Annotated in this window: 62 protein-coding genes (2 of these 62 running past the window's edge); all 62 read left to right on the top strand. The window is 41.8% G+C overall.

The window, feature by feature from the left end:
* Positions 1-424, top strand: the end of a protein-coding gene (trmFO, locus tag I6N90_RS02360; RefSeq protein ID WP_197933902.1) for an FADH(2)-oxidizing methylenetetrahydrofolate--tRNA-(uracil(54)-C(5))-methyltransferase TrmFO. The gene continues 908 nt to the left of window position 1, outside the view; 424 of the gene's 1,332 nt are visible here — the last part of the coding sequence; its start codon lies off the left edge, out of view; its stop codon occupies positions 422-424.
* Between the two features lie 150 nt (positions 425-574).
* On the top strand, positions 575-1,120 hold the full coding sequence (gene hslV, locus I6N90_RS02355; protein WP_197933901.1) for an ATP-dependent protease subunit HslV: 546 nt from the start codon (positions 575-577) through the stop codon (positions 1,118-1,120).
* A 23-nt stretch (positions 1,121-1,143) separates the two neighbouring features.
* Entirely contained in the window at positions 1,144-2,544 is a 1,401-nt protein-coding gene (gene hslU / locus I6N90_RS02350; RefSeq protein ID WP_197933900.1) for an ATP-dependent protease ATPase subunit HslU, read from the top strand.
* 28 nt (positions 2,545-2,572) lie between these two features.
* Positions 2,573-3,343 carry a GTP-sensing pleiotropic transcriptional regulator CodY gene (gene codY / locus I6N90_RS02345; RefSeq protein ID WP_197933899.1) on the top strand — a complete coding sequence of 257 codons (771 nt, stop codon included), beginning with the start codon at positions 2,573-2,575 and terminating at the stop codon, positions 3,341-3,343.
* A gap of 218 nt (positions 3,344-3,561) precedes the next feature.
* Complete coding sequence (gene flgB, locus I6N90_RS02340) at positions 3,562-3,978, top strand: flagellar basal body rod protein FlgB (RefSeq protein WP_197933898.1); 417 nt, start codon at positions 3,562-3,564, stop codon at positions 3,976-3,978.
* A 3-nt stretch (positions 3,979-3,981) separates the two neighbouring features.
* Positions 3,982-4,434: a flagellar basal body rod protein FlgC gene (flgC, locus tag I6N90_RS02335; protein WP_197933897.1), complete on the top strand. Its 453-nt coding sequence runs from the start codon at positions 3,982-3,984 to the stop codon at positions 4,432-4,434.
* A gap of 26 nt (positions 4,435-4,460) precedes the next feature.
* Positions 4,461-4,766, top strand: coding sequence for a flagellar hook-basal body complex protein FliE (gene fliE, locus I6N90_RS02330; RefSeq protein ID WP_197933896.1), 306 nt, complete (start codon positions 4,461-4,463; stop codon positions 4,764-4,766).
* A gap of 42 nt (positions 4,767-4,808) precedes the next feature.
* Positions 4,809-6,383 carry a flagellar basal-body MS-ring/collar protein FliF gene (fliF, locus tag I6N90_RS02325; protein ID WP_197933895.1) on the top strand — a complete coding sequence of 525 codons (1,575 nt, stop codon included), beginning with the start codon at positions 4,809-4,811 and terminating at the stop codon, positions 6,381-6,383.
* 23 nt (positions 6,384-6,406) lie between these two features.
* Entirely contained in the window at positions 6,407-7,408 is a 1,002-nt protein-coding gene (gene fliG, locus I6N90_RS02320) for a flagellar motor switch protein FliG (protein ID WP_442950937.1), read from the top strand.
* Complete coding sequence (locus I6N90_RS02315) at positions 7,401-8,243, top strand: FliH/SctL family protein (protein ID WP_197933893.1); 843 nt, start codon at positions 7,401-7,403, stop codon at positions 8,241-8,243. The genes fliG and I6N90_RS02315 overlap by 8 nt, the downstream gene beginning before the upstream one ends.
* Positions 8,230-9,555 (top strand): flagellar protein export ATPase FliI, encoded by a 1,326-nt coding sequence (gene fliI / locus I6N90_RS02310; RefSeq protein WP_197933892.1) that lies wholly within the window; start codon positions 8,230-8,232, stop codon positions 9,553-9,555. The genes I6N90_RS02315 and fliI overlap by 14 nt, the downstream gene beginning before the upstream one ends.
* 8 nt (positions 9,556-9,563) lie before the next feature.
* The gene (gene fliJ, locus I6N90_RS02305; protein WP_197933891.1) at positions 9,564-10,010 is read left to right on the top strand and encodes a flagellar export protein FliJ; all 447 of its coding nucleotides are present in this window, start codon (positions 9,564-9,566) and stop codon (positions 10,008-10,010) included.
* Positions 10,011-10,044: 34 nt separating this feature from the next.
* A complete protein-coding gene (locus I6N90_RS02300) occupies positions 10,045-10,950 on the top strand; it encodes a MotE family protein (protein WP_197933890.1) in 906 nt (301 codons plus the stop codon).
* Positions 10,951-10,995: 45 nt separating this feature from the next.
* Positions 10,996-12,372: a flagellar hook-length control protein FliK gene (locus I6N90_RS02295; RefSeq protein WP_197933889.1), complete on the top strand. Its 1,377-nt coding sequence runs from the start codon at positions 10,996-10,998 to the stop codon at positions 12,370-12,372.
* A gap of 42 nt (positions 12,373-12,414) precedes the next feature.
* A complete protein-coding gene (locus I6N90_RS02290; RefSeq protein ID WP_197933888.1) occupies positions 12,415-12,924 on the top strand; it encodes a flagellar hook capping FlgD N-terminal domain-containing protein in 510 nt (169 codons plus the stop codon).
* Positions 12,921-13,307, top strand: coding sequence for a TIGR02530 family flagellar biosynthesis protein (locus tag I6N90_RS02285; RefSeq protein ID WP_197933887.1), 387 nt, complete (start codon positions 12,921-12,923; stop codon positions 13,305-13,307). The genes I6N90_RS02290 and I6N90_RS02285 overlap by 4 nt, the downstream gene beginning before the upstream one ends.
* 85 nt (positions 13,308-13,392) lie before the next feature.
* Positions 13,393-14,205, top strand: coding sequence for a flagellar basal body rod protein FlgG (gene flgG / locus I6N90_RS02280; protein ID WP_197933886.1), 813 nt, complete (start codon positions 13,393-13,395; stop codon positions 14,203-14,205).
* A gap of 68 nt (positions 14,206-14,273) precedes the next feature.
* On the top strand, positions 14,274-14,501 hold the full coding sequence (locus tag I6N90_RS02275; protein WP_197933885.1) for a flagellar FlbD family protein: 228 nt from the start codon (positions 14,274-14,276) through the stop codon (positions 14,499-14,501).
* Positions 14,498-14,962, top strand: coding sequence for a flagellar basal body-associated FliL family protein (locus I6N90_RS02270; RefSeq protein ID WP_197933884.1), 465 nt, complete (start codon positions 14,498-14,500; stop codon positions 14,960-14,962). Before I6N90_RS02275 ends, I6N90_RS02270 begins: the two co-directional genes overlap by 4 nt.
* Positions 14,963-14,999: 37 nt before the next feature.
* A complete protein-coding gene (fliM, locus tag I6N90_RS02265) occupies positions 15,000-16,001 on the top strand; it encodes a flagellar motor switch protein FliM (RefSeq protein ID WP_197933883.1) in 1,002 nt (333 codons plus the stop codon).
* Positions 15,991-17,247, top strand: a complete 1,257-nt coding sequence (gene fliY, locus I6N90_RS02260) for a flagellar motor switch phosphatase FliY (RefSeq protein WP_197933882.1) — start codon at positions 15,991-15,993, stop codon at positions 17,245-17,247. The genes fliM and fliY overlap by 11 nt, the downstream gene beginning before the upstream one ends.
* 20 nt (positions 17,248-17,267) lie before the next feature.
* On the top strand, positions 17,268-17,630 hold the full coding sequence (locus I6N90_RS02255; RefSeq protein ID WP_197933881.1) for a response regulator: 363 nt from the start codon (positions 17,268-17,270) through the stop codon (positions 17,628-17,630).
* 12 nt (positions 17,631-17,642) lie between these two features.
* Positions 17,643-18,290: a flagellar biosynthetic protein FliO gene (locus I6N90_RS02250; protein ID WP_197933880.1), complete on the top strand. Its 648-nt coding sequence runs from the start codon at positions 17,643-17,645 to the stop codon at positions 18,288-18,290.
* The gene (gene fliP / locus I6N90_RS02245) at positions 18,280-19,038 is read left to right on the top strand and encodes a flagellar type III secretion system pore protein FliP (protein WP_197934769.1); all 759 of its coding nucleotides are present in this window, start codon (positions 18,280-18,282) and stop codon (positions 19,036-19,038) included. Before I6N90_RS02250 ends, fliP begins: the two co-directional genes overlap by 11 nt.
* Before the next feature lie 21 nt (positions 19,039-19,059).
* Entirely contained in the window at positions 19,060-19,329 is a 270-nt protein-coding gene (fliQ, locus tag I6N90_RS02240; RefSeq protein WP_197933879.1) for a flagellar biosynthesis protein FliQ, read from the top strand.
* An 11-nt stretch (positions 19,330-19,340) separates the two neighbouring features.
* Positions 19,341-20,135: a flagellar biosynthetic protein FliR gene (gene fliR / locus I6N90_RS02235; RefSeq protein WP_197933878.1), complete on the top strand. Its 795-nt coding sequence runs from the start codon at positions 19,341-19,343 to the stop codon at positions 20,133-20,135.
* 12 nt (positions 20,136-20,147) lie between these two features.
* Entirely contained in the window at positions 20,148-21,245 is a 1,098-nt protein-coding gene (gene flhB, locus I6N90_RS02230) for a flagellar biosynthesis protein FlhB (protein WP_332262380.1), read from the top strand.
* Between the two features lie 23 nt (positions 21,246-21,268).
* Positions 21,269-23,299, top strand: a complete 2,031-nt coding sequence (gene flhA, locus I6N90_RS02225; protein WP_197933877.1) for a flagellar biosynthesis protein FlhA — start codon at positions 21,269-21,271, stop codon at positions 23,297-23,299.
* Entirely contained in the window at positions 23,296-24,513 is a 1,218-nt protein-coding gene (gene flhF / locus I6N90_RS02220; protein ID WP_197933876.1) for a flagellar biosynthesis protein FlhF, read from the top strand. Before flhA ends, flhF begins: the two co-directional genes overlap by 4 nt.
* Positions 24,506-25,375: a MinD/ParA family protein gene (locus tag I6N90_RS02215; RefSeq protein ID WP_197933875.1), complete on the top strand. Its 870-nt coding sequence runs from the start codon at positions 24,506-24,508 to the stop codon at positions 25,373-25,375. Before flhF ends, I6N90_RS02215 begins: the two co-directional genes overlap by 8 nt.
* Before the next feature lie 28 nt (positions 25,376-25,403).
* Positions 25,404-26,762: a protein-glutamate methylesterase/protein-glutamine glutaminase gene (locus I6N90_RS02210; RefSeq protein WP_197933874.1), complete on the top strand. Its 1,359-nt coding sequence runs from the start codon at positions 25,404-25,406 to the stop codon at positions 26,760-26,762.
* 37 nt (positions 26,763-26,799) lie between these two features.
* Entirely contained in the window at positions 26,800-28,878 is a 2,079-nt protein-coding gene (locus I6N90_RS02205; RefSeq protein WP_197933873.1) for a chemotaxis protein CheA, read from the top strand.
* Between the two features lie 13 nt (positions 28,879-28,891).
* The gene (locus I6N90_RS02200; protein WP_197933872.1) at positions 28,892-29,353 is read left to right on the top strand and encodes a chemotaxis protein CheW; all 462 of its coding nucleotides are present in this window, start codon (positions 28,892-28,894) and stop codon (positions 29,351-29,353) included.
* 3 nt (positions 29,354-29,356) lie between these two features.
* Positions 29,357-29,977: a chemotaxis protein CheC gene (locus I6N90_RS02195; RefSeq protein WP_197933871.1), complete on the top strand. Its 621-nt coding sequence runs from the start codon at positions 29,357-29,359 to the stop codon at positions 29,975-29,977.
* Positions 29,974-30,468: a chemotaxis protein CheD gene (locus I6N90_RS02190; protein ID WP_197933870.1), complete on the top strand. Its 495-nt coding sequence runs from the start codon at positions 29,974-29,976 to the stop codon at positions 30,466-30,468. The genes I6N90_RS02195 and I6N90_RS02190 overlap by 4 nt, the downstream gene beginning before the upstream one ends.
* 1 nt (position 30,469) lies before the next feature.
* The gene (locus I6N90_RS02185) at positions 30,470-30,916 is read left to right on the top strand and encodes a hypothetical protein (RefSeq protein ID WP_197933869.1); all 447 of its coding nucleotides are present in this window, start codon (positions 30,470-30,472) and stop codon (positions 30,914-30,916) included.
* Positions 30,917-30,920: 4 nt separating this feature from the next.
* Positions 30,921-31,706, top strand: coding sequence for a FliA/WhiG family RNA polymerase sigma factor (locus tag I6N90_RS02180; protein WP_197933868.1), 786 nt, complete (start codon positions 30,921-30,923; stop codon positions 31,704-31,706).
* Positions 31,707-31,721: 15 nt separating this feature from the next.
* Positions 31,722-33,128 carry a DUF342 domain-containing protein gene (locus I6N90_RS02175; RefSeq protein WP_197933867.1) on the top strand — a complete coding sequence of 469 codons (1,407 nt, stop codon included), beginning with the start codon at positions 31,722-31,724 and terminating at the stop codon, positions 33,126-33,128.
* A gap of 36 nt (positions 33,129-33,164) precedes the next feature.
* Positions 33,165-33,488, top strand: a complete 324-nt coding sequence (locus I6N90_RS02170; RefSeq protein ID WP_197933866.1) for a hypothetical protein — start codon at positions 33,165-33,167, stop codon at positions 33,486-33,488.
* 34 nt (positions 33,489-33,522) lie between these two features.
* On the top strand, positions 33,523-34,110 hold the full coding sequence (locus I6N90_RS02165) for a DUF6115 domain-containing protein (protein ID WP_197933865.1): 588 nt from the start codon (positions 33,523-33,525) through the stop codon (positions 34,108-34,110).
* Positions 34,103-34,636 carry a hypothetical protein gene (locus tag I6N90_RS02160; RefSeq protein WP_197933864.1) on the top strand — a complete coding sequence of 178 codons (534 nt, stop codon included), beginning with the start codon at positions 34,103-34,105 and terminating at the stop codon, positions 34,634-34,636. The genes I6N90_RS02165 and I6N90_RS02160 overlap by 8 nt, the downstream gene beginning before the upstream one ends.
* 224 nt (positions 34,637-34,860) lie before the next feature.
* A complete protein-coding gene (gene rpsB / locus I6N90_RS02155; RefSeq protein WP_197933863.1) occupies positions 34,861-35,556 on the top strand; it encodes a 30S ribosomal protein S2 in 696 nt (231 codons plus the stop codon).
* A 112-nt stretch (positions 35,557-35,668) separates the two neighbouring features.
* Positions 35,669-36,319 (top strand): translation elongation factor Ts, encoded by a 651-nt coding sequence (gene tsf / locus I6N90_RS02150; RefSeq protein ID WP_197933862.1) that lies wholly within the window; start codon positions 35,669-35,671, stop codon positions 36,317-36,319.
* A gap of 103 nt (positions 36,320-36,422) precedes the next feature.
* Entirely contained in the window at positions 36,423-37,151 is a 729-nt protein-coding gene (pyrH, locus tag I6N90_RS02145; protein ID WP_197933861.1) for a UMP kinase, read from the top strand.
* Positions 37,151-37,705 (top strand): ribosome recycling factor, encoded by a 555-nt coding sequence (frr, locus tag I6N90_RS02140; RefSeq protein ID WP_197933860.1) that lies wholly within the window; start codon positions 37,151-37,153, stop codon positions 37,703-37,705. Before pyrH ends, frr begins: the two co-directional genes overlap by 1 nt.
* A 150-nt stretch (positions 37,706-37,855) precedes the next feature.
* Positions 37,856-38,620, top strand: a complete 765-nt coding sequence (locus I6N90_RS02135; RefSeq protein ID WP_197933859.1) for an isoprenyl transferase — start codon at positions 37,856-37,858, stop codon at positions 38,618-38,620.
* A gap of 27 nt (positions 38,621-38,647) precedes the next feature.
* Positions 38,648-39,442: a phosphatidate cytidylyltransferase gene (locus tag I6N90_RS02130; RefSeq protein WP_197933858.1), complete on the top strand. Its 795-nt coding sequence runs from the start codon at positions 38,648-38,650 to the stop codon at positions 39,440-39,442.
* 16 nt (positions 39,443-39,458) lie between these two features.
* Complete coding sequence (locus I6N90_RS02125; RefSeq protein ID WP_197933857.1) at positions 39,459-40,598, top strand: 1-deoxy-D-xylulose-5-phosphate reductoisomerase; 1,140 nt, start codon at positions 39,459-39,461, stop codon at positions 40,596-40,598.
* A gap of 89 nt (positions 40,599-40,687) precedes the next feature.
* Positions 40,688-41,962: an RIP metalloprotease RseP gene (rseP, locus tag I6N90_RS02120; RefSeq protein ID WP_197933856.1), complete on the top strand. Its 1,275-nt coding sequence runs from the start codon at positions 40,688-40,690 to the stop codon at positions 41,960-41,962.
* Between the two features lie 10 nt (positions 41,963-41,972).
* Positions 41,973-43,421, top strand: a complete 1,449-nt coding sequence (gene proS / locus I6N90_RS02115; protein ID WP_197933855.1) for a proline--tRNA ligase — start codon at positions 41,973-41,975, stop codon at positions 43,419-43,421.
* Between the two features lie 43 nt (positions 43,422-43,464).
* Positions 43,465-47,778 (top strand): PolC-type DNA polymerase III, encoded by a 4,314-nt coding sequence (locus tag I6N90_RS02110; protein ID WP_197933854.1) that lies wholly within the window; start codon positions 43,465-43,467, stop codon positions 47,776-47,778.
* A gap of 170 nt (positions 47,779-47,948) precedes the next feature.
* Positions 47,949-48,410: a ribosome maturation factor RimP gene (gene rimP, locus I6N90_RS02105; RefSeq protein ID WP_197933853.1), complete on the top strand. Its 462-nt coding sequence runs from the start codon at positions 47,949-47,951 to the stop codon at positions 48,408-48,410.
* 36 nt (positions 48,411-48,446) lie between these two features.
* Positions 48,447-49,544, top strand: coding sequence for a transcription termination factor NusA (nusA, locus tag I6N90_RS02100; protein ID WP_197933852.1), 1,098 nt, complete (start codon positions 48,447-48,449; stop codon positions 49,542-49,544).
* Between the two features lie 39 nt (positions 49,545-49,583).
* Positions 49,584-49,895 (top strand): RNase P modulator RnpM, encoded by a 312-nt coding sequence (rnpM, locus tag I6N90_RS02095; RefSeq protein ID WP_197933851.1) that lies wholly within the window; start codon positions 49,584-49,586, stop codon positions 49,893-49,895.
* Positions 49,885-50,238 carry a L7Ae/L30e/S12e/Gadd45 family ribosomal protein gene (locus I6N90_RS02090; RefSeq protein WP_197933850.1) on the top strand — a complete coding sequence of 118 codons (354 nt, stop codon included), beginning with the start codon at positions 49,885-49,887 and terminating at the stop codon, positions 50,236-50,238. The genes rnpM and I6N90_RS02090 overlap by 11 nt, the downstream gene beginning before the upstream one ends.
* Positions 50,207-52,954 carry a translation initiation factor IF-2 gene (gene infB, locus I6N90_RS02085; RefSeq protein WP_197933849.1) on the top strand — a complete coding sequence of 916 codons (2,748 nt, stop codon included), beginning with the start codon at positions 50,207-50,209 and terminating at the stop codon, positions 52,952-52,954. Before I6N90_RS02090 ends, infB begins: the two co-directional genes overlap by 32 nt.
* 7 nt (positions 52,955-52,961) lie before the next feature.
* Positions 52,962-53,318 (top strand): 30S ribosome-binding factor RbfA, encoded by a 357-nt coding sequence (gene rbfA, locus I6N90_RS02080; protein ID WP_197933848.1) that lies wholly within the window; start codon positions 52,962-52,964, stop codon positions 53,316-53,318.
* Positions 53,319-53,335: 17 nt separating this feature from the next.
* Positions 53,336-54,304 carry a DHH family phosphoesterase gene (locus I6N90_RS02075; protein ID WP_197934767.1) on the top strand — a complete coding sequence of 323 codons (969 nt, stop codon included), beginning with the start codon at positions 53,336-53,338 and terminating at the stop codon, positions 54,302-54,304.
* Positions 54,305-54,307: 3 nt separating this feature from the next.
* On the top strand, positions 54,308-55,219 hold the full coding sequence (gene truB / locus I6N90_RS02070; RefSeq protein ID WP_197933847.1) for a tRNA pseudouridine(55) synthase TruB: 912 nt from the start codon (positions 54,308-54,310) through the stop codon (positions 55,217-55,219).
* Positions 55,220-55,250: 31 nt separating this feature from the next.
* Complete coding sequence (locus I6N90_RS02065) at positions 55,251-56,207, top strand: bifunctional riboflavin kinase/FAD synthetase (protein WP_332262379.1); 957 nt, start codon at positions 55,251-55,253, stop codon at positions 56,205-56,207.
* Between the two features lie 192 nt (positions 56,208-56,399).
* Positions 56,400-56,669, top strand: a complete 270-nt coding sequence (gene rpsO, locus I6N90_RS02060) for a 30S ribosomal protein S15 (RefSeq protein WP_197933845.1) — start codon at positions 56,400-56,402, stop codon at positions 56,667-56,669.
* 98 nt (positions 56,670-56,767) lie between these two features.
* Positions 56,768-57,671, top strand: partial view of a polyribonucleotide nucleotidyltransferase gene (pnp, locus tag I6N90_RS02055; RefSeq protein ID WP_197933844.1) — the beginning only. 1,199 nt of this gene lie beyond the right edge of the window; only the first 904 of its 2,103 coding nucleotides appear in the window; it begins with the start codon at positions 56,768-56,770; its stop codon lies beyond the right edge, outside the window.

Raw genomic sequence — 57,671 nt, 5'->3', positions numbered from 1 at the left:
TGAATTCGTTCGATTCGGTGTTATGCACCGAAATACTTTTATTAACTCACCGCGACTTCTAAAACCTACTTATCAGACTCAAGCAAGAGAAACACTATTTTTTGCTGGACAAATGACTGGTGTAGAAGGTTATGTGGAATCTGCTGCTTCCGGGCTTATTGCGGGTCTTAACGCTGCACGCTTAGCGAAAGGTCTTGAGCCTCTTGTGCTTCCAGAGCAAACGGCTCTTGGCAGTATGGCGCATTATATTACGACAGCTGACTTTAAACATTTTCAACCAATGAATGCCAATTTTGGTCTGTTCCCGCCGCTTGAAACTCGTATGCGCAGTAAAAAAGATAAGAATGAAGCTATTGCGAATCGGGCACTTGAACAAATTGAACAATTTAAACAGGAACATTTACAGCATTCAGCCGTAGAGTAGACTAGAGAATTTATGTTTAAGCATATTCTTATAGAACTAGACATTGCTTAAAGCTAATTTGGCATAGAATTATGAAGTGAGACTTTAAAGTATTAGTTAGACTTTCGAAATTAAGTTTTTCTTCACAGAAACTTTGGAGGAGGCATCGTAATGGAAATGCAGTTTCATGCTACGACGATATGTGCAATACGACATGAGGGTAAGGGCGCAATTGCCGGTGATGGTCAAGTAACTTTCGGCAACAGTATGGTCATGAAAAATCACGCGAAGAAAGTAAGACGACTATATCGTGGTCAAGTCGTCGCGGGATTTGCAGGTTCTGTCGCTGACGCAATTACTCTATTTGAGAAGTTTGAAGCTAAGCTTGAAGAGCATCATGGTAATTTGCAACGTGCTGCAGTAGAGCTGGCAAAGGACTGGCGCACTGATCGTATTTTGCGGAAGCTTGAAGCGATGATGCTTGTTATGGATAAGACAGGATTACTGCTTATCTCAGGAAATGGTGAAATCATTGAGCCTGATGATGGAATATTGGCAATCGGTTCAGGAGGCACCTTTGCGCTTTCTGCTGCTAGAGCGCTAAAACGACATGCTCCAACTATGGAAGCTAAGGATATGGCTAGATCATCGCTTGAAATTGCTGCAGAGATTTGTGTGTTTACGAATCATAATATTATTGTTGAAGAAATCGTATAGATGATAGCGGAGGCGATTAAATAATGGGACATGATGCACTCACACCGCGCCAGATCGTTGCGGAACTAGATAAGTATATTGTTGGTCAAAAGGATGCGAAACGATCTGTTGCGGTCGCTCTTCGCAATCGTTATCGCAGAAGCAAGTTAGACGAAGCTTTGCGTGATGAGATCGTACCCAAAAATATTTTGATGATCGGACCTACTGGTGTAGGTAAGACGGAAATTGCACGAAGACTCGCTAAGTTAGTAAAAGCTCCCTTCGTCAAACTGGAAGCAACAAAATTCACTGAAGTCGGTTATGTTGGACGCGATGTAGAGTCAATGGTTCGGGATTTAGTAGAGACCGCTATTCGTATGGTGAAAACCGAAAAGACTGAGCATGTTAAGGATAGAGCAGAAGAACTTGCTAATGAAAGAATTGTAACTTTACTCGCTCCATCTGCTGTAAAAACCAAACCTTCCAAAAATCCTTTTGAGATGCTATTCGGCGGCTCGCAAGAGGAAAAAGAGGAAGAGAAAGACCAGGAGCAAGACAATACGCTTCATCTGAAGCGTTCTCAGATTCGTGAGCAGCTTGCAGCAGGGAAGTTAGAAAATGAATCAATCGAAATTGAAGTAGAAGACTCTTCACCAAACATGCTCGATATGCTTTCTGGGCAAAATCCTGAAAGTATGGGCATGAATATGCAAGAACTATTCGGACAGTTAATGCCTAAGAAGGCGAAAAAACGCAAATTGCCAGTAAAAGAAGCTCGTAAAGCTTTGATTCAAGAAGAAGCTAATAAATTGATCGATATGGATGATGTTATTTCTGAATCCATTACACGTGCAGAGCAAAGCGGGATTATTTTTATCGATGAAATTGATAAGATTGCAAGTCCTTCCCGTGGTTCTGGTCCTGACGTATCAAGAGAAGGTGTTCAGCGCGATATATTGCCAATTGTTGAAGGATCAACGGTAATGACTAAGTACGGTCCTGTTAAAACGGACTACGTACTGTTTATAGCTGCTGGTGCATTTCATATCGCTAAACCATCGGATCTTATTCCAGAGCTACAAGGGAGATTCCCTATTCGTGTAGAGCTGACTAGTCTTAGTTTAGATGATTTTATTAGCATATTAACAGAGCCAAAAAATGCTTTAACGAAGCAATATACTGCATTGTTGCAAACAGAAGGTATTGAAGTTGAATTTTCGCCGGAAGCGATTCGCGAGTTAGCTTCAATAGCAGCTGACGTGAACAGAAATATGGAAAACATAGGAGCAAGAAGGCTTCATACGATTCTTGAAAAGCTTCTTGAGGACTTGTCATTTGAAGCGCCGGAACTTTCTCTGGAAAAAATGACGATAACTCCCCAGTATGTGAGAGACAAACTTGGCAGCATTGCGCAAGACCGTGATTTAAGTCAATATATCTTGTAGTGGTTACAGTTTTAGGAGGCATTAAGAAATGAGTTTATTAAATAAAACAAGAACGCTTAACCGGTTGCTTCAACGTGCAGCCGGTAAAGCGCTTAGCTTCAGAGAAATGGCTGAAGTACTTTGTTCGACGATTCAAAGCAATGTGTTTGTTGTAAGTAGAAGAGGTAAAATATTAGGTTGTGCAGCAGTAGATATTTACGATCATGATTATATTCGGACGCTTTCTGTGGACGAGCTACGTTTCTCTCAAACGACGAATGCGGGCTTTCTAGAAGCGCAAGAATCTATTACGAATGTTTCCCCTGATCAAGGAGTATTTGAGTCCTTTGCAAGGCTTGGAAACCAAGATGTCATGACTGTTGTTCCAATTATCGGCGGTGGAGATCGTTTAGGCACATTAGTGCTCACAAGACCTGCAGGAGCATTCGATGATGACGATCTCATACTTGCTGAGTATGGCTCCACGATTGTCGGAATGGAAATTTTAAGGGAGCGCACAGAGGAAATCGAACAAGAAGTTCGTAGCCGTGCTGTCGTTTCTGTAGCGGTCGGTTCATTGTCTTTCAGTGAACTTGAAGCAGTTGAGCATATTTTTGAAGAGTTGGATGGTAAGGAAGGTTTGCTAGTAGCTTCCAAAATTGCTGATCGTGTAGGTATTACTCGTTCAGTAATCGTAAACGCATTGCGTAAGCTCGAAAGCGCGGGAGTAATTGAGACAAGATCACTCGGTATGAAGGGTACTTATATCCGAATATTGAACCATCAATTGCTTCAGGAGCTTAAAAAGATAAAATCATAGTCCTAGGCCTAAAAGCCTACAGTAGCCCTATCTTTGAACAAAGATAGGGCTATTTTCTTATTGTAATAAATTAGGTAATTGAAGAAGATTATCGAGACAGCATAAATCGACATATTCATCTCATTTTTTTAATAATTTTATGTCGAACAAAGAAGGAATGGGGAACATTCTGTTGAATACGTTAACTTAAGATACCTAAGCGAAAGTGGTGAAACTACATGAATTTGTTGAATGGCGCTGCATTTAAACGTATGGAATCTGCGGTATATGCTGCCGAAATGCGGCAACGCGTCATATCGAACAATGTTGCTAACGCAGAAACACCGTATTTCAAACGATCGGAAGTTCTTTTTGAGCAATTACTAGAACAATCGATGGGGAATGAGGGGTTAAATCAGCTTTCCGGACGAAGAACGGACAGTAGGCATATCCCAATCGGTGCTAATTCTTCTAGAGTACCTACTGCTGAGGTCGTTACCGATCAATCGACTTCAATGAACAATAATCAGAATAATGTCGATGTTGAGCGAGAAATGTCGTTATTAGCTAAAAACCAATTAAGTTATAACTTTTATATCCAACAGATCAACCATGATATAAAAATGATGCGAACAGGTATTGAAGGGAGGAGTTAATAAGTGAAGTTGTCAAACGGATTTGATATTAGTGCCTCTGCTTTGACGGCACAAAGGATGCGTATGGATGTTATTTCATCCAACATCGCTAATGCTGAAACAACTCGAGGTAGTTATGTTGATGGAAAGTTCGAGCCATATAAGCGTAAACTCGTCGTGCTTGAACCGATGCAACAGTCATTCTCAAACGTTTTGGCTAATGAACTTGGCGGGAATAAATCGACTCAAGGTGTACGAGTAGCAAAAATTAAAGAAGATCATACACCGAGTAAACTCGTTTATAATCCTACTCACCCTGATGCTGACACTAACGGATATGTACATATGCCAAATGTCGACGTAGCGAAGGAAATGGTTGATATGATTGCTGCTTCCCGTTCTTATGAGGCGAATGTTACCGCAATAAATGCAACAAAGTCTATGTTTGTCAAAGCGCTTGAAATTGGAAGAGCATAATAAAAATTGATTGCGGAGGAAAGCTGATGATTCAATCGATATCTATGGGCCAGATGGCTCCCACAAAACTGATCACGACTAAGCCGATTGAGCAATCAACTCCGGCAGAATTGACTCAAAATTTTAGTCAGTTCCTGCAAACAGCACTTGATAATGTAGATGCACAAGAAAAACATGTGCATAAGATGAATGATCAATATTTGGTTGGCAAAGTTGATGTTACACAAGTTCTTCTAGCATCTGAGCAAGCTCATCTTAGTTTGCAACTTACCTCACAAGTCCGCAATAAGGTCGTAGAAGCGTACCAAGAAATAATGCGGATGCAAATTTAAACATACTTTCTTCCTAGCATAGAATTTGGGTGAGGTGACAATGTGAACGAGAGATTGGCCCAGTATCGCGAGCGACTCGGCAATTTTTGGAGTCAGATGGGCAGAAAACAAAAAATATGGTTGGGGGCATCTATTAGCGGGATATTGTTGACAATTATATTGTTAACAATTGTGTTCACAAGAACAGAATATGAACTGGCATTTCAAAATCTAGACGCAACTGATGCAGCTGCCGTTATGACCTATTTGGACGGCAATAACATTCCTTATGAGCTAAGTGCTAATGGTACAAGCATTATGGTGCCAAGTACAGAAGCTGCACGAGTGAAAGTAGATGTTGGCTCACAAGGACTTGTTCAAAATGGTTCAATCGGATTTGAAGTATTCAGTGCTAATTCTTCCCAATTAGGCCATACCGAAAATGAGTTTAATGTCATCTATCAAAATGCATTAAACGGAGAAGTTCAGAAACTATTGAACGGTCTTCAAGGAGTAGAAAGTTCTAAAGTTCTTATAAGTTCGCCAGAAGAAAGTGTATTTTTAACGACTGAGGAAGCCAAACAAGCTTCTGCTGCAATTGTTATGAAGTTTAAACCGGGATTCCGTCCCTCACAAAAAGATGTTGATGGATACTACAATCTAGTTCAAGCGACAGTTGCTGATCTAGCAGTCAAAGACATTACGATTTCAAGCACACAACATGGCGAGCTTGTCTCATCTGAAGCTGGTGGTGTAGCATCAGGAAATGCAGATGCAGTTGAAATGCAATTCCAAATTCAACGTAAGTATGAAACGGAACTTAAGAAAAACATTCAAGGATTTCTAGGACCAATCGTAGGCTCGGAAAATCTTGTAGTAAGTATATCTAGTAGCATGAATTTCGATAAAAAGCTTACTGAAGAAAATCTAGTGCTTCCGCTAGAAAACAACAACAACAACGGGATCATCGTAAGCGAAGAGTCAAACAACTCATCGTCAACAGGATCATCTGGTCAAGCTGGTGGTGTTCCAGGTACTGGTGAAACGGATATTCCAGGTTATGAGGCTAATGCACAAGGGAACAGTACTTCCGAAACTAGTTCGCAACTGAAAAACTATGACTTTAATCGCATTAACAACAGCATTCAATCAGGGCCTTTTGTCCTAAAAGATCTTTCTATTAGTATCGGCATCGAAGCCGAAAAATTGAATGATGAACAGAGCAGAACTCAAGTTATGAATTATTTAACAACTTTAGTACGAGCTCAGCTCGCTGATTCAGGACAAGATGTTAGTGATGACGCAGTCATTAATAAGAAAGTATCGTTAATTGCTGGTACGTTCGTTGAAAATGCATCAACCAATTCGGCAACAGGGATATCTTTACCTTGGGTAATTGGAATCGGTGTTGCTGCACTTGCTTTGATCGGCGGATTAATCTTTATGCTAGCTCGTAAGCGCAAGCAAAAAGAGATAGAAAGTATTGAACTAGCTGCTCCATCTAAAGTAGAGTATCCAACGCTTGATTTGGAAAGTATTAACAACGACAGTCAAGCCCGTAAAAATCTTGAAACACTTGCCAAACGCAAGCCTGACGAATTCGTCAATCTTCTTCGCACTTGGCTAGTGGACGAATAGAGGTGTTCTAGTTGTCAAAAGCGATGCAAGGTTTATCGGGACGCCAAAAGGCAGCAATATTATTAATAACGTTAGGTCCTGAAGTTTCAGCTCAAATATTCAAACATTTGCGTGATGAAGAGATAGAGCAACTAACACTCGAAATTGCCAATGTTCGAAAAGTTGATAGCCAAGACAGAGAAGTTATTTTAAGTGAATTTCATCAAATATGTATGGCCCAAGAATATATTTCTCAAGGGGGTATCTCCTATGCGAAAGAAATTCTTGAAAAAGCGCTTGGTGAAACGAAAGCACTGGATGTTATTAATCGGTTGACGGCAACATTACAAGTTCGACCATTTGATTTCGCCAGAAAAGCAGAACCAACACAAATTTTAAACTTTATTCAAAATGAAAATTCTCAAACGATTGCACTAGTCTTATCTTATTTGCAATCAGAACAATCATCTCAAATTTTGTCTTCACTACCGCAGGACAAACAAGCAGATGTAGCACGAAGAATTGCACTTATGGACAGCACATCGCCAGAAGTTATTTCACAAGTGGAAAGAGTGCTCGAACAAAAGTTGTCATCTACTGTTACACAGGACTACACGAATGCTGGTGGTATAGATGCCATTGTCCAAATTTTGAATGGTGTTGACCGCGGAACAGAACGTACTATCTTAGATGCACTAGAAATTCAAGATCCTGAACTCGCTGAAGAAATTAAAAAACGGATGTTCGTATTCGAAGATATTGTCAATATCGACAATCGTTCCATTCAGCGCATTATTCGCGATATCGAAAACGCAGATTTACAGCTTGCACTCAAAGTTGCCAGCGAAGAAGTTCGTGAAGCTATTTTCCGCAACATGTCCAAACGGATGGCGGAAACGTTCAAAGAGGAAATGGAATTTATGGGTCCTGTCAGGTTGCGTGACGTGGAAGAAGCACAAACAAGAATCGTTGCTACTATCCGTAGGTTAGAAGAGTCGGGTGAAATTATTATCGCACGCGGCGGAGGGGATGATATCATTGTCTAATTTGATAAAATCATCCAGCGTTGTGCCAGTTGATCAATTTAAAAAATTGCAATGGTCAAATCCCTATTTGGTAAAAATCAGTGGCGAAGCAGACTATCAAGTTGAAGAAGAAATTGTCGGTCCAGATGAAGAGACGATTTCACTCCGTGATCAAATTTTGGAAGATGCACAAGCCTTTGCTGCAAATCAATTGCTTGAATCTACACAAGAATGCGAACGGATGTTAACCGAAACTGGTCAACAAATTGATGTTTGGTGGTTGCAAAAACGTGCTGAGGATGAAACAGCTGCAGAACTCGCCAGACAATCTGGTTTTGAGCTTGGATATGCTGAAGGCTCGGCCCAATCTGTAGCTAAACTTCAGGAAGAATGGGATTCCAAGCTGACAGAAGCATCTGATGTACTTAAACAAGCCTATGCAATGCGTGAACAAATCATCCATGAAGCGGAACCGTTTTTGGTCGAATTGAGTTGCGCAATAGCAGAAAAAATAATTGGACAACAATTAACTACAGCACCAGAAATGGCAATTGAGTTAATTAGAAAATCGTTATCTAGAAGAAGAGAGCAAGGTGTAATCACATTGTGTGTTTCACCTACACAACTAGCATTCGTGCAAGCTGCTAGAGAAGAGCTACATACGACTATTGATTCACAAGCGGAGTTGCAAATATTGCCTGACTCATCTGTAAAGGACAATGGATGTGTCATACGATCAGTATTTGGTAGCATCGATGCTCGTATTGATACTCAGCTATCCGAAATAAAACGAGAACTGTTACAGCTCGCACATCAGAGCAGCGAAGAAAGAGGCTATTCAAATGACCGCGAGTAATCCGGATGTTAACAAATATTTGGACCATCTCAGGCCGATAGATCCAATACGTGTTAATGGGAAAGTAACACAAGTAATTGGTTTAACAGTTGAATCCGAAGGTCCTGATGCAAGTATCGGTGATCTCTGTTACATCTATCCGTCGAAGGGAGCTAAGCCCCTTAAGGCTGAAGTTGTAGGCTTCCGAAACAATAAAGTAATTCTGATGCCGCTTGGTGATTTGCATTCAATAAGTCCTGGGTGTGATGTCGTCGGTACAGGAAAACCATTAACGATTCAAGTAGGTTCAGAATTGCTCGGTAAAGTTCTCGACGGTTTAGGAAATCCGCTCGATGGATCGTTCCTTCCTAGTCGGATGCAGCACTATTCTACCCATAACGAACCTAGCAATCCACTTAGTCGTCCGAGAGTCGTTGATCCTTTAAGCATAGGTGTTCGAGCCATCGACGGACTGCTAACAGTAGGACAAGGACAACGGGTCGGTATTTTCGCTGGATCAGGTGTAGGAAAAAGTACTTTGCTAGGGATGATAGCAAGAAATACATCTGCTGACGTAAATGTTATTGCTTTAATCGGCGAACGTGGCAGAGAGGTGCTTGAGTTTATAGAAAAAGACTTAGGACCAGAAGGACTAGCCCGTTCTGTCGTTATCGTTGCTACATCAGATCAGCCTGCACTCATTCGGATGAAAGGCGCATTGATCGCTACAACAATCGCTGAATATTTCCGTGACCGCGGTTTAAACGTCATGTTGATGATGGATTCTGTCACGCGATATGCAATGGCGCTTCGCGAAGTTGGTCTTGCAATTGGTGAACCGCCTGCAACAAGAGGATATACCCCTTCTGTATTTGCGGCTTTGCCGAAATTACTTGAGCGAGCAGGTACAGGGATAGTAGGCTCAATTACTGCTTTTTACACTGTTTTAGTAGATGGCGATGACATGAATGAACCGATTGCTGATGCTGTTCGCGGTATATTGGACGGGCACATCGTACTTAGTAGACATTTAGCACACAAAGGTCATTTTCCAGCTATTGATGTTTTGCAGTCAGTTAGTCGTGTAATGAAAGAAATCGTAACCGAAGAGCAACAAGATGCTGCAAATGAGTTAAAACGACTGCTTGCTATATATAAAGATTCGGAAGACCTTATCAATATTGGGGCGTATCAGCAAGGTTCAAACAAAGAAATTGATCTTGCAATCCAAAATATCGATAGCATTCTTTCATTTGCAAAGCAGAAAACAACTGAAAAAGTGAGCTTAAATGAAACACAGGAACGATTAATTAATGAATTTTCTAGGAGTTGAGTTCATAAATGGCGTCCTTCCATTATTCCTTTCAAAAAGTTGTTGATTTGAAGACGAGTGAAAAGACACAAGCTGAATGGCTGCTATCTACTGCACTAAGTTTGTTGTCAACGGAAGAGCAATTGCTCCAGCAACTACATGATACGAAACATATTTGGGAGCAAAAGCTTCAAGATGCCTCTATACAAGCAGTGCCGTTATCTGAACTCCAGGTAATCGGACAATATCTAGATTATCTTCAAACTTGCATCGCAAGCAAAATGAAGGATGTTATGAAGGCTGAAAAAGTAGTCGATCAGAATCGTTCAAAGCTTGCAGACAAGATGAAAGACGAGAAAGTATGGCTCAAATCGAAAGACCATGCGTTCGATCGTTTCCGTCAAGCTCTCCAACTAAAGGAACAGAATGAACTCGACGAAATGGCAACTGTACGTTTTATGATGCCAACACCTTAATGATGTGTAATGCCCGCTAGAGGAGTGAATGGAATTGGCAGATACAGGTTTTGAAAAACAAGGGTATAGCGGTTTTGAGCGATTTATGTTCATGATGGTGCCTATTATATTCGTCGTTGTACTGCTTTTCGTTCTATTATCGCTGTTTGATGTCGATTTCCGAAATAAAGCGCTGCAAGTCGGCCAATCCGTACCTGTATTAAAGAACGTTTTGCCGGAGCCAAAAGTTGCAGGTAATTCTATGGATGATAATCAAATTCGTTCAATTAAGATGACGGAGAAGATAAAAGAGCTTGAAACAGAGCTTGCAGCAGCTAAGTCAGAACTTGAAACAGCAAAGTCAACAACAGACTCTCAAACTCAAACGGTTAAGGGATTGCAAGAAGAGAATACTTCCCTAAAAAAACTAAATGAGGATAAGCAACTAGATGGAGAGCAATATAGTGCGAAAATTACAGAACTTGCAAGCATGTTTTCTAAAATGGCTCCAAGTAAGGCAGCACCAATTGTGCAGAACATGGAACTTGATGAGGTAGTGCTACTTTTCTCAGCAATGCGTCCTGATGATCGCGTTCGTATTATGGAAAAGATGGATCCTAAGATTGCTGCAGACGCTACGATGAAGATGAAAGATAGTGAAGGCGTCAAAGATATGCAAATCGCGGCGCTTCAGGCGAGATTAGACAAAGAAGAGGACAATACCGACAAACCAGTTTCTTCTACGTTAGACCCTGATCAGCTTAGCGCTACATTCTCAGCAATGGATGCAAAAAGTGCTGGAGAGATGCTTATCAAGATGATGGAAATTAGCCCTAGCAAAGTGTTGCGTATTCTTAATTCAGTTAACGATGCAACAAGGTCTTCCATTTTGACGGAAATGTCCAACATTGATGAGGCTGCTGCAGCTAGTATAATGACCAAATTAATGTCAGGATCTTAAACTAGCTTAAATTATAGTCAGGAATGAGAAAGGAGGTGAAAAACAATGGAGATGATGATCCCAACAACAGTCTCAACACCACAGCAATCAACAGCGAGTACTTCGGTTTCTGGTTCTAAACAAGGTGCTGAAGCTTCTGACGACTTTCAGCAAGTACTAGTTCAACAAATCGTCAGTAACTCTGATAACGGTCAAGCGGTAAACGAATCTTCCCCTCTTGTCGCTGTAATTAATCAGTTAGGTGCGATAACAACTGCAACTAATGGTGAAACACAGCTATTAACTGAAGATGTTATGGCGATGATTGATGGACTTGTGGATAGTTTGGAAGTAACAGAAGGTGAAGAACAATCTAGTCATGAACCGTCACTTGAAGAACTTGAAGCAATGTTGGAGCAACTGAATGCTTTACTATCCTTGTTAGGTATCCCATTGCCAGAGCAGGAATTTAAAGCTACTAACCTTATTGAAGGAAGTTCCAACGCAGAACATGTTGAACTTGCAACAATTGAGGTTAAGTCAGCACTTCAAAACTCATTACTTCAGCTTCAGGTGCTTCTTCAGCAAGGCCCTTTGAGTCAAATAAAAGGTCAGGAGCCGTTATCAATAATCGCAAATGAACTTCAGGCATTTGCTGCTGGATTAGCAGAGGAAGTTGTTGGTCAAGGGAAAAAGTCTGATAAAGCATTAGAAGGAGCACCAGCATGGCTGAATGTGCAAGCGTCAACGACAAAAGATGCGGGAGTACATCTACAGCGCCTGTCACAACAGGCCATACATCCATCACTATTTAATGTTACGAATACAGCGGCATCAAATCAACCTGCTACAGAGCAAGGGACAACTGTTCTAACTGCTGCTGAGAATGTTATCGCTTCACCAGTTTCGTTTATCGTACCAGATCAAACACGGGAATTTGCTCCGCTTTTAGCAAAAACAACAGTAGCAACGGAGTTTGTTGTAGCTGAAAATTTTGCCGAAACGATGAATGGCTTAATCGTTCAGAAGTTTGATGTACGTACGCTGAATGGAATGTCAGAAGCAAAGTTGATATTGTTCCCTGAGCATTTGGGTCAAGTAGATGTAAAAATTTCAATGCAGAACGGGTTGCTTACAGCTGTATTCCAGGCGGACACAGCAATGGCTAAAGACTTGTTAGACAATCAGATGGCTCAACTACGAGCAGCGTTGCAAGCACAGGGACTTACGGTTGAAAAACTTGAAGTAACCCAAAGTACTTCAGCTTCGCAGCTTACAAACCAACATCCCGGTCAAGGGAATCAAGGTCAACAGTCATCTAACAATGGTCAAGGCTTTAGAGATGACAAAAATGTGAGAGACACTGCTTTTGAGAGTGAAATGGTCGAGCAAGCTGCAATTCATGGTCTTGGTTATGGCAGGTCAATTAATGAAACAGCCTAATTGAAACGATGACGTATCATAACTGATCGGGGGTGAACAGCAATGGCAGAAAGTGTATCGACAAAAACGGTATGGCCTCATTACGATAAAAAAAATGTACTGGCAGCAGCGAGCAGGCAACCATCTGACGCACTTGGCAAAGATCAATTTTTATCGATATTAGTAACACAATTGCGAAATCAAGATCCGATGCAGCCGATGCAAGATAAAGATTTTATTGCACAAATGGCACAATTTACATCTGTTGAGCAGTTGATGAATATGTCAACGGAGTTGTCGCTCATGCGTCAAAGCATTGGATCTGCTTCTAGTTTGATCGGAAAGTGGATTCAGTGGAATGAGTATGATGACAAAGGCGCAGTAACCGCTCATAAAGGCATAGCTGACTCTATCGTTTCCAAAGATGGTCTACTATTTGCCAAAGTAGGCGAAAAAGAAATTGCACTTGATTATGTTGTTTCCATTTCAGAGACAGAGCCTATTGTTCCAGAAAAACCTGAAAAAACACCAACAGATGGAGATGGGGCGAAGGAAGAGGTGGTAACACCATGAGTGACGGAATAAGAATCGGTCATTTATTTCCAATCAAGACGACACCTCTGCAACTTGATAAGTCAGTAAAAGGATCAATTGGGCGTATACCGCAGTCTACCGAATTCCGAGATCTGCTTGAATCTAAAGTATTGAAATTCAGTCATCATGCTGAAGTACGTATGGAGCAAAGAGGAATTACGTTGCAGCCAGAATCATTATCACAAATTATGAAGGCTGTTGACGATGCTGCTTCCAAAGGTGCTAAAGATTCTTTAATAGTAATGAAGGATCTCGCAATGATTGTAAACGTCCCGAGTCGCACAGTAGTTACAGCAATGGACGGTAAGCAAATGCAGAGCAACGTATTTACAAAGATTGATAGTGCGATTATTTTATCGTAAGGCTGGACCTAACAGGAAGCCTTAAGTTGTGGATCGACTGAAGCAACTTTAATCGTAAACCTAACCCATTGGAGGTAATGAAACCATGTTAAGATCGATGTATTCCGGCGTATCCGGTATGAGAGGGTTTCAAACTAAGCTTGACGTAATTGGTAACAACATTGCAAACGTGAATACAGTAGGTTTTAAAGCTGGTCGCGTCATGTTTCAAGATATTTTGAGTCAAACCGTTTCTGGTGTAACGGCTCCAGAAGAAGGAGAGCGCGGTGGTGTAAACGCGAAACAAATTGGACTTGGTGTATCCATCGGAGCAATTGATACGATACATACGGCTGGTAGTGCAATGACAACTAACCAAGCAACTGATTTGCGTATCGATGGCGACGGATTTTTTGTTGTATCAGCTGGAGATGGCACTGAGCAAATGTTAACTCGCGCAGGTAATTTTACGCTCGACGCTGCTAGACAACTTGTTAATGGTGACGGATTGTTCGTCCTTGGACAAGACGGTGCTCCAATCGTTCTTGATGAAGAGGTAACTGGGTTCAGCATAAGCCAAGATGGTACGATTATTGGTGTTACAGCAGACGGCCAAGTAGAGGTTGCTAGACTTGGTATTGCAAAAGTGATTAACCCAAGCGGTTTGGAAAAATTGGGTGGTAATTTGTACCGCATGACAGTTAATGCTAACCCAGGAGGAACATTCGAGTTGCAGTTTGCAAATGATCCGGCAACTGGAACAGGTGCGATCATTTCTGGTCAGCTTGAAATGTCAAACGTTGATTTGACAGCAGAATTTACAGAAATGATTGTAGCACAGCGCGGTTTCCAAGCGAACTCCAGAATCATAACTACTTCTGATGAAATTTTGCAAGAGGTTGTGAATTTGAAACGCTAGAGTTAATAGACTAGGTTAGAGAGCGGGAGGCTGTTTCAGCCTCCTCTACATACAAAGGGGGGTAGCTGATGATTACTGTAACGCGTTTGAACGGTTCCAAAGTAACTATAAATGCTCTTCTTATTGAAATGATTGAAGAGTCAGCTGATACGGTTATAACTCTTACAACTGGAAAAAAGCTGGTGGTGAAGGAAAAGACCACTGATTTAATCGGGCTTAATCAGAAATATCTTCAAGGTATTGGCCTCGTTGCTGCGGCCCAAATGAGTGAACAAACAGGGGGGCCTACAACATGAAAAAGATGTTGCCTTGGTTAATTACCATATTGTTATCTATTACTCTTATAGCAATTGTAGCTATCATTTTGTTTAAATCACTTTTTAATGATGAAGCTGACGCCAAAGAAGCAAAAGAACCAGTTAAAATCGAGGTGCTTACTGCTACAGAAAGAGTAGAAGTAACTTCTGAGCTTAAAGAGTTCAGACGTAACCTTAAAGATCCCGAGTATGTTGTCATTGTGAATTTCGCATTTCAATTGGATAAAAAGAAAACAAAAGAAGATTTCGATAAGTTGTTAGAGATTGAAGTTAAACCGATCATTAGCCGCACACTTGCGGATATGACTGCAGAAGAGCTTAATGGCTCCAAAGGGGAAGATGCGCTTGAATCGAAGTTGCTCACCCTCATCAATCCGATAATTCCAAAAGGCAAATTAGTGAAAGTAGAAATAACTGACTTCACGATTGCAAAGTTATAACAATTAAAAGCAATTTTCCTCGAAGGAGGTGAGAGAATTGGTTGATGTATTATCGCAGAACGAAATTGACGCCCTGCTCGCAGCATTAGACTCTGGTGAAATGGATGCGGAGGATCTAAAAAAGGAAGAGGTATCGCGTAAGGTAAGTGTGTATGACTTCAAGCGTGCAGTTCGTTTCTCGAAGGATCATATCCGGAGCTTGACTCGCATTCACGAAAACTTCGCGCGATATTTGACAACCTATTTCTCGGCGCAACTTCGGACGTTTGTTCAAATCAATGTCGTTGATGTGGAACAACTACCGTATGATGAGTTTATACGATCAATTCCTAAGATGACTATTTTGAACATTTTTGAAGCTGAACCGTTAGAGGGCCGCATGGTTCTGGAGGTGCATCCGAACGTTGCTTACGCAATGCTGGATCGCATGCTTGGAGGGCAAGGCGTTGCTCCATCGAAAATAAATAATCTTACAGAAATTGAAACGACAGTAATGGAACGTATTTTTGCTAGAACATTTGAAAGTTTGCAAGAAGCATGGAAAACAATTATTGATATTTCGCCTAGACTAGAAGCGCTGGAAACGAATCCGCAGTTTATGCAGATCGTTTCACCTAATGAAACGATAGCGTTAATATCATTCAGCACAAAAATTGGTGATACAACTGGTATGATCAACTTGTGTATCCCGCATGTTGTGCTGGAACCGATTATGCCTAGATTGTCCGTTCATCATTGGTTTGTTTCTCAGAAAAAGGAACGTATTCCTGAAGAGGTTGAAATTCTGGAGCAGCGCGTCAATAAAGCTAGGCTTCCTATCGTTGCCGAGCTAGGTGAAACTACGATTACAATAAGCGAGTTTCTATCGTTGAGCGCCGGCGATGTTCTTACATTAAATAAGCCAGTAGATGAAGGACTGAAAATAAAAGTTGGAGAAAAGCTTAAGTTCATAGGTAGTCCTGGCTCAGTTAGAGACAAGCTTGCGATACAGGTGGACGAGATTGTAACTGAAGGAGCGGAAGAAGATTATGATGAGTAAAGACTATTTGTCACAGGAGGAAATTGATGCATTGCTTCGTCAGTCCTCTAATGAGCCTGATGAAGTTCAACTACCAGCAAATGAAGTTCAGCTTTCTGATTACTTGTCTTCCATTGAACAAGATGCACTAGGGGAAATTGGAAACATTACTTTCGGAAGTGCAGCAACTGCATTATCAACATTGCTTGGTAAAAAGGTTGACATCACTACTCCTCAAGTTACGCTTGTTAGACGCGAAGAACTGGGTGATATTTTCCCTAAACCGCATGTAGCAGTGAGTGTTCAATACGTCGATGGTTTCGAAGGTATTAATTCCCTCGTTATTCGTACAAAAGATGCTCAAATTATTGCGGATTTGATGCTTGGCGGCGAAGGTGATGTGACTTTAGAAGAATTAAATGAAATTCACATCAGTGCTGTTCAAGAAGCAATGAACCAAATGATGGGATCATCTGCTACATCAATGTCGACCATTTTTAATAGATTCGTTAACATTTCTCCTCCGGGAATCGATATTTTAGATGTTAATAACGGTGATGGCTTGGGGCACCTGCCTCCAGTAGACGTCTTTATTAAAATATCTTTCCATTTAACGATTGGTGATTTGATCGATTCTACGATTATGCAATTGCTACCGGTTTCCTTTGCGAAACAAATGGTGTCTACGCTAATGGGTGAAAGCGGGATGGATGAAGTAGCTGCCACGGTTCAACAAGTACCAGCAGTAGCTGAACAGCAAGTAGCTATGCAGCAGACAGCTGCAACTACAATGACGCAACCTCCACAAATGCAGCAACAAATGCAACAACCGATGAATCAGCCGATGAATCAACAGATGCAGCACCAACCACCTATGGGTTATGGTTTCGACCAACAAATGGGATACCAGGGACAAGGGAATTTCTCACAAAATGTAAATCGAAACGTAAATGTTCAACCTGTTCAATTTGCTAATTTTAATAATGCTCCAGAAGTTACAATGGAAGGCACTAATCTCAATTTATTACTCGACATACCGCTAAAGGTCACTGTAGAATTAGGAAGGACCCAGAAGCAAATTAAAGATATTTTAGAGCTTTCGCAAGGATCGATCATTGAACTGGACAAGCTTGCTGGTGAGCCTGTGGACATTCTGGTGAACAATAAACTTATAGCCAAAGGCGAGGTTGTTGTTATAGATGAGAACTTCGGTGTTCGTGTCACAGATATCGTAAGTCAATGGGACCGCATTCAAAAATTACAATAACATCCTAGGAGGAAATGAAGATGGCAAACAGAATTTTGATCGTAGATGACGCTGCATTTATGCGTATGATGATTCGCGATATTTTAACAAAGAATGGATATGAAGTAGTAGGTGAAGCACAAGATGGTGCTCAAGCAATCGAGAAGTACAAAGAACTTAAGCCAGACCTAATTACAATGGATATTACAATGCCTGAAATGGACGGCATTTCTGCACTAAAAGAAATTAAAAAAATCGACGCTAGTGCAAAAGTTATTATGTGTTCCGCTATGGGGCAACAAGCAATGGTTATAGATGCAATCCAAGCAGGTGCTAAAGATTTTATCGTGAAGCCTTTCCAAGCAGATCGTGTTATTGAAGCGATCAAGAAAACACTTGGATAACGGTTGTCTGTGATGATGAAATCTAGATTAGGAATGGCGTTATTAACAGTTATAGGGATTACTGTTATGCCGATTGTTGCCGCTGCTGATTCCAGCGGCAGCGGTATGCTGAATGATGGTAAACCTGCCCCAGTGCCGAGCACGAATCCGGGTGAATTGTTAGGAAATATGGTTTGGGTTATGGTGGCGCTTGCAATCGTCATCTTTCTCATTCTTTATGTGATCAAATGGCTTTCTAAGCGAAATCAGCTCTGGGGAGCGAATCGTTCCATGCGATCGCTTGGTGGTATTTCTTTAGGTCAGAACAGTTCTATGCAAGTTGTAGAAATTGGCGAGCGTATCTACATCGTAGGTGTTGGTCAAACGATAACTTTGTTAGATAAGCTTGAAGATCCTGATGACGTGGCCTCAGTCATTGCATCACTCGAACGTCAAAGTGATAACGGCTGGACAACAAAAGATTTGACTGGCCTTATTCAGAAATGGCGCAATCGAACAACTTCGCATAAAGAATCTGGCAACGAGCAGTGGAATGCTCCTTCATCCTTTCAGCAAATGCTGGACAGTAAGCTAAAAAAGGGCGCAGATCGTAAAGAACAGCTCGAATCTTTGCTGCAAGACCATAATAAGAATGAACGGTTGATGGATGATGAGAAATAAGAAGTGGCTGTCCTTTTTCGCTATTCTGTTGCTGTCCATACTGTTTCATACTCAAGCATTCGCTGAACCAATACCCGATATTTCAATAAACATCGGTGATAATGGTAGTGGGGAGCAGCCAGGGACAAGCGCCTTGTCACTACTCCTATTAATAACAGTGCTAAGTATAGCTCCAGCAATATTGGTGCTAATGACAAGTTTTACACGAATCGTTATTGTTCTTAGTTTTGTAAGAACATCACTTGGAACACAAATGATGCCGCCAAACCAAGTATTAATTGGTCTCGCTTTATTTCTTACCTTGTTTATAATGGCACCGACATTTGGACAAGTAAATGAAGTTGCTCTACAGCCCTATATAAAGGGTGAGTTAACACAAACGGAAGCGCTTGAAAAAGCTGCAGTCCCAATGAAAAAGTTTATGTTTTCCCATACAAGGGAAAAAGATCTATTACTTTTTATGAACTATACGAAAACGGAAAAACCATCATCTTATGAAGAAATACCGCTGACCGTACTTGTTCCGGCCTACGCGATAAGTGAACTTAAGACAGCATTCCAAATGGGTTTTATGATTTTCATTCCGTTTTTGGTTATTGACATGATAGTGTCCAGCACATTAATGGCGATGGGGATGATGATGTTACCGCCGATCATGATTTCATTACCGTTTAAGTTGCTTCTATTCGTGTTAGTTGATGGATGGTATTTAATCGTAAAGTCATTGCTGCTGAGTTTCAGCACTTGATGAAGGTAGGAGGAAACGGGGATGAGTGCTGATTTTGTCATCGGATTAGCCGGCGAAGCTATCTATGTTGTATTAAAGGCTAGTGCTCCGATGCTCGTTCTTGCTCTGATAGTTGGCTTAATTATTAGTGTGTTTCAAGCAACAACACAGATTCAGGAGCAGACGCTTGCTTTTGTTCCGAAGATTGTAGCTGTATTTCTATCTATTATCGTTTTTGGTCCTTGGATTCTTAATACGGTTGTTGACTTCACTTACAATCTACTGAACAATCTTCACAATTACATCGGTTAGGTAGTGAATTGATGGATGCAATCGTACAGGGTTTCCCTATTTTTTTGCTTATCTTTTGTCGAATAACTGCGTTTTTCGTCGTAGCACCTGTTTTTTCGTCGCGAGGTGTGCCGAGTACGTTCAAGATTGGACTTGGCTTTTTTATCTCTTTTATCGTCTTTCTCACATATGGAATTGGCGAGACGGTAGTCACAGACGCTGGGTATGTACTCGTCATTTTAAGAGAAATCATGATCGGACTGACAATGGGCTATGTTTGTTACTTGTTCTTTTCAGTTGTACAGACGGCAGGTTCGTTAATGGATCTCCAAGTCGGATTCGCAATGGCCAATGTAGTTGATCCCCATACGGGAGCTTCGGCTCCGCTCTTAGGGAATTTCAAATACATGCTTATGCTCGTTACGTTTCTGATGATGAACGGTCATCATTATATGTTGACTGGTTTGATGGATAGTTATCAATGGATGCCATTATCAAATGAATTTTATAGCCGAATTATGAGCGGTGGAGTATCTGATTTTCTAACAAGAACAGTAAGTAATACGTTTCTACTAGCGTTACAAGTTTCTGCACCGTTAGTTGTAGCGATGTTTTTAACTGACCTCGGGTTAGGCTTTCTTACGAAATCAGCGCCACAATTTAACGTGTTTGTTATCGGTATACCGCTCAAAATTATTATTGGTCTATTTTTGCTCGTTCTACTTATGCCTGGATTGGCAATGTTGTTTGATAAACTGTTTTCTATTATGTTTCAGTCCTTGGAGCAGTTGTTTGGTGTCGTACAGGGACCGCCAGAAGGGCAATAGGAGGCTGTTTTCGTGCGTACGTATCGCTTTGAACTAGATTTGCAGATGTTTAACCAGGAGAAGACAGAAAAAGCGACTCCTAAAAAACGAGATGATTCCAGAAAGAAGGGGCAGGTCGCAAAATCACAAGATTTGCCTGGTGCAATCATTTTGTTATTCGTATTTGCCTCTTTTAGTATGTTAGGTGATTTTTATAAGGAACGTATCAACGGATTATTTTACGGTTTGTTTCAAGATTGGCTCACGATGGAGCTTACATCTGCCAATATACTCGTTTTATTTTATCATCTTACAAAAGAACTGTTAATTATACTTCTACCTATTTTCGCAATCGTTATGATTATTGGTGTCGTAGGAAATGTCATTCAATTCGGATTTTTAATGACTGGCGAACCCCTTAAGATGCAATTAAAAAAACTGAATCCGATTGAAGGATTTAAACGAATTTTTTCAATGAAAAGTTTAGCTGAATTTTTTAAAAGTATTTTGAAAGTTACAATCATCGCAGTTCTCGTCTACTTTGCACTAATTCGTGAATGGAACACGTTGCTTGCACTTTCATCTATGCCGATAAATGATATATTTTCTTTTACAGCAGGTTTAACGGTAAGTCTAGGAATTGAAATTGGTGCAGTTCTTACGGTTCTTGCATTTCTAGATTTTCTCTATCAGAAATACGAGCACGAGAAGAGCATTAAGATGTCTAAGCAGGATATAAAGGATGAGTACAAAAAATCAGAAGGTGATCCCCTCATCAAAGGTCGTATCCGTGAACGTCAACGGAAAATGGCATTGCAACGGATGATGCAAGATGTACCTAAAGCTGATGTAGTCATTACGAATCCGACACACTTTGCAATTGCGCTTAAATATGATTCCACTAAGATGGAAGCACCGACTATTCTTGCTAAAGGAATGGATCATGTAGCTCTACGAATTAGAGAAATTGCAAAAGAAAATGGTGTCTTAACGATGGAAAACAAGCCGCTAGCCAGAGCGTTATACGAACGAGCTGAGATCGGAGATGTTATACCGGGAGACTTGTTCCAAGCTGTGGCGGAAGTATTGGCTCAAGTATATAAAATGAAAGGGCGCAAGAAGAGGTCCTAAATTGCACGGGAGGAGGTAGCATCATGAAAGCTAAGGATTTATTCATCATATTGGGTGTCATCGGAATTGTACTCATGATGATTATCCCGATCCCGATTCTACTTATCGATATTTTACTTATACTTAATATCTCTATCGCACTTATGATTTTGCTAGTTGCGATGAATACGAGAGAAGCATTGGACTTTTCAATCTTCCCTACACTACTACTTGTAACTACCTTATTCCGACTTGCACTTAGTGTATCAACGACAAGAGCAATCTTGCAACATGCTGAAGCCGGTGAAGTTGTTGCTACCTTTGGTAGTTGGGTTGGCGGTGGTAATGTTGCGATAGGCTTTATCGTATTCCTAATCCTCGTTGTCGTTCAGTTCATCGTTATTACGAAAGGTTCCGAGAGGGTTGCTGAAGTAGCAGCGAGATTTACGCTTGATGCTATGCCGGGTAAACAAATGAGTATTGATGCTGACCTTAACTCGGGTCTTATTAATGAGAAGCAAGCACGTGAGCGTCGTTCCAAAATTGAACGTGAAGCTGACTTCTATGGTTCGATGGATGGTGCCAGTAAGTTTGTAAAAGGTGATGCGATTGCAACGATTATCATCATGATCATAAACTTAATCGGTGGATTTGTCGTCGGTATGGCGATGCATGGAATGGAATTTGGAGAATCACTAGAGACATTTTCAATATTAACAATCGGTGACGGGTTGGTCGCACAAATTCCAGCATTGCTCATCTCTACTGCTGCTGGATTGATCGTAACGAGAGCAGCATCTGATGGCAATTTATCAGAAGATATCACATCACAACTTTTCAGATATCCGAAAATGCTTTATGTTTGCGCAGGTACAATATTTGTGCTTGGATTTACTCCAATTGGTCCGTTAGCCACTTGGCCATTTGCAGTCATTATGACGGTAGGTGCTTGGAGCATGCAGAAGAAACTTGTGAAACAACAAGAACAAGATGAACTGCTCGTTGAGGAGCAACAGATCGAAGAAGTTCGCAGCCCAGAGAGTGTAATAAGTTTACTTCAAGTAGACCCAATCGAATTCGAGTTTGGATATGGACTAATACCACTTGCAGACACACAGCAGGGTGGCGATTTACTCGATCGGATCATAATGATCAGGAGGCAGTGTGCACTTGAACTTGGTCTAGTCGTACCGGTCATCAGGATTCGAGATAATATTCAACTTAAACCTAACGAATACGTCATTAAGATAAAAGGAAATACAGTCGCACGAGGAGATCTGTTGCTTAATCATTACTTAGCAATGAGCCCGGGTTTCGAAGATGATTCAGTTATCGGAATCGAAACAACAGAACCAGCGTTTGGATTACCAGCGATTTGGGTTGATGAAGCGATGAAAGAAAGAGCAGAATTATCTGGTTACACAGTAGTTGATCCGCCTTCTGTCGTTGCTACACATTTGACCGAAATTATTAAACGTCACGCACATGAATTAATTGGACGACAAGAAGCTAAGATGTTAGTTGAAAATGTGAAGGAATCTTTCCCGGCACTAGTGGACGAGTTAATACCATCCATTTTAACAGTTGGCGATGTCCAGAAAGTACTTGCGAAGTTATTGAAGGAAAAAGTGTCTATCCGAGATCTAGTTACGATTTTCGAATCGCTTGCGGATAATGGTAATTACACAAAGGATCCTGATGTTTTGACCGAATATGTAAGGCAATCTCTATCACGTCAAATTACTCAGCAGTTTACACCAAATGGAGATACACTTCGAGTCATTACTGTAGGGCCACAACTTGAGAAGAAAATTGCAGAATCTGTTCAACAGACGGAACAAGGAAGCTATATTGCTCTTGATCCAGTATCGACTCAACAAATTTACCAAAAACTTAACGAGCAAGTGAGTAGACAAATACAATCGGGACAACAGCCAATTGTATTGACCTCTCCAACGATACGTATGTATTTGCGACAAATAATCGAAAGAACGATGCAAGATGTACCTGTATTGTCTTACAGTGAACTTGAGCCGAATATCGAAGTACAAAGCGTCGGGGTGGTGAATTTATGAGAGTAAAACGTTACGTTGTAAACGCACTGCCAGAAGCTGTCTCAATGATACGGACAGATCTTGGCAAAGACGCCGTAATACTTGATTCGAAAGAAATTCGAGTCGGAGGCTTTATGGGGATGTTCGGCAAAAAGAAGATGGAAGTTATAGCAGCAGTTGAAACCGGTGCTCAGAAAAATGCTGAGACACAGCAGCGCAAACCGAGCCCGGAAGTAAATGCAGTCGTTGAGCAGATATTACAGACAGCTCAGCGTTCAAATACTGCCGTTATGGAGCCACCTCAATTACCGACAGTTCCCATTATTGAAAAGCCTTCAGATAAACGAATCGAGCGGGAACAGTTCATCATCGATGAAATACGTGATCTTCGGGAATATATGGTTAAGTTGACGAAACAGCAATCGGATCATAATACTTTATCGGAACCTCTACTAGCACTGAAAGACCGATTAATTCTACAAGAGATGGAACATGAGCTGGTAGATAAGTTAATTGATACACTTTTGGAAGAACAGAAGCAATCTGAGCGGATTTTTGATAACAAAGAAGTTTGGCTAAATGCCACTCGTATTATTGAAGGTTGGCTAGAACCATACAGCAAGGCTCAACTTAATACAGAAGTCCGCGTTTTACATTTTGTAGGACCAACTGGAGTCGGAAAAACAACAACAATTGCAAAGCTTGCAGCTGAGCAAACGATTAAGTTAGGCAAAAAGGTTGGCTTCATTACATCTGATACTTATCGAATTGCGGCAGTTGACCAACTAAGAACATACGCGAATATTTTGAATGTACCGCTCGAAGTTGTTTTTTCACCAATGGATTTGCCCAAAGCCCACAAACAGCTTGAGAGTCGGGATCTCATTTTGATGGATACTGCGGGACGCAACTTTAGAAGCGAACTTCATGTTTCTGAAGTAAATAGTCTCTTGCAAACGAAAGAACCTAGCGAAACGATTCTAGTACTCAGTCTTACTGGAAAAACAACAGATATGGCGATTGTTGCAGAGCGGTTCAGTAAATTCGGAATTAATAAAGTGTTATTCACAAAGCTAGATGAAACAATCGTATATGGAGCAATCCTTAACTTAATTCTGAAATATGAGTTGTATCCGACACATATGGCAAGTGGTCAAACCGTACCGGATGATATTGAACCATTCCAAGCGAAAAAATATGTACAAATGTTATTAGGAGCAAGTGAATATGAATGATCAGGCAGAAGCATTACGAAATTTAGTCAAGCAGCAGGAGCTTCGCCTAGAACGAAAAGAAACAAGAGTAATTACAGTAACGAGCGGTAAAGGTGGCGTTGGGAAGTCTAACTTTAGTTTAAACTTCGCTTTGTCTCTTCAAAGGTTAGGAAAAAAAGTGCTCGTATTCGATGCAGATATCGGTATGGCGAATATTGATGTACTGATGGGGAGAACGTCAACCTATAGTCTTTATCACCTTTTAAAGCAGGAGAAAACGATTTGGGACATCGTACAAAATGGACCAGAAGGCCTTCATTATATAGCTGGAGGTTCGGGGTTTAGAGACTTGCTTGAGTTGTCTGAGGAGCAGTTGAACCGGTTCGCTGTTGAGATTGAAAAGCTTCATGGTGAATATGACATTATTTTGTTTGATACTGGCGCAGGGTTGTCCAAAGAAACGGTTAAGTTTATAACTGCAGCACAAGAAACAATAGTCGTTACGACACCAGAACCGACATCAATAACAGATGCTTATGCTCTTATCAAAATGGTAAAAAGTATGGATATGAATGTCATATTCAAATTGATAGTAAATCGTGCAACTGATGAGCGAGAAGGTAGGGAGACTGCTGATAAGATCAGTCTAGTAGCAAGTCGTTTTCTTCAATCAGAGCTTCCTTCACTTGGCATCGTACCGGATGATTCAAACGTTTCTAAAGCTGTGAAGCGACAAGTGCCTTTCATGATCGCTTTCCCAGATACAGAAGCGGCTAAAGCAGTTAGCCATATCGCTATGCAGTTTCTGGAGATTCCACAACCGATATCTGATAGTGGAGGCGTCAAAGGATTTTTGACAAAATTGTTCAGACTCACAAGATAATCCTTTGAAAATGAGAGGGGGGATACGATTGGCTCCTTATCGCGTATTAGTCGTTGATGATTCCGCATTTATGCGGAAAATTATAAGTGATCTCATCGTGCAGGACGATCGATTCCACATAGTAGCTACAGCTGTAAATGGAATGGAAGCTGTGGCTGCGGCAGCGGAGTATAAACCAGATGTCATCACGATGGATCTTGAAATGCCTGTAATGAATGGGATAGAGGCACTTCAGCTCATTATGAAGTCTAATCCGACACCTATTATTATGTTATCAGGTATAAGCGAAGATAACACTCGAGATACGATTAAAGCGCTGCAATTTGGCGCGTTCGACTTTATTCACAAGCCAACTAGCGCTATATCAACTGACATTCATCAGGTTGGTGAACAATTGCTTGAGAAGATGAAAGTTGCTGTATACACAAAACGAAATAAATCAGTTCAATCGATAGATAAGTTGAAACAAGAGGTTAGTCCTCCTAAATCAGAAATGCAGGTACGGGAAATTGACCAAAAACAGCAAGCAACAAAACAGCCATCTCCAAAACCTGCTAATGCAGGGCGGCCTGCATCATTACCGTTACATAATTTGCACAAAGCAGCCGATGTAGAAGTAAGCCCAGATACAAAATCGAGAATCGATTCCAACCCTGCTTCAATTGCTAACAAAAAAACGGTAGTAGAGAAAAAGGTAGAGAAAAAGGTAGAGAAAAAGGTAGAGAAACAGGAGAGTAAGCTTATAGAGTTCCAAACTGCTCTCCCCAAAAATGAGCCTGTTTTATCACGTAAGGAGAAAGGATCATTTAAGAACATTATCGTAATTGGAACTTCAACAGGTGGGCCGCGAGCGCTACATGAAGTTATAACTGCACTTCCTGATTCATTGCAAGCACCAGTTCTCGTCGTTCAGCATATGCCGCCTAGATTCACCAAATCGTTGGCCCAGCGTTTGGACAGCTTTAGCGCTCTACAAGTAGTTGAGGCAGAACAAGGGATGAGAGTAAGCGCTGGTGTCGTCTATATTGCACCTGGTGGGTTCCATATGGAACTTACAAAAGACGTAACGGGTTATGCCATTCGATTAACGGATCAACCACAACGAAATGGCCACCGTCCTTCAGTAGATGTTTTGTTCGAATCAGTTGTACCGTTTAAGGAATTGGAACGCCATGCGGTCATCATGACAGGTATGGGCAGTGACGGTGCTAAAGGCATGAAGATGCTCGCTGATAATGGTGCAGCTTCAACGATAGCAGAGTCAGAAGAAACATGTATCGTATATGGTATGCCGCGTGCTGCTGTAGAAACACATTGTGTACAGACGGTTCTTCCCCTACAGCAAATCGCATCAAAACTTGTAAAAGCAGTATTAGATAAAAGTTAGGTTGTGCTCGATCATACTAACAGGAGGTGCTAGAAAAATGGATATGAACGCATATTTGTCCATGTTTATAGACGAATCAAATGATCATCTTCAATCCTTGAACGAAAACCTGCTTCGATTAGAAAGCGATCCTGAGGATCTAAGTATCGTACAATCAATTTTTCGATCCGCTCATACGCTTAAAGGAATGTCAGCTACGATGGGTTACGAGGATCTAGCTTCGCTAACGCATGAGATGGAGAATGTGCTTGATTTGGTCCGTAACAGTAAGCTTAAGATGGATAGTTTTATCTTTGATACCCTCTTTAAAGGTCTAGATGCACTTGAAGCGATGGTGCAGGATATCGTAAACGGCGGAACTGGTAAAGCAGATGTTACATCTATCGTTGCTTCTCTTCAAAAAATATTGAAGAGTGATTATAAAAGTGATGAAGCTTCAGGTGCTTCAACAGAAACGTCAATTGCTGCTCCGAGTGGAGGAGCAGGATCATCTAATTCAGTGTTGCTTGATCAATTCCAAGCGTCTATCATGTTGCAATCGATGGAAGGTGGTCATCAGCCATTTTTTATCCAAGTAACAGTTGACGAAAATTGTGTGCTAAAAGCTGTTCGTGCCTATATGGTATTCGATTTGCTAGAACGTAACGGTGAAGTCGTCAAAGCTGAGCCAACCGTTCAAGATTTAGAGCAAGAAAAGTTTGATAGAACTTTCTCGGTATTTACTATTTCTACATTAAGTGAACAACAATTAAAGGATCAAATTTTAAATATTTCAGAGATACATTCCGTTCAAGTAACGCCACTTGATGCTGAGTCATTAGAATCTTTAACGATTGCTCCAGCTGCAGCAACTGTTGAAGCGCCAGAGAAAATAGTTGAAACATCTAAAGTGGCTGTGACTGGGGCAAAGGAACAGAGCGAAAGTGTCAAAAAGCCTGCGCAAGCAGCAGCTCAAGGAGCTGGGGTAGCAAAAACCATTCGTGTCGATATTGAACGTTTGGATACCCTTATGAACCTATTCAGTGAGCTGTTGATCGATAGAGTAAGGTTGGAACAACTCGCTAGTGAAATAAAGAGAGTTGATCTAACTGAAACCGTAGAGCATATGTCGAGAGTAAGCTCCGACTTGCAAAATATCGTGTTGAAATTACGAATGGTCCCAGTGGATTCGGTGTTCAATCGATTCCCTCGTATGATACGAGATTTAGCGAAAACATTAGACAAAAAGATCGAACTCGATATTATTGGTGCAGATACAGAACTTGACCGCACTGTAATTGACGAGATAGGAGATCCTCTCGTCCATTTGCTCCGCAACTCAGTTGATCATGGTATTGAATCGGTCCAGGAACGACTAGCAGCAGGCAAACCAGAAACAGGAACAATCTATCTTCGTGCTTACCATAGTGGTAATCATGTATTTATAGAAGTCGAAGAAGATGGTCGCGGAATTAATCATGAACGAGTGCTCAATACAGCAATCAAAAATGGAGTAATTACGGAAGAAGAAAGCAAGAAACTTTCTGACGACGAAATCAACATGCTTATATTTGCACCAGGGTTCAGTACAGCGGATAAAATTTCTGATATATCTGGCCGAGGTGTAGGATTAGATGTTGTAAAAACGAAAATTACTTCGCTTGGCGGAAATGTTACTATAAGTTCCGCTCTAGGAAAAGGAACGAAATTTTCAGTACAGCTGCCACTTACACTTTCAATCATATCAGCCATGCTAATTAAATTAGGTGATGAGAAATATGCGATACCATTGTCTTCAATAGTGGAGACGGGAATTATTCAAAGATCTAGTATTTTGAATGTTCATGGTAATCAAATGATAGAGTTCCGTAAATCTATTATTCCTGTCATTTCTTTGAGCCAAGTGCTCGAATCAACTAGCTTTGACGAATCGAATGAGCAAGAAACAGAAATTATTGTTATTCGCAAAGGTGAAAAATGGGCAGCTATTATGGTAGATGAGTTCATTGGTCAAAGTGAAATTGTACTTAAATCATTGGGTAACTATTTAACGAATATCCATGCCATTTCTGGAGCTACCATTCTTGGTGATGGTTACGTAGCACTTATTATTGATCCGAACGCACTTATCAAATAAGGAGGTTTTTTCAATGGGAGAAGAACTTAAAGTTATCGTATTCGCGCTAGGTAGCGAGGAGTACGGAATTGAAGTTGATAAAGTCCGCACAATTGAAAGATTGTCACCAATTACTCGAGTACCGAAAACAGCTGCCTTCATTAAAGGGGTAATTAATCTACGTGGTATCGTAGTACCGATAATTGATCTAAGAGGGCGCTTTAATTTAACTGAGACTGCTTTAACAGATAACACACGTATTATTGTTGTAGCAGTAGCTGATCTTGAAGTAGGATTTATCGTTGATTCCGCTAATGACGTCATTGACATTGATACGGAAACGATAGATTCACCTCCAGAAATAGTAGGTGGAATTAAAGCGAAATATTTGCGTGGCATTGCTAAGCTTGGGGAAGGACGTTTGCTCATTATGCTTAACTTGTCTGAAGTTCTAAATAAAAACGAAATAATCCAACTTGAGCAACTAGAGGTATAGTCTGTGACATTATTTGAATCTTTCGAAGCCTTTGAGCTAGATGTGCTTAAGGAAGTCGGCAATATTGGTGCAGGTAACGCAGCAACGGCATTGTCAAAATTATTGGACAAGCCCGTAGATATGGCAGTGCCAAGAGTTAGCTTAGTCCCATTCGAAGAAGTAGCTGAGCGAGTTGGTGGAGCAGAACAAATCGTATTAGCGGTTTTTCTGAGAGTTGAAGGGGAAGCACCCGGTAATATGTTCTTTATTATCGAAGAAGCATCCGCAAAGCGTATGTTGAAACAATTGCTTGCAATGAATCACCAGGATGATGATGGATATTCTGAAATGGAATTGTCCGCACTCTGTGAGATTGGAAACATTCTTGCCGGCTCCTATCTTTCTTCTCTAGCTGACTTTACAAGGTTGTCAATGGTACCTTCAGTTCCGGCCATTGCACATGATATGGCTGGGGCGATATTGAGCTATGGCCTCATGCAATATGGAGAAATGGGAGACTCCGCTTTGCTTATTGAGACGACGTTTCTAGAAGATCGCCAATCTCTGGATGGACATTTTTTCCTTATACCTGATCCTGAATCTTTCAACAAAATTTTCAAGTCATTGGGAGTCGGTAAGGGATGATTGGGCAAACGTTAGTGAAGGTTGGTATGGCTGATCTTAACATCGCAATAGATGGAGCTATTTTGAAAACAACGGGTTTAGGTTCATGTGTGGGTCTTACTCTTTATGATCCAAAGAGCAAAGTTGCCGGTATGGCGCATGTCATGTTGCCATCATCTGACATTGCTCGTGAATCACAGTTCAACGTTGCAAAGTATGCGGATACAGCTATCCCTGAACTTCTAGAGCGAATGAAAGCAGTAGGAGCTAGACTTGAGCGAATGGAAGCGAAAATGGCTGGAGGAGCTCAAATGTTTGCTTTTTCGGGACAATCTGATTCACTTCGAATTGGCCCTCGTAACGTAGAGTCATGTATTGCAATGATGAACCAGTACAAAATTCCGATTTTGTCACAGGACACTGGTGGCAACTACGGCAGAACGGTTGAGTTTGAAAGTAACAATGGCATTCTTCATATAAGAAGCGTGCAGTTTGGAACAAAGGAGATTTAAGATGCTGGGAACATGGCGATGGAATGTAGCATTCGGAATATTGGGTGTGGGACTAACGGTCTTATTCTCGATCGGCAACAATCCGTTGTCAGTCATTTTACTTAGAAGTTTATATGCATGTATAGCATTTTTTGTTCTCGGTTACCTAGTTCGCGCTCTTCTTGCATTTATATTGCGTCCTCCTGCCATTGTTGGCGAACCGTTTCATGAGCAAGAAGAAAAGGGTGGACAATTGGATCTAACGACCCCTGATGAGAGCGATGATTTAAACGACCTGCTTAAAGGACAACTGCAAAGTGGAGCGCAAGGTACCGATCGCGAAGAAATGGCTAATTCGGATGAAAGCGATCAGAGCTTCCGTCCGTTAACACCACCACAATTTGTATCAACTAACAACAAGCAACCAGAGGATTTAGCGAAAGCAATCCGTCAGCTGACAGGAGAGTGAGTCAATGACTGAGCTAAAGACGCCTCATTTGACTAACATCCAGATGTGGCAAGCATGGAAAGAACATGGTGATCTTGAAGCAAAAAAGGGGCTAATAGAAAATTATTTGCCTCTTGTAGATTATGTGACCAATCGTATGGCTATTGGTCTGCCAAAAAACGTAATAAAAGATGATCTCGCAAGCAACGGTGTGATGGGACTTATTGATGCCATCGAGAAGTTTGATTATTTGCGAGGTCTTCAGTTTGAAACATACGCTTCATGGCGGATTCGCGGTTCAATAATCGATGGGTTGAGGCAGGGAGATTGGGTCCCTCGATCCGTCCGTGAAAAAGCGAAGCGGGTTGAAGATGCCTATCAACATTTGGAACAGCAGTTTATGCGCTCGGTAACAGATGCAGAAGTCAGCAATTATTTACAATTGACAGAAAAAGAATTTACAACGATGCTTCAAGACATATCAATTGCAACGATATGTTCTCTAGATGATCCTATCCGCGAAGAGGAATCGGAAACTAGAATGTCTTTGTTAGTGGATGATAAAGCTAAAAATCCGGATCATAAAGTGCATGAATTTTATTTGAAAGAATCATTAGTTAGCGGTATAGAACGTCTAACGGAAAAAGAAAGAACGGTTGTATCACTATTCTACTATGAGGAACTTTCGCTTAGCGAAATTGCGGAAGTGATGTCACTTTCACCATCGAGAATATCCCAGCTCCATTCCAAAGCCATATTAAGGTTGCGGGGAGCATTGGCTAAACATAAAGATCAACTTATGCAACATTAGAAAGGGGGGAGTAAGGTGGATAATCAACAACTAGACTCATACCTACGTATCCAGATATCAGCTGATAAGCTGTCTGCCTTTATTACATTTAGTCGAATTACAGATGAATTTGCGTGTACTTTTGAAGAATGGGAACTCTTCATTCGAAGTAAAGGTGTAGTCCATGGGCTTAAGATGGATGTAATAGATCAATTAAGTAAAAATCCATTAGCTTTTTGTCGAGAGCAAACCTTAGTCGCCCAAGGAAAAAACTCAGTCCCAGGTACAGATGGCTTCATCCGATATGCATTCGATATTGACAATGGAGGGCATAAGCCTTCCGAGGATACCGAAGGGAAAATTGATCTAAAGGAAGTTACTCAGCTTAAAAATGCCAAGCGAGGCCAGCTAATAGCAGAGCTAGTAGAACCACAGGCAGGCCCTGCAGGAATGTCTGTTACAGGTGATGTGATCGAACCGAAATACGGAAAGCGTGTTCGGTTTAAAGTTGGCAAAAATGTGGTTATGAATGGCGAGCAGACAGCGCTATACGCAGCTATAGATGGCTTAATAACTTTGACGGATAAAGGGAAAATTAATGTGTTCCCTGTTTATGAAGTAAATGGTGATGTTAATTATAGCGTTGGAAATATTGATTTTGTCGGAACAGTTGTTATTCGTGGCAATGTTTTAAATGGTTTTCGAGTAAGAGCATCTGGTGATATCCGAGTAATAGGCGGCGTTGAAGGTGCGGAGCTAGAGTCTGATGGTTCTATCGAAATAACGAGTGGCATTATGGCAGGAAATAAAGGATATGTGAAAGCTGCTTGCAATGTAAAAAGCTCTTTTATCCAAGATGGCAATGTATACGCTGGTGAGGACGTACTAGTTTCACAAAGCATTATGCATTCAGCTGTTAAGGCAGGCCGAAATGTAACTTGTTCTGGATCTAAAGGTCTTATCGTAGGCGGTATCGTTCAAGCGGGAGAAGTAGTACTGGCACGAACAATCGGGAACTCCATGTCCACAGCAACAGCTATAGAAGTTGGCGTTAATCCTCAGCTTCGAGAGGAATTTCTCGAGCTCCGTGCTTTAATAAAACAATCAGTTGAAAGTAATGATAAAACAGATAAAGCGTTAACGATATTAGATCAATTAGCATCTGCAGGACAATTAACCCCAGATCGGCTTGCTATGCGTTCAAAGCTGAGTGCAACGAAGCGACAAACAGCAATGTCAATTGATGAATCAAAAACCCGTATGCTCGAAATTGAAAAGATGTTAGAGAACACGGAACGTTCTAGAATAGATGTAAGTGGGACAGTTTATAGCGGAACGAAGATGGTAATCGGTCGATATACAAAGTTTGTGAAAGATAGCGCTCAACGGGTTACTTTCCGTCTAATGGATGGCGATATTGCACTAGTACCCTATCATCAATAAAGGATATGAACGTTGACCCGGAAGGGGAGAACTGAAATGACGTTTAAGCCGTTAGATTTGCAAATGTCAGTTCCTCGAACGCAGGAATTTGGCAGTATGCATCAACAAGCCTTGCAAAAGCCATTATCAGAGCAAAATATTTTAGCTAATCAAGCAACGAAACTTACAGAAGAGCTACGCAAGCAAAATACGGCGGTTGAGCAATCTTCCAAATCTCAGGTTCGTGCAGATCAAGAGAGCAATCAGAGCAATTTACATAAGAAGAGCAAACGAAGTCAGGATAAGGAAAATAAAGATGAAGAGTCGTGCGAGTCACCCGCACATCCCTATAAAGGTCATCGGTTAGATATTAAGTTGTAACGAAATGGATAATTCGAAAGGCGGGATTTAGACGATGCAGCCATTACATTATATTTTACTTGTTGGAGCGGTTGTAATTGTAGGCGCCTTCGTTATGCCTAAGAGAAAGCAAGATACCCCTCCGCAAGCAGCTCAATCCGTACGGAATATGGAAACGGCATTAGAGCAATTTATGGAAAACATGGAGAAGGACAATGAGGATCTAGTGAAACTTGTTGTATCTGCCCAGCAATCGAGCAAACTGGAATCCGAGAAAAAGGATGACCGTATTATTGCATTAGAAAAGCGTTGCCAGCAACTAGAGGAACAGCTTCAATCGACCGTCACAGGGATGGCAGCAATGACTCCTAGCGTGAGTCAAGCTTCACAACTTCTAGGGAATACTGGACTGCTGAAGACTTCTATTTCAGATCATTCGTTGGAAAATAACCAAAAGCAGATGGACAGTGAAAACATGTCTCCGACTGATCATGGAACGATACATGCACGTTACCCAGAGCTTTTTCAACTTTATACAGCTGGTAAATCGATTGAATCCATTGCAAAAAAACTTGGTATGAATAAAGGGGAAGTTCAATTAATAATCGGCCTAGCAAAACAGGAGGGATCGCAGCATGTTTAATAAACGATCCTTTTTTCTTGGTCTTGGAGCTGGAATTATCGTTGGAGCATTGCTACTTGAAATGGTTCATATCGGAAAAGATAGTCAAAGTAACCTAAATGATATTAGCGATAAGTTAGATGAGTCTAGTAGTATCAAACAACCAGCTCAAGTGTCGCCAGCGCCGGTTCCAACATCTTCGCAAGTTGTTAAACCTACAAGTACAGCAACTGCGAAGCCAAAGGATGATACAACGTCAAAAGAACCAATTGCAACTCCTATATCCGAATCAACTGAATCTGTTAAACAATTGGTTCACATTAAGGCAGGTTTCAAAATTACAACGACAGCCAACTTGCTTGCAACCGCAGAAATTGTAGATGATGCTTCAGAATTTATTCGTAAAATGAAGGCATCTAAGAAGCGGATTCGCGCAGGTTATTTTTTGTGCTCTAAAGGGATGACCGTAGAGGAAGCGATAGAAATTGTAACCGGTGAACCATTAACGAAAGCTGAAGTAGACCAGTTTAAGAAAGATCAATCATAGTAAAAGTTGCTACTATACCAGAAGTTGCTTTTTGCCCGATTGAAGGTTATCAATTTGTAATGAAATCTTGCACAGCAACAGCATTTATGATATATTAAATGACGGTGTTAAAATCACACGCCTATCAATTCCGTTAATGGTGCTTTCGCTCGGCGAAAGTTTTGACGGAAAATGCGATTGGCGGAGGGACACACAAAAAAACCATTACAGGAGGTGTTGAGGACATGGCGGTTATTTCCATGAAACAGCTACTAGAAGCTGGGGTACACTTCGGTCATCAGACTCGTCGTTGGAACCCGAAGATGGATCGTTATATCTTCACAGAAAGAAACGGAATTTACATTATTGACTTGCAAAAAACGGTTAAGAAAGTTGATGAGGCTTACAACTTTGTTAAATCGATCGCTGCAGAGGGCGGCACTATGTTGTTCGTCGGCACGAAAAAGCAAGCTCAAGATTCAGTGAAAGAAGAAGCTGAGCGTTGTGGAAACTTCTACATCAACCAACGTTGGCTCGGCGGAACTTTGACTAACTTCTCAACTATTCAAAAACGTATTGATCGTTTGAAACAGCTTGAGAAATGGGAAGAGGACGGCACGTTTGAAGTTCTACCTAAGAAAGAAGTTATCATTCTTCGCAAAGAGAAAGATCGCTTGCAAAAATTCTTGGGCGGAATCAAAGGCATGAAAGGTCTTCCTAGCGCTTTGTTCATTATCGATCCACGTAAAGAGCGTATTGCAGTAGCAGAAGCTCGTAAATTGGGTATCCCAATTGTTGGTATCGTTGATACAAACTGCGATCCGGACGAAATCGACTACGTTATCCCTGGTAACGATGATGCAATCCGTGCGGTTAAATTGCTTACTGCTAAGATGGCTGACGCAATTGTTGAAGCTAATCAAGGCGAGCAAACAGCTTAATTAAAGCTGTTAACACAATTTCGATAACAACAAAGGGTGGTCAGATGGTGAAAACCTCTCACTACCCTTTTTTTGAACAAAATTCAGATGTAAACTTTTAGGAGGGTTTTTCATGGCAGTTAATGCGAGCGCGGTAAAGGAACTTCGTGAAAGAACAGGAGCAGGAATGCTCGATTGTAAAAAAGCACTAGACGAAACAGGTGGCGATGTTGATAAAGCGATCGCTGTTCTTCGTGAGAAAGGTCTAGCAGCAACTGCAAACAAAGCTGGTCGTATTGCTACTGAAGGCGTTGTTGAATCATACATTCATGCTGGCGGCCGTATTGGCGTAATCGTTGAAGTAAACTGCGAAACTGATTTTGTTGCTAAAACAGATCAATTCCGCGAATTTGCTAAAGATATCGCTATGCATATTGCAGCATCGAATCCTAAGTTCGTTCGTCGTGAAGAGGTTTCTGCTGAAGAGCTAGAAAAAGAAAAAGAAATTCTTAAAAACCAAGCTCTTAACGAAGGTAAACCAGAAAAAATCGTTGAGAAAATGGTTGAAGGCCGTATTTCCAAATACTATGAAGAGTATTGCTTGCTTGAGCAATCCTTCATTAAAAATCCAGACCTAAAAATCTCCGACTTGTTGAACGAAAAAATCAACAAAATCGGTGAAAACATTGCTATCCGTCGCTTCGTTCGTTATGAACTTGGTGAAGGTCTTGAGAAAAAAGTTGACAACTTCGTTGAAGAAGTTATGGCTCAAGCAAAACTTTAATCCGAACGCACAGGCGGGGCGGGGCGTCCGCCTCGCCTTGCTTCTATAATAGAAACAAAAATGAAGGACCTCGCACGCGAGGTGCATGATGGAGGTAGAAACGTTGGAACATCCTGTATTTAAACGGATCGTCTTAAAGGTAAGCGGAGAATCATTGTCAGGGCAGGAAGGTTTCGGTATCGAGTCAACTGTCATCTCATCTATTGCCAATCAAGTTAAAGAAGTTATCGCTCTTGGTGTTGAAGTTGCCATCGTTGTTGGTGGAGGTAACATTTGGAGAGGTATCGCTGGTTCGGCAAAAGGAATTGATCGGGCAACAGCAGATTATATGGGCATGCTTGCAACGGTAATGAACTCACTTGCGCTTCAAGACGCGCTAGAGCAAATTGATGTGCCAACACGTGTACAAACATCGATCGCTATGCAGCAGATCGCAGAGCCATATATTAGACGTCGTGCCATTCGCCACTTGGAAAAGGGACGTGTCGTTATTTTCGCAGCTGGAACAGGAAACCCGTTCTTCTCTACGGATACGACAGCAGCTCTTCGTGCAGCTGAGATCGAAGCAGAAGTTATACTTATGGCTAAAAACAAAGTAGATGGTGTTTATTCTGCTGATCCGTTTAAGGATGAGACAGCTGAGAAGTTTGAAGAACTGACATATATGGATATGCTAAATCTTAATCTAGGTGTTATGGACTCAACTGCTTCTTCGCTATGTATGGATAACAATATTCCACTTATCGTATTCTCAATTACTGAGAATGGTAATATTAAACGCGTTGTACTCGGAGAAAAAATCGGAACGATTGTGAAAGGAAGTGCTAAATAATGCCACAAGCTATTAAGAAAAACGCCGAAGAACGGATGGACAAAGCAATCTCTGCCCTGAAACGCGACTTGTCAACACTTAGAGCAGGCAAAGCAAGTCCGTCGCTTCTGGATCGGATCCAGGTTGAATATTATGGTGCTTTAACACCACTTAGCCAATTAGCTAATATTAATACACCAGACTCTCGTACAGTAATGATTACACCTTGGGACAAATCGTCTGTTTCTGCGATTGAAAAGGCGATTATGAAATCGGACTTGGGAATTACTCCATCTAATGATGGAACAGCGATTCGTATTTCCGTTCCACCACTTACTGAAGAACGTCGTGTTGATTTGGTAAAAACATCGAAAAAATTCGGTGAAGAAGCAAAAGTTGCTATCCGCAACATTCGCCGTGATGCTAACGATGACATTAAAAAACTAGAAAAAACGGATATTTCCGAAGATGAATCACGTCGTCATCAAGAAGATATTCAAAAAGCAACGGATAAGTTTATTGCTGAAGTAGAAAAGGTTCTAGTTGGTAAAGAAAAAGAGATTATGGAAGTATAAACATACAAAGAGCCCCTCCGATAGGTGGGGTTACATTTTGACCAAACCTTCCTCTTGCTCTCGGAGCGAATTAGCTTACCAGATTTCCTGGTCGCTTTCCCCGCTAACGGCTTGGTGGAGGTTTTCTCATATCGGTTGGGAGGAAGCTAGATGATCAAGCGACTTTGGGCCAAACTAGGCAAATCGTCCTTACCGAAGGCTGATTCGCTGGCGCCAGAAAACATCCCTCTGCATGTAGCTATTATTATGGATGGAAACGGCCGATGGGCAAAAAAACGCGGGTTGCCGCGTGTGGCGGGTCATCGTTCCGGGATGAAGACGGTAAAACGTATAACAATCGCCGCGAATCGGCTAGGCATCAAATATTTGACGATGTACGCTTTCTCTACAGAAAACTGGAAACGTCCTAAAGATGAAGTAGATTTTTTAATGAAGCTACCTCAACAGTTTCTTGAAATCGAATTAGATGAGCTAATTAAAAATAATGTTCAAGTGCGTATGATGGGAACACGTGAAAAACTTCCTTCGCATACAGTTAGCGCTTTAGAAGAAGCTATTAAGAAGACGGAAAATAATACGGGTCTTGTTCTTAATTTTGCACTCAATTACGGTAGCAGGCTTGAAATGCTTGAAGCCGTCAAAGAGATAGCAAAGGATGTTCAGCAAGGGCATCTGTCAGTTGCAGAAATTGACGAAACAGTTATGTCTAGAAACCTATTGTCCTGTGAGCTGCCTGATCCGGATTTGCTCATCCGAACAAGTGGAGAACTACGGCTAAGTAATTTCATGCTGTGGCAACTTGCTTATAGCGAGCTTTGGTTCACAGATGTTTATTGGCCAGAGTTTACAGAAAAGCATCTTTATGAAGCCATTCAAGAATATCAACGACGTGCTCGTCGATATGGCGGTTTATAGCTTCATCTGACGGAGTGTGACTTTGCTTTGAAACAACGATTGATTACCGGTGTTATTGCAGGCGCATTGTTTATTGCCATTACAGTTATGGGCGGAGCGTTTTATACTGGCCTGCTCATACTATTAGCTATTATCGGATTCAAAGAATATTCTCGCATGAATGGTGTTAATCCGTTCCATCCTTCTGCATTGCTTGGTTACGGAGGAGTATTATATTTTGTTTTGCCATGGTCCTCGTGGGGAATAGAGCTCCCTTCTGAGATGACGATGGTGTGGATGTTAGCATTCCTTCTTATGGCGATTAGCGTCATAACTAAAAATAAAACAACAATAGATGGAGCAGCACTAATGTTGCTGGGGTCTATTTATATTGGTTATGGTTTTTCTGCCATGATATCGGTTAGAGCGATTGATACACATGGTTTGTTTTGGACTTTCCTAGCTTTTGGTTGTATTTGGGCATCAGATATTGGTGCTTATTTTGTAGGAAAAGCAATCGGCAAAACAAAGCTATGGCCTTCCATTAGTCCTAACAAGACGATTGAAGGAGCAGTAGGTGGTATTGCTGTTTCTCTTCTTGTGGCCGTTATATTTGCATTGGTATCGCCTGAATTAATTAGTATTTCAAAAGCGCTCATTATCGGAATTGTGGCTGCAGTTGCGGGACAATTTGGTGATTTGATTCAATCTGCGTACAAACGTGTCAAAGGAATTAAAGATACAGGAAGTTTACTTCCTGGACATGGTGGTGTGCTAGATCGTTGCGATAGTTGGATAATTGTATTCCCATTGCTCCTGCTCACTGAACTTATTCACCTATAGGCATGGAGGTATCCTTTTGAAAAAAATATCATTACTAGGCTCAACTGGCTCCATCGGAACTCAGACACTTGACGTCGTAAAAAATCAACCTGATCGTTTCCAAATTGTTGGTTTATCAGCTGGTACTAACGTAAATTTGGTCATTGAACAGGCAAAAACCTTTAAACCAGCTATTGTTAGCTTAGCGACGAAAGAGCTTGCTGAACAAGCACGACCACATTTACCTTCGAGTACTAAAGTTGTGTATGGTGAAGAGGGCTTAATTGAGGTTGCCGCTGGAACAGAGGCTGATACCGTCGTAACAGCAATACTTGGAAGTAGAGGACTACCGGCGACGCTTGCTGCTGTTGATGCAGGTAAAACGATTGGGCTAGCCAATAAAGAGACATTAGTTACTGCAGGACATATCGTAATGGAACGTGCTAAGAAACAAGGCGTTTCAATTTTGCCGATTGATAGTGAACACTCTGCTATTTTTCAATGTTTAAATGGTGAGCAACGTAAAGCTGTAAAAGGTATAACGTTAACGGCTTCGGGTGGTTCATTCCGCGATCGTAGCCGAGCAGAACTAGAAGGCGTTACTGTATCTGAAGCACTTAATCATCCCAACTGGTCAATGGGAGCCAAAATTACGATTGATTCTGCAACAATGATAAACAAAGGTTTAGAGGTTATTGAAGCTAGATGGCTGTTTGATCTTACATATGATCAGATTGATGTTTTGATTCATCCTGAGAGTATCATTCATTCTTATGTTGAGTTTGTTGATCATAGTGTGATAGCTCAATTGGGTATGCCGGATATGCGTGTTCCCATTCAATATGCATTAACGTACCCGGATCGATTAGTTACACCTACAGAACGGTTAAATCTTGCTGCCATCGGAAAATTAAATTTCAGGGCAATGGACTTTGGACGATATCCATGTCTCAGGTTGGCGTACGAATGTGGAAGAAGAGGTCAATCTGCTCCTACTGTACTAAATGCAGCCAACGAAGTGGCAGTAGCTCGTTTCTTAAATGGTGAGATCACATTCCTTGATATTGAACGAGTATTGGAAACGGTCATCGAGCGTCATAGTATTTGTGACATTAATGATCTTGAAACGATTACGGAAGTAGACGAATGGGCACGGAGTCTGGCGGCATCGGTCTGATCATTACCGAAAAAGTGGTTCTCTTGTATCGGATAGGAGAATAATGATAATCTAAGTACAGGCCGTAACGAACAGGGGGCAACACTTCTATGGGAACGATTCAGGTCGTTTTTTTGACCGTTTTAGTTTTTTTCGTCATTGTGACAATTCATGAATGGGGTCATTATTACTTCGCGAAACGTGCGGGGATACTCGTTAGAGAATTTGCAATCGGTTTTGGACCGAAGTTATTTTCTTTAAAACGGGGCGAGACTAGATTCACCCTTCGATTAATTCCAGCGGGCGGTTTTGTCCGAATGGCTGGTGAAGATCCAGAAATAGTCGAAGTGCAGCCCGGACAGACAGTAGCTATTCGGGTGAAGGACAATTTAGTTACCCGTCTCTATCTCGATCGATTGGACGAGAGAACGGGAACGATTCGTGGTGAAGTAGATTCCGTTGACTTGGAACACAAGCTTTCCATCTCGCTCAATGTGGAAGGAGAAGTGGAAAACTACTCCGTACATCCGCAGGCATTAGTAATAGCTCGGGGCAAAGAAACGCAAATTGCTCCAATTGATAGACATTTCGGAAGCAAACCAATTCGCAAGCGGGCAATGGCAATATTTGCTGGCCCTATGATGAATTTTATTCTGGCTTTTGTGTTGTTTGGCGTTTATGCTCAAATGGTTGGTGTACCTCTCGAAAATCCAGATAAAGTTTTAATCGGTAGTGTTCTAGAGAAAGCACCAGCGTCCGAAGTGGATCTGAAAAAAGGTGATATCATTGATTCTGTAAACGGTGTGAAAATCGGTGCAGATGTTGCGAAAATGATTGATATCATCGGAAAATCTCCAAACAAGCCAGTAGAGATGACTATTATACGAGAAGGACAAGCGCAGGTAGTAGTAGTTACGCCTCGTCCTGATGAAGCTGGTGATGGAAAGGTGGGAATTACTCCATCACTTCCTACACGTCCCGCAACAGCAGTTGAAACGGTCACAAGATCTGCTGAACTTATGAAGTCGTCAACTGTATTTATTTTCGAAAACTTAAAGATGTTAGTGACAGGCCAATTCAAGCTCGATGATCTAGGCGGACCTGTTAGAACAGCAGAAGTAACTAGTCAAATTGCCAAAAAAGGAATCGCGCAATTAACATCTTGGACAGCACTGCTAAGTCTCTACTTAGGAATATTTAACCTTCTGCCAGTACCAGCACTTGATGGTAGCAGATTGCTCTTCCTAGGGCTAGAAGGCATAAGAAGGCGGCCGCTCGATCCAAGTAAAGAAAGCATGGTTCATTTCGTTGGATTTGCTATGTTAATGCTATTAATGTTAGTAGTAACTTATAATGATATATTACGTTTAGTACGAGGGGAGTAGTCTGTCGCTCATGTCCAAAGATAAAGGATTTGTATCTGAAATTACACCGCAAAGCGAAGATTTCTCAGGATGGTATATTGATGTCATCAAAAAAGCTGAGCTTATGGATTATTCACCTGTTCGGGGTTGTATCGTATTTCGCCCGGACGGTTATGAAATTTGGGAACACATTCAGCGTGATCTAGATCGCCGCTTTAAAGAAACGGGACATCGTAACGCGTACTTCCCACTATTTATACCAGAAAGCTTCTTCCAAAAAGAGAAGGAGCATGTTGAAGGCTTTAATCCCGAACTTCCATGGGTAACGGAAGCAGCGGGGGAGAAGCTCGAAGAAAGATTGGCTATTCGGCCAACGTCAGAAACGATGTTTGGTCATATGTATGCAAAGTGGATTCAGTCATACCGTGACTTGCCGTTACTCATTAACCAATGGGCTAACGTCGTTCGTTGGGAGAAGCGTACACTTCCGTTCCTTCGTACAAGTGAGTTTCTATGGCAGGAAGGCCATACTGCTCATGAAACAGAAGAGGAAGCACGTCAAGAAACGATGCAAATGCTTGATGTTTATACGAGCTTCGTAGAAGAGTTCCTTGCGATTCCTGTTATCAAAGGTGAGAAAACACCTTCAGAGCGTTTCGCTGGTGCTGTAGATACGTATTCTATCGAAGCGATGATGAAGGATGGACGAGCTGTACAAGCAGGAACATCCCATTACCTCGGTACGAAATTTGCTGTAGCTTTTGATATTAAATTTTTGGATCGCGAAAATACATTGCAATTCGCTCACACAACGTCATGGGGTGTAAGCACACGTCTAATCGGAGCGTTAATTATGGTGCATGGAGATGACCGTGGACTTGTTTTACCTCCAAAGGTTGCCCCAACACAAGTTATAATGATTCCTATCGGACCTGCTAAGACACGTGAGCAAGTAGTTGGTAGAGTGGACGAGCTTTACTCAGAGCTTAAAAAAGCAGGAGTTAGAGTACGAGTTGACGACCGTTCTGATGTAAGCCCAGGCTGGAAGTTCAATGAATACGAAATGCGCGGTATTCCACTTCGTCTTGAACTTGGACCACGTGATATGGAAAACGGCGTAGTTGTTCTAGTATCACGAGTAACTGGTGAGAAACGTATTGTTCAGCAAGATAATTTGGTTGCTGAAATTGAAGCAATGCTTGATGAAACACATGATGAAATGTTTAAACGTGCAAAATCATTCCGTGAAGAGAACTCTCGTACCGTAGATACACTTGATGAGATGAAAATTTTCATGGAAGAAAAACGTGGGTTTATTGAAGCTGGATGGTGCGGTTCCGAAGCTTGTGAGAAGCAAGTGAAGGAAGAAACGGGAGCTACAAGTCGTAACATTCCGTTTGAACCATCGGTTCAGAAGCCTACTTGTCTTGTTTGTGGTGACTCATCCAAACATACTGTTGTTTTTGCGCGTGCTTATTAAGAACTGAATATGTTCGGTTCGGATCGTCAAGGAGTGGAAGTACATGAGCCAAACCGGTGACAAGCGACAGCGATTCGAGCTGCTTTTGCAGCAAGCGGGGCTGCCGCAAGAACTTATTCATACTTATTTTCAAGATGGTTATATCGATCAAGTGATCGTAAGCAACAGCAACCGGGAATGGACGTTTTGCATACGCAAAACGTCCATAGTTCCTTTACAGGCCTATAATGGACTTTGTCAGGCTGTTAGATTGAAGTTTGAGCCAATTGCAACTACTTCATTTGAGTTCATTTATGACTCTGTTATTGAGACAGAAAATATAGTGCTACAATATTGGCCGCTGTTTATCGAGTGGGCTCAGCGAAAAATTGCATCTGTTAATGGTTGGTTACAAAAAGCTTTAATTGAAGCACAAGGTGACCTCGTAACGATTTCGTTGCTTGATTCAACCGGACTTGAACTTGCTCGCAAGAAAGGTGTCGATGAAGCCGTAGCTTCGTTTTTCAAAACTCATTTCCACCGTGATTGTAAAGTTAAGCTTGTTATGGGCGAATCTAGACAAGAAATTTATGAAGAATTTGTACAGAAGATTGAACAAGAGGAGCGAGAAGCTGTTCAACAATTGATGGCAGAATCGCAAATCGAGGCTGCGGCTGGTGACGATGGTGAAGAGGTTGTTCGGCTAGCAGTCGGTTATGATATTCGTGAAGATGCAGTTCCCCTTATGAATATTCAGGATGAAGAGAAAAAAATAACGGTGCAAGGTGCTGTATTTGGCCTTGATGTGAAAGAGCTACGTAACGGTAGCACGTTGTTTACTTTCAATGTTACTGATTTTTCAGATTCAATTGCAATGAAGATGTTTGCTAAGACAAAGGACGATGTAAAAGTATTGTCCCAATTAGCAAATGGCAAGTGGATAAAAGCTCGTGGAAGAATCGAATATGATCGCTTCATGCAGGAGCCAGAACTCGTTATGATGCCTAATGATCTGCATGAAATTGGTTCGCCTCCTGAAAGAATGGATAAAGCAGAAGAGAAACGTGTTGAATTCCATCTTCATACAACGATGAGTACGATGGATGCAGTTGCACCTATTGATGCTTATGTGAAAATGGCTGCAAAATGGGGTCACAAAGCGATTGCAGTTACGGATCATAGTAATGTGCAATGTTATCCTGATGCTGTGAAATCAGCCAAAAAACATGGAATGAAAGTACTTTTTGGACTGGAAGCCAATGTCGTTAACGATGCCGTACCAATGGTTCTAGCGCCTAGACCTGAGATACTTGCTACTGCAACATATATCGTATTCGATATAGAGACAACAGGTTTATCTGTTACGAACAATAAAATAATCGAGCTTGCTGGTGTCCGGATGTGTGAAGGAAAAGAAGTGGATCGATTCACTACGTTTATTAATCCACATGAGAAAATTCCTTATCACATTCAGCAGTTGACGAATATTAACGATGATATGGTGAAAGATGCGCCGGAGCTTGAACCTAAGCTTCGTGAATTTATCGACTATATTGGCGATGACGTTCTAGTTGCACACAACGCTAGATTTGATATTGGATTTATTCAGGCGAATTGTAAATCACTTGGACTTCCTGAAGTGAAAAATCCTGTTCTGGACACGTTAGAGCTGGCAAGATTTCTACTTCCGACGATGAAGAATCACAGGCTTAACACGCTTTCTGATAAATTTAAAGTCAGCTTGGAAAGTCATCACCGCGCCATAGACGATTCCCTCGCACTTGGTGGGGTTCTTTATGCTCTAATCGGTGTTGCAGCTGAGCGCAACATTACAAATTTAAAACAGTTAAACGATTATGTAGGCTTGGATATTTCCAACTCAAGACCGTTCCATTGCAATATATATGCACTTAATGCTATCGGCAAAAAAAATCTGTTTAAGCTTATCTCGTTATCTCATACAGAATATTTCAAACGAGTAGCGACAATTCCTAAGAGTAAGTTAGTGGAACTTCGTGAAGGATTACTCGTCATATCTGGATGCGAAAAAGGCGAATTTTTTGAGACGGTACTTAATAAGTCTCAGGAAGAAGCAAAAGATATTGCCGAATTTTATGATGTGCTCGAAATTCAACCAATCGATTTCTATATGCATCTCGTAGAGAAGGGCCTCGTTGGCAGTCGTGCTGAAATTGAAGGAGCTATACGCCGTATATGTCAGATCGCTGATGAATTGAATAAGCCTGTTATTGCAACGGGGAACGTCCATTATTTGAATCCCCGTGATAAGATGTATCGTGACATAACGATTCAAGGCATTACAGGGTTTAGCCCACTCAAAAGTATTCGTAAGCCAGATGCCCACTTCCGAACAACTGAAGAGATGCTCGAAGAATTTAAGTTTTTGGGTGAAGCGAAAGCGAAGGAAGTTGTTGTAACGAATACTGTGACACTTTCAGAACGATTTGAATCGTACGATATGTTCCCTAAGGAGCTATTTACGCCAATTATTGAAGGTGCTGATGAAGAAATTCGTTCAACTTGCTACAATACAGCGAAGTCAATGTACGGAGAGGATCTTCCGCAGGTCGTTATAGACCGACTTGAGAAAGAGCTTGTTCCGATTATTAAATATCGATTCTCAGCCAACTATCTAATTTCGGAAAAGCTGGTGAAGAAATCGAATCAGGACGGTTATTTGGTTGGATCAAGGGGTTCAGTTGGATCTTCAGTAGTTGCAACATTCCTTGGAATATCTGAAGTTAACCCATTGCCAGCCCATTATTTGTGTCTGAATTCAGATTGTCGTCATAGTGAATGGTTCCTTGACGGAAGCGTACCTAGTGGATTTGACTTGGCAGACAAGCTTTGTCCGAAATGTGATAAGCCTATGAAAGGCGAAGGCCAAGATATTCCATTCGAAACGTTCCTAGGATTTAAAGGTGATAAAGTTCCCGATATCGATCTCAACTTCTCGGGTGAATATCAGCCTATCGCCCATAACTATACGAAGGAACTTTTTGGTGAAAAAAGTGTTTTCCGTGCCGGAACAATTGGTACAGTTGCTGAGAAAACAGCGTACGGCTTCGCCAAAAAATATGAAGAAGAGCAAAATAAAAAATGGCGTGGAGCAGAGCTTGCAAGATTAGCAAGCGGCTGTACTGGTGTAAAGCGTAGTACAGGTCAGCATCCAGGTGGTATTGTTGTTGTTCCTAATTATATTGAAGTTGAAGACGTAACACCGGTTCAATTTCCGGCAGATGATGTGAATGCAGAATGGAAAACAACCCATTTCGATTATCACGCCTTTGACGAAAATTTACTCAAACTCGATATACTTGGACATGATGATCCGACGATGATGCGGATGCTACAAGATTTGACTGGTGTCGATCCAACTACCATCCCAATGAACGATCCTAAAGTAATGAGTATGTTCAACTCAACTACAGCACTTGGTGTTAGGCCAGAGATGATTAAATCTGCTGTTGCTACGTACGGCGTACCTGAGATGGGAACTAAGTTTGTAAGGCAAATGTTGCAAGAAACGCAACCATCCTCCTTTGCCGATTTACTGCAAATATCCGGTTTATCCCATGGTACGGGAGTATGGCTTGGTAACGCACAGGAGCTAATCAAAAACGGCACTTGCAACATCAAAACCGTAATCGGCTGTCGTGATGACATCATGTTGTACCTAATTTACAAAACGGGTATGGACGCAGGACTAGCTTTCAAAATTACGGAAAGTGTTCGTAAGGGTAAAGGTTTGACCCAAGAGTGGATTGACGAGATGAAACGATGCAAAGTACCGCAATGGTACATCGATTCATGCCTTCGTATCGAATACATGTTTCCGAAGGCCCATGCGGCAGCATATGTAATCTCAGCTGTTCGAACAGCCTTTTTCAAACTGTATTATCCAATCGAATATTACGCTACGTACTTTACTGTTCGTGCAGATGATTTCGATTTAGAACTGCTATGTCAAGGTTACGAATCTATTCTGCGTAAACTTGCAGAAATAGAGGCAAAAGGATTTAACGCATTGCCAAAAGAAAAAAACATGGTTTCACAGCTAGAAATGTCGCTTGAGATGACAGCAAGGGGATTCTCATTTAAGCCGATTGATCTTTACCGATCAGATGCAACGAAGTTCCAAGTTGATGGTGAGTCGCTTATTCCACCATTTGCTGCGATTGCAGGTATTGGTGACAATGCAGCACGGAACATTGCAGCAGCAAGAAATAATGGCGACTTCTTATCGGTAGAAGATTTCCAGATGAAATCTAAAGCAACGAAGACGATTATAGAAGTATTAACGGGTATGGGATGTTTCCGTGGACTGCCTGAATCTAATCAGCTTTCTTTGTTTTAAAATTGGATTGACTAGAAATCATTTCTTGTCACTCTTATGCGATTATGATATAATTTTTGTGGCAATGATGAAGATGAAATCTTTAATGCAGAAGAGTGGGGAAACCCACTCTTTACGTTTTGTATTCGGCAATAAGACATTGCGCTACGATAACAGGAGGTAAACCTAATTTGAGCACATCCAATATCAAATCCGCTATTGAGGCTATGATAAATCCCTTCCTCAATGACAATGGCTTTGAACTGGTCGATATTGAATATATCAAGGAAGGCAGTAATTGGTTTCTACGCATTTTCGTAGATAAGGAAGGCGGTATTGATATCGATGATTGCAAACGAGTGAGTGAATTCGTAAGCGAAGAGCTCGATAGCAATGATCCGATTACTGGCGCCTATTTCCTTGAGGTGTCCTCACCAGGTGCAGAAAGACCGCTAAAGAAGCCTGATGATGTGCGGAAAGCGATTGGCAAGCATGTATTCATAACGACATATGAGCCATTCGACGGATCCAAAGAGTTCGAAGGCATGCTATTGGCGTTCGACGGTGAGAACGCTACTGTTCGCGTAGGCAAAAGTGAACATGTAATTCCTTACGATAAAGTAGCAAGCGCGCGTTTGGCTATCGTATTTTAAATTTGCTTAACTAATGAAAGGGGGAACTTCGTTCCAATGAGTATGGATTTTATTGAAGCCTTGCTGGAAATCGAGAGAGATAAAGGAATTGCTAAAGAAGTGCTTCTAGATGCTATTGAAGCAGCTCTTATCTCCAGCTACAAACGTAATTTCAACACCGCTCAAAATGTCAGAGTCGACATTAACCGCCATAATGGAGTAATTAAAGTTTATGCCCGTAAAGTGGTAGTTGATGAAGTACTTGATTCGCGATTGGAGATTACAGTAGAGGCTTCTCGTGAGCTAAACCCGCATTACCAACTTGATGATGTTGCTGAGATCGAAGTAACGCCAAGAGACTTTGGGCGTATTGCTGCTCAAACTGCAAAACAAGTTGTAACACAGCGTATTCGTGAAGCTGAGCGCGGATTAATTTATAATGCGTTTATCGATAAGGAAGAAGATATCGTAAACGGAATCGTGCAGCGTCAAGACGTTCGTAACCTGTTCGTGGATCTTGGTAAAGTGGAAGCCGTACTCCCGCTTACTGAGCTTATGCCAACGGACAAGTTTAAACATGGTGACCGGGTGAAATCATTTATTACAAAGGTGGAAAACACGACAAAAGGTCCTCAGATTATATTGTCGCGTACACATCCTGGTTTACTTAAACGTCTATTCGAACTTGAGGTGCCTGAAATTTATGATGGCGTCGTAGAGATTCGTTCTGTTGCTCGTGAAGCGGGCTTCCGCTCTAAAATTGCTGTGCATTCTCGCAATGAGGAAGTAGATCCAGTTGGATCTTGTGTAGGCCAAAAGGGACTACGTGTACAAACAATTGTAAATGAGCTAAAAGGCGAAAAAATCGATATCGTACGTTGGTCTGAAAACGTAGAGGAATATGTTGCAAATGCACTTAGTCCTTCGAAGGTTCTTGAAGTTATCGTGTTTGAACAAGAGAAAATGGCTCGTGTAATCGTTCCTGATTACCAGCTTTCACTTGCAATTGGTATTAAAGGTCAGAATGCTCGTTTGGCTGCAAAGCTTACAGGTTGGAAGATCGATATCAAGAGCGAAGCTCAAGCAGAACAGGAATACGGTCGTCCGAAATCCGCAGCGGGAACGATGCATCAGGATTCCGTTTCCATCGATTAGTACGAGGACGACATTACATGCGGCAGAGGAGGGTGTACGGTGAAACCGAGAAAAGTACCGCTTCGCAAATGCGTCGCTTGCCAGGAAATGATGCCGAAGAAGGAACTTATTCGGATCGTGCGCACACCGGCCGATGAGGTCGGGATCGATCTATCTGGTAAAAAGGCGGGACGTGGCGCATATTTATGCGGCAAAGTGAGTTGTTTCAAACTCGCAAAAAAAACAAAAGCGCTTGATCGGGCTTTAAAACAGCCTGTCGGCGAGCATATATATGATCAGTTAGAAAAAGAATTTGTAGCGGTTGAAGATCAATTCATCGCAGCCAAGGAGCTGACGCAGGATGAAACCTAACAAGACGCTATCGCAACTTGGTATGGCTATGCGTGCGGGAAAGCTTATAACGGGTGACGAGATTGTTTTGAAAGCTGTTAGATCTAAGAAGGTTTATCTGGTGATTATTGCCAATGATGCTTCTGATAATACGAAGAAGAAATTTAGAGACAAATGCAACACCTACGGAATACAACTCGCCGAAGCATTCGACCGAGAGCAGCTAGGAAAGGCGATTGGCAAGTCCGAACGCGTTGTGCTTGCGGTAACAGATATGCACTTCGGAAAAATGATTAGAAGTAATCTGAGCCAAAATACGGAGGTGGATCCTATTGAGCAACAAACAGGAGAGCAAAGACAATAAAGATAAGCTTCGCGTTTATGAGTATGCAAAGAACCTCAATATGAGCAGCAAAGAAATTATTACGATTCTTAAACGGTTAAGTTTGCCTGTCAATAACCATATGAGCGTCATGGAGAATGAAATGGTTCATAAGGTAGAGGGATTCTTCCGGGACATTAAAGCAAATGCTGCGGCTAAACGAGCGCAGGAGAGTAGCGGTGCATCTGTATCGTCAGCTCCGCAAGCGGCAACTCGTCCGCCTGCACCTAAGCAACAACAAGCAACATCGAACATAACTCAAGATAGACAGGGGACAATGAATTCCATTAATACGAAAACTCCACAATCAGAGCAACAAGGCGAACAAAAACCAGCACAGTCACCAACGCCAGCATCAACACCATCTGCAGCAACAACACCGTCTGCAGCAACTACATCACAATCAACTCGTCCAGCTAGCCAAGGCCAAGGCAATCGTCCTTCCGGTCAAGGTCAGGGCAACCGCCCAACTGGTCAAGGCAACCGTCCTTCTGGCGGTCAAGGCAATCGTCCATCTGGCCAAGGTGGTAGCCGTCCAGGCGGTTCTTCATCAACTGGCGGTAGCAGTCGTCCAGCTGGCTCATCATCAACTGGCGGCAGTCGTCCAGGTGGCTTCTCACAAGGTGGCGGTAGCAGACCTTCTGGTGGCCAAGGTCAAGGCGGTGGCGGCAACCGTGGTGGTCAAGGTGGACCAGGCGCACGTCCGGCACCAGCAGCTCAAGGTCAAAGCCGTAGCTTTGAATCAAGAGCAACAACTCCACGTACAGGTTCAGATGATAGAAACGCAGCTAACAAAAATGGCCGTAACAATCAAGGCAGCCAGAAGCGTTTTGAAGATGGACGTCCTGGTGGCGGCTATAAAGGCAACAATAATAACCGTGGCGGTAAAGGTCGCAATGGTAAATACCAACAAAACAATCAACCTCCTCGTGAGAAAATCGACAACACGCCTAAGAAAATTATCGTTCGCGGTACTTTGACGGTTGGAGAACTTGCGAAGTTGCTTCATAAAGATGCTTCTGAAGTTATTAAAAAGCTTCTATTCCTAGGCGTAATGGCAACAATCAATCAAGAAATTGATATGGATGCAATTATGTTACTAGCAGGCGATTATGGCGTAGAAGTAGAAGTGAAAATTCCAGTTGAAGAAGATACCTTCGAAAATGTGGAAGAAACAGATGAGGAAGAAAACTTGAGCGTTCGTCCTCCAGTTGTTACGATTATGGGTCACGTCGATCATGGTAAAACAACATTGCTTGATGCTATTCGTCAAACGAATGTAACAGGCGGAGAAGCAGGCGGAATTACGCAACATATCGGTGCGTACCAAGTTGAAATCAACGGTAAAAAGATTACTTTCCTTGATACACCTGGTCACGAAGCGTTTACACTTATGCGTGCTCGTGGTGCTCAAGTTACGGATATTACAATTATCGTTGTTGCTGCTGATGACGGCATTATGCCACAAACAGTAGAAGCAATCGCCCATGCAAAAGCTGCAGGCGTACCAATCATTGTTGCTGTCAACAAAATTGATAAGCCAGCTGCTGATGTTGATAAAATTAAGCAAGAAATGACTTCGTATGAGCTAGTTCCGGAAGAGTGGGGCGGAGATACAATCTTCGTTGAAGTGTCCGCTAAGCAACGTATCGGTCTTGAAGGCTTGTTAGAAATGATTCTTCTTGTTTCTGAAGTAAACGAGTTCAAAGCGAACGCAAACAAACGTGCTAGAGCGACAGTAATTGAAGCAGAACTTGATAAAGGTAAAGGTCCAGTTGCACGTATTCTCGTTCAACACGGAACGCTTAAAGTCGGGGATGCATTCGTTGCAGGTAATTGCTTCGGTCGTGTAAGAGCGATGGTTAACGATCGTGGTCGTCGTATGAAAGAAGCAGGACCTTCAACTCCAGTTGAAATTACTGGTTTGACTGAAGTTCCACAAGCTGGAGATCCATTTATGGTGTTTGAAGACGAGCGTAAAGCACGTGCAATTGCAGATCGTCGTTCCATTAAACATCGTCAATCTGAGATTGGTGCCAATACACGCGTTACTTTGGAAGATCTCTTTACTCACATCAAAGATGGCGAAGTAAAAGAATTGAACGTTATTATCAAATCGGACGTTCAAGGTTCATCTGAAGCACTTAAAGGTTCATTGGCTAAAATCGAAGTTGAAGGCGTACGCGTGAAAATTATTCATAGCGGCGTTGGTGCAATTACTGAGTCGGATATCATTCTTGCATCCGCATCGAATGCAATCGTTATCGGATTTAACGTTCGTCCTGACCCTCAAGCTGAAGCAACAATCGGCCAAGAGAAAGTAGACGTTCGTATGCATCGCGTCATCTATAACGTAATCGATGAGATTGAACAAGCGATGAAAGGTATGCTTGATCCAATCTTCAAAGAAGTTGTTATCGGTCACGCTGAAGTTCGTAACGTATTTAAAGTTACGAAAGTTGGAGCGATTGCAGGTAGCATGATTACAGACGGTAAAATTACTCGTGCAGCAGAAGCTCGTGTAGTTCGTAGCGGCATCGTAGTTTATACTGGTAAAATTGAGTCCTTGAAACGCTTTAAGGATGATGCTAAAGAAGTTTCCCAAGGTTACGAGTGTGGTATAACACTTGATCGCTTTAGCGATATTAAAGAGGGAGATATTATCGAAGCGTTCATCATGGAGACGGTAGAGAGGTGAATATAGTATGGCGAAGATTCGTGTAGGAAGAGTAAGTGAACAAATCAAAAAAGAACTTAGCCAAATCATTCAGTTGGAGCTTAAAGATCCAAGAATGGGCTTTATTACCGTAACAGGTGTAGAGACGACAAGTGATTTAGCACAAGCAAAAGTTTATTTGAGTGTTCTTGGCAGCGACGAGCAGAAGGAAGCAACGCTTAAAGGGCTTTCTAGCGCTAATGGATTCCTTCGTTCCGAGCTAGGCAAACGTATGAAACTGCGTCACACACCAGTACTAATTTTCAAGTTTGACAGCAGCATTGAGTACGGTAGCCGAATTGAGTCACTGATCGGCGAAATTAATAGCAAGGATGACGTCAAGTGACGGCGCAAGACAATTATATGAGGCAACTAGATGAGGCATTGGACTTTATGAAGAACAATGCCTCATTCCTCGTTGTATCTCATGTACAGCCGGATGGGGATGCAATAAGCTCAACTGTGGTCGTAAGTTGGCTACTTGAGCAACTGGGGAAAAAGTCAGTGCTCGTGAACGAAAGCGAACTGCCTTCCAGATTAGGCTACTTGAATCACTTTGACCGTATCATATCCTTTAAAAGCGGACAGCCCGAACTTACGTTTGATGCTGTTATTGCGATCGATTGCGCGGATTTCCGAAGAATCGGTGAAGTTTCAGCGGTTTTTCCAACTGACTGCAAATTACTTAATATCGATCACCATCCGACGAATAACGGATTTGGCACCGTGAACGTGATTCGGCCAGATGCAGCCGCTACAGTAGAAATATTGTATGACTTGATCGAAAGAGCTGGACTCGTGCCAGATCTTGATTGCGCGACTGCTATCTACACCGGTTTATTAACGGACACTGGTGGCTTCAGATATTCCAACACTAGTCCAAGAGTGATGCAGATTGCTTCGAGCTTACTAACTATAGGTGTTTCAGGCCACAAACTTGCCGATATTTTGCTAGAGAAGATGACCTTTGCGAAACTTAAACTTTTGCAAATGGCACTTAGCAGATTAACCTTTAGTGATAATTTGGAAATTGGCTGGTTATATATCGGAAAAGACGATATTAAGGATTGTGCTGCAGTTCCAGATGACTTGGAAGGAATCGTTAATTACGCTCTTAATGTCGATGGCGTTGAAGTCGGTATTTTGTTTAAAGAAGCCGGTGATGGCGCTATAAAAGCCAGCTTGCGTTCTGCAGGCAAGGCAGATGTAGCAGCTATTGCTCAATCTTTTGGCGGTGGTGGTCATGTACGTGCAGCAGGTTGCAGGTTAGATGGTCCATTACCGGAAGCGATGAAAGTTATGGTTGAAGCAGTTAGAAAGGCGTTGGTTTAACAGATGGACGGTATTTTGGCAGTTTGGAAGCCGGCAGGCTGGACTTCCCATGATGTAGTAGCAAAAGTAAGACGGTTGCTTAAGATGAAGCGAATCGGTCATGCTGGAACGCTTGATCCTATGGTAACTGGAGTGCTTCCTCTATGTTTGGGAAGGTCAACTCGGGTTGTCGAATATGTTCAGGAGCGGCCAAAAGCTTATGAAGCTGTTTTAAAGCTTGGCATTGCTACAGATACAGAAGATATGTCTGGAGAGATCATCGAACGTAAGTCTGTTGGTTCGATAACAGAAGCGGATATCGAGTCTGCTCTTAATCGTTTTGCTGGGGAGATCGATCAAATTCCTCCCATGTTTTCAGCTCTAAAAGTTGACGGCAAGCGGTTGTATGAGTTGGCGCGTGAAGGTAAGACAGTTGAACGAAAATCTAGAACGGTTACGATATATGACATTAAGCTGATTAAAGTTGATCTTGAGCTTGATGAACCGGAAATTACATTTTCTGCAGTATGCTCCAAAGGAACATATATCCGAACGTTATGTGTTGATATAGGAAAAGCACTTGGTCTTCCTGCAACGATGGCTAAGCTGACTCGTACGATGTCTGGCGGCATTGAGGCAGAGAGTTGTCTAACGCTCGAGCAGATTGAAGCTCTCCTTCAGGAAGGTAAGCTTGAAGAACATTTGATTGCCGCTGATGAAGCCATTACTCATATCGATAAAGCGCAAGTTTCTCTATCTACGGCTGTTCAGGTTCTTCGTGGACAGAAGGTGCCGCTATCTCAAGTTATACCTGAGACAGGTGAGTGGAAACCGAACGGTTTGTTGCGCGTTTATGATACTTCTAATCTTTTTCTTGGCATATTCCAGTCAAATGTTGAAGGCATGTTGTTAAAGCCGGTCAAAGTATTTAACTAAAGCAATTTAAAGTTTATCTAGAAATGCAGGTGTGTCAGCGGTGGAAATTATTCCTTTATCTTATCCTTTAACGAATGCAACAATGTTATCACAAGGCAAGCCGATATCCATTGCGATCGGTCACTTTGACGGCGTGCACAGAGGACATCAGAACGTCGTGAACGAAGCAATATCTGTTGCTAAAAACACGGACATGCTCTCTGCAGTATTGACCTTTGCCCCACATCCTAAGGAAGTGCTTGGACATGGCGATCAATATTATAGCTGTCTTACTCCTCTTCAGATAAAAACGGATTTGTTTGCTAAACTAGGTGTTGATCTAGTATTCGTAATGCAATTCGATTTAACGTTTGCGGCAATGTCGCCATCCCAGTTCGTAAATGAAGTACTTCGTCCACTAGGTGTACGTCATGCAGTTATTGGCTTTGACTTTACTTTTGGAAGCAAAGGCTCAGGCAATGCAGGAGATCTTCGTGAGCTTGGCAAGCCAGACATCGAAGTATCGATCGTAGAGCCTTTGTTCGAAGAAGGAACGAAAGTAAGCAGCACATACACAAGAGAAACGCTTGAACAAGGCGATCTTGCAACGACTACTTCATTGCTTGGACGACCTTATGAAGTAATCGGAACGGTGGTTCATGGAGATGGCCGGGGCAGAACGATTGGTTTTCCGACGGCTAACCTTGAACTTCATGATCGTTATGTTTCTCCTAGGCTAGGTGTTTATGCGGTAATTGCTTGGATTGATGGAGTTGCTCATGGTGGCGTCTTGAACCACGGTATGAAACCAACCTTCAACAAACAAGATGTTAAACCAGTAATGGAAGCTCATCTTTTCAATTTCGACGAGGATATATATGGAAAGGAAATGAAAGTTCAATTTCTATCCTTTATCCGCGCAGAGAAGAAGTTTAGCTCCATAACAGATTTAATTGCACAAATTGCCGCTGATTCACAAACGGCAAAAGATTTACTTAACGATCTATAGGTCCACAACGACAGCGTAAAGTTGTCCTTCTCGACAATGGGCTTCATTTATGCTATACTATAAAACGTTGTGATGGCCCGCTTCTTTCTATGAGAGAAGAGGTACTATCTCAAACTTAACCTTAGCTTGGTTGTTCGATCCGAGTATCGGCTTCGAGGCTAACGGCGATTATAATGAAGGAGTTGGATAACAATGGCAATTACTCAAGAACGTAAACATGAACTAATCGACACTCACAAAACTCACGCAAGTGACACGGGGTCTCCTGAAGTTCAAGTTGCTATCCTTACGGAAAACATCGTTAACTTGACTCAACATCTACGGGAGCACAAGAAAGATCACCATTCCCGTCGTGGTTTGCTCAAGATGGTCGGTCAACGCCGTAAGCTACTTGCTTACTTGAAAAACAAAGACGTTAGACGTTACAGCGCATTGATCGAAAAACTCGGCCTACGCCGTTAAACATGCGTAATGAAAAGCAACCTGATGATCTCACCATCCGGAGGAACTGGATAGGGGGATTCGGGTTGCTTTTTGTAATAGGAAAAGGAGGGACTTAAATGATTCAACGTATTGAAATGACGTTAGGCGGCAGACCACTTATCATTGAAACAGGTCGTCTAGCTAAACAAGCGAACGCGTCTGTAACAGTTAGCTACGGCGAAACGGTTATACTCTGTACTGTAACTGCTTCAAAGGGTCCTAAAGATTTGGATTTCTTCCCGCTTACAGTGAACTATGAAGAGCGTTTGTACGCAGTTGGTAAAATTCCTGGCGGCTTCATTAAGCGTGAAGGAAGACCAAGTGAAAAGGCTATTTTGTCCAGTCGACTTACTGATAGACCGATTCGTCCATTGTTCCCGGAAGGTTTCCGTAACGATGTTCAAATCGCTAATATCGTAATGAGCGTGGATCAAGATTGTTCACCTGAAATTGCAGCAATGATCGGTACATCTGCTGCACTTACGATTTCAGATGTACCTTTTAGCGGACCAATTGGTGGAGTAATTGTTGGTCGTGTTAATGGCGAGTTCGTAATCAACCCAACGGTTGAGCAAGAACAAGCAACTGATATTTTCGTTGTTGTTTCTGGTACAAAAGATGCCATTATGATGGTTGAAGCAGAGGCTAACGAAGTATCTGAAGCTGTTATGCTAGAAGCAATTATGTTCGGTCATGATGCAATTAAAGGCATCGTAACTAAGATTGAAGAGCTTCAAGCTGTAGCAGGTAAAGAGAAGATGGAAGTTAAGCTACATACTGTAAACGAAGTGGTTAATGCAGACGTTCGTGCTTTTGCATCCGCTCGATTGGTAGAAGCTATTAAAACTCAGGAAAAGCATGCACGTCAAGAAGCTATTGATGCTGTGAACAGTGACGCTGTTGCACATTTCGAAGAGCAATATGCGGAAACTCCAGAACTGTTAAGCGACGTGAAGGAAGTGTTGTACGATATCGTGAAGG

Origin of the sequence: Paenibacillus sp. GSMTC-2017 (assembly GCF_016019935.1) — a bacterium.
In the GTDB taxonomy this organism is placed as follows: domain Bacteria; phylum Bacillota; class Bacilli; order Paenibacillales; family Paenibacillaceae; genus Pristimantibacillus.
The sequence above is the reverse complement of the archived record's forward strand: the minus strand, read 5'-3'. Positions and strand labels throughout refer to the sequence as shown.

Excerpts from the sequence above, each read along its gene's own strand:
- tsf (WP_197933862.1), top strand. The coding sequence starts at position 35,669 with ATGGCAGTTAATGCGAGCGCGGTAAAGGAACTTCGTGAAAGAACAGGA.
- flhF (WP_197933876.1), top strand. The coding sequence starts at position 23,296 with ATGAGAGTAAAACGTTACGTTGTAAACGCACTGCCAGAAGCTGTCTCA.
- I6N90_RS02215 (WP_197933875.1), top strand. The coding sequence starts at position 24,506 with ATGAATGATCAGGCAGAAGCATTACGAAATTTAGTCAAGCAGCAGGAG.
- rbfA (WP_197933848.1), top strand. The coding sequence starts at position 52,962 with ATGGCGAAGATTCGTGTAGGAAGAGTAAGTGAACAAATCAAAAAAGAA.
- I6N90_RS02110 (WP_197933854.1), top strand. The coding sequence starts at position 43,465 with ATGAGCCAAACCGGTGACAAGCGACAGCGATTCGAGCTGCTTTTGCAG.
- codY (WP_197933899.1), top strand. The coding sequence starts at position 2,573 with ATGAGTTTATTAAATAAAACAAGAACGCTTAACCGGTTGCTTCAACGT.
- truB (WP_197933847.1), top strand. The coding sequence starts at position 54,308 with ATGGACGGTATTTTGGCAGTTTGGAAGCCGGCAGGCTGGACTTCCCAT.
- rpsO (WP_197933845.1), top strand. The coding sequence starts at position 56,400 with ATGGCAATTACTCAAGAACGTAAACATGAACTAATCGACACTCACAAA.
- fliR (WP_197933878.1), top strand. The coding sequence starts at position 19,341 with ATGGATGCAATCGTACAGGGTTTCCCTATTTTTTTGCTTATCTTTTGT.
- proS (WP_197933855.1), top strand. The coding sequence starts at position 41,973 with ATGTCCAAAGATAAAGGATTTGTATCTGAAATTACACCGCAAAGCGAA.
- I6N90_RS02135 (WP_197933859.1), top strand. The coding sequence starts at position 37,856 with ATGATCAAGCGACTTTGGGCCAAACTAGGCAAATCGTCCTTACCGAAG.
- I6N90_RS02170 (WP_197933866.1), top strand. The coding sequence starts at position 33,165 with ATGACGTTTAAGCCGTTAGATTTGCAAATGTCAGTTCCTCGAACGCAG.
- hslV (WP_197933901.1), top strand. The coding sequence starts at position 575 with ATGGAAATGCAGTTTCATGCTACGACGATATGTGCAATACGACATGAG.
- I6N90_RS02185 (WP_197933869.1), top strand. The coding sequence starts at position 30,470 with ATGCTGGGAACATGGCGATGGAATGTAGCATTCGGAATATTGGGTGTG.
- I6N90_RS02285 (WP_197933887.1), top strand. The coding sequence starts at position 12,921 with ATGAGTGACGGAATAAGAATCGGTCATTTATTTCCAATCAAGACGACA.
- flhA (WP_197933877.1), top strand. The coding sequence starts at position 21,269 with ATGAAAGCTAAGGATTTATTCATCATATTGGGTGTCATCGGAATTGTA.
- I6N90_RS02275 (WP_197933885.1), top strand. The coding sequence starts at position 14,274 with ATGATTACTGTAACGCGTTTGAACGGTTCCAAAGTAACTATAAATGCT.
- fliQ (WP_197933879.1), top strand. The coding sequence starts at position 19,060 with ATGAGTGCTGATTTTGTCATCGGATTAGCCGGCGAAGCTATCTATGTT.
- I6N90_RS02250 (WP_197933880.1), top strand. The coding sequence starts at position 17,643 with ATGATGAAATCTAGATTAGGAATGGCGTTATTAACAGTTATAGGGATT.
- fliI (WP_197933892.1), top strand. The coding sequence starts at position 8,230 with ATGACCGCGAGTAATCCGGATGTTAACAAATATTTGGACCATCTCAGG.
- I6N90_RS02075 (WP_197934767.1), top strand. The coding sequence starts at position 53,336 with ATGAGGCAACTAGATGAGGCATTGGACTTTATGAAGAACAATGCCTCA.
- fliE (WP_197933896.1), top strand. The coding sequence starts at position 4,461 with ATGATTCAATCGATATCTATGGGCCAGATGGCTCCCACAAAACTGATC.
- I6N90_RS02160 (WP_197933864.1), top strand. The coding sequence starts at position 34,103 with ATGTTTAATAAACGATCCTTTTTTCTTGGTCTTGGAGCTGGAATTATC.
- rseP (WP_197933856.1), top strand. The coding sequence starts at position 40,688 with ATGGGAACGATTCAGGTCGTTTTTTTGACCGTTTTAGTTTTTTTCGTC.
- flgB (WP_197933898.1), top strand. The coding sequence starts at position 3,562 with ATGAATTTGTTGAATGGCGCTGCATTTAAACGTATGGAATCTGCGGTA.
- I6N90_RS02200 (WP_197933872.1), top strand. The coding sequence starts at position 28,892 with ATGGGAGAAGAACTTAAAGTTATCGTATTCGCGCTAGGTAGCGAGGAG.
- hslU (WP_197933900.1), top strand. The coding sequence starts at position 1,144 with ATGGGACATGATGCACTCACACCGCGCCAGATCGTTGCGGAACTAGAT.
- fliY (WP_197933882.1), top strand. The coding sequence starts at position 15,991 with ATGATGAGTAAAGACTATTTGTCACAGGAGGAAATTGATGCATTGCTT.
- I6N90_RS02165 (WP_197933865.1), top strand. The coding sequence starts at position 33,523 with ATGCAGCCATTACATTATATTTTACTTGTTGGAGCGGTTGTAATTGTA.
- rpsB (WP_197933863.1), top strand. The coding sequence starts at position 34,861 with ATGGCGGTTATTTCCATGAAACAGCTACTAGAAGCTGGGGTACACTTC.
- I6N90_RS02190 (WP_197933870.1), top strand. The coding sequence starts at position 29,974 with ATGATTGGGCAAACGTTAGTGAAGGTTGGTATGGCTGATCTTAACATC.
- frr (WP_197933860.1), top strand. The coding sequence starts at position 37,151 with ATGCCACAAGCTATTAAGAAAAACGCCGAAGAACGGATGGACAAAGCA.
- I6N90_RS02255 (WP_197933881.1), top strand. The coding sequence starts at position 17,268 with ATGGCAAACAGAATTTTGATCGTAGATGACGCTGCATTTATGCGTATG.
- I6N90_RS02205 (WP_197933873.1), top strand. The coding sequence starts at position 26,800 with ATGGATATGAACGCATATTTGTCCATGTTTATAGACGAATCAAATGAT.
- fliG (WP_442950937.1), top strand. The coding sequence starts at position 6,407 with ATGCAAGGTTTATCGGGACGCCAAAAGGCAGCAATATTATTAATAACG.
- I6N90_RS02180 (WP_197933868.1), top strand. The coding sequence starts at position 30,921 with ATGACTGAGCTAAAGACGCCTCATTTGACTAACATCCAGATGTGGCAA.
- nusA (WP_197933852.1), top strand. The coding sequence starts at position 48,447 with ATGAGTATGGATTTTATTGAAGCCTTGCTGGAAATCGAGAGAGATAAA.
- I6N90_RS02090 (WP_197933850.1), top strand. The coding sequence starts at position 49,885 with ATGAAACCTAACAAGACGCTATCGCAACTTGGTATGGCTATGCGTGCG.
- fliP (WP_197934769.1), top strand. The coding sequence starts at position 18,280 with ATGAGAAATAAGAAGTGGCTGTCCTTTTTCGCTATTCTGTTGCTGTCC.
- I6N90_RS02270 (WP_197933884.1), top strand. The coding sequence starts at position 14,498 with ATGAAAAAGATGTTGCCTTGGTTAATTACCATATTGTTATCTATTACT.
- I6N90_RS02290 (WP_197933888.1), top strand. The coding sequence starts at position 12,415 with ATGGCAGAAAGTGTATCGACAAAAACGGTATGGCCTCATTACGATAAA.
- fliJ (WP_197933891.1), top strand. The coding sequence starts at position 9,564 with ATGGCGTCCTTCCATTATTCCTTTCAAAAAGTTGTTGATTTGAAGACG.
- I6N90_RS02295 (WP_197933889.1), top strand. The coding sequence starts at position 10,996 with ATGGAGATGATGATCCCAACAACAGTCTCAACACCACAGCAATCAACA.
- flgG (WP_197933886.1), top strand. The coding sequence starts at position 13,393 with ATGTTAAGATCGATGTATTCCGGCGTATCCGGTATGAGAGGGTTTCAA.